Annotated in this window: 41 protein-coding genes (1 of these 41 only partly in view); 17 read left to right on the top strand and 24 right to left on the bottom strand. The window is 46.2% G+C overall.

Annotated features, from left to right (window positions below; translation table 11 throughout):
* Nucleotides 1-361 precede the first annotated feature (361 nt).
* The 5 genes from ACSF8W_RS18385 to ACSF8W_RS18365 form a co-directional block, all read right to left on the bottom strand.
* Nucleotides 362-634, bottom strand: a complete 273-nt coding sequence (locus ACSF8W_RS18385) for a hypothetical protein (protein WP_428478535.1) — start codon at nucleotides 632-634, stop codon at nucleotides 362-364.
* A 141-nt stretch (nucleotides 635-775) separates the two neighbouring features.
* Nucleotides 776-1,036 (bottom strand): hypothetical protein, encoded by a 261-nt coding sequence (locus tag ACSF8W_RS18380; RefSeq protein WP_500848606.1) that lies wholly within the window; start codon nucleotides 1,034-1,036, stop codon nucleotides 776-778.
* A 163-nt stretch (nucleotides 1,037-1,199) separates the two neighbouring features.
* Nucleotides 1,200-1,568 carry a hypothetical protein gene (locus ACSF8W_RS18375; protein WP_500848605.1) on the bottom strand — a complete coding sequence of 123 codons (369 nt, stop codon included), beginning with the start codon at nucleotides 1,566-1,568 and terminating at the stop codon, nucleotides 1,200-1,202.
* Nucleotides 1,569-1,583: 15 nt separating this feature from the next.
* The gene (locus ACSF8W_RS18370) at nucleotides 1,584-1,727 is read right to left on the bottom strand and encodes a hypothetical protein (protein WP_428478532.1); all 144 of its coding nucleotides are present in this window, start codon (nucleotides 1,725-1,727) and stop codon (nucleotides 1,584-1,586) included.
* Between the two features lie 123 nt (nucleotides 1,728-1,850).
* Nucleotides 1,851-2,882, bottom strand: a complete 1,032-nt coding sequence (locus ACSF8W_RS18365; RefSeq protein WP_428478531.1) for a cytosolic protein — start codon at nucleotides 2,880-2,882, stop codon at nucleotides 1,851-1,853.
* Nucleotides 2,883-3,364: 482 nt separating this feature from the next.
* Between ACSF8W_RS18365 and ACSF8W_RS18360 the strand changes: the two genes are divergently transcribed.
* The 6 genes from ACSF8W_RS18360 (at nucleotide 3,365) to ACSF8W_RS18335 (ending at nucleotide 8,488) form a co-directional block, all read left to right on the top strand.
* Entirely contained in the window at nucleotides 3,365-3,556 is a 192-nt protein-coding gene (locus ACSF8W_RS18360) for a hypothetical protein (RefSeq protein ID WP_500848604.1), read from the top strand.
* Between the two features lie 15 nt (nucleotides 3,557-3,571).
* Nucleotides 3,572-4,813: a vWA domain-containing protein gene (locus tag ACSF8W_RS18355; protein WP_500848603.1), complete on the top strand. Its 1,242-nt coding sequence runs from the start codon at nucleotides 3,572-3,574 to the stop codon at nucleotides 4,811-4,813.
* Nucleotides 4,814-5,328: 515 nt separating this feature from the next.
* The gene (locus ACSF8W_RS18350) at nucleotides 5,329-5,817 is read left to right on the top strand and encodes a YbhB/YbcL family Raf kinase inhibitor-like protein (RefSeq protein ID WP_500848617.1); all 489 of its coding nucleotides are present in this window, start codon (nucleotides 5,329-5,331) and stop codon (nucleotides 5,815-5,817) included.
* A gap of 596 nt (nucleotides 5,818-6,413) precedes the next feature.
* Nucleotides 6,414-7,418, top strand: coding sequence for a hypothetical protein (locus ACSF8W_RS18345; protein ID WP_500848602.1), 1,005 nt, complete (start codon nucleotides 6,414-6,416; stop codon nucleotides 7,416-7,418).
* Between the two features lie 174 nt (nucleotides 7,419-7,592).
* On the top strand, nucleotides 7,593-7,967 hold the full coding sequence (locus ACSF8W_RS18340) for a response regulator (RefSeq protein ID WP_500848601.1): 375 nt from the start codon (nucleotides 7,593-7,595) through the stop codon (nucleotides 7,965-7,967).
* A 242-nt stretch (nucleotides 7,968-8,209) separates the two neighbouring features.
* Nucleotides 8,210-8,488, top strand: coding sequence for a hypothetical protein (locus tag ACSF8W_RS18335; RefSeq protein ID WP_500848600.1), 279 nt, complete (start codon nucleotides 8,210-8,212; stop codon nucleotides 8,486-8,488).
* Nucleotides 8,489-8,637: 149 nt separating this feature from the next.
* On the opposite strand, the gene ACSF8W_RS18330 is transcribed toward ACSF8W_RS18335, so the two are convergent.
* From ACSF8W_RS18330 to matP, 3 genes are all read right to left on the bottom strand, one after another.
* Complete coding sequence (locus tag ACSF8W_RS18330; protein ID WP_500848599.1) at nucleotides 8,638-9,042, bottom strand: PPC domain-containing DNA-binding protein; 405 nt, start codon at nucleotides 9,040-9,042, stop codon at nucleotides 8,638-8,640.
* Between the two features lie 220 nt (nucleotides 9,043-9,262).
* Complete coding sequence (locus ACSF8W_RS18325) at nucleotides 9,263-9,568, bottom strand: DUF3634 family protein (RefSeq protein WP_500848598.1); 306 nt, start codon at nucleotides 9,566-9,568, stop codon at nucleotides 9,263-9,265.
* Nucleotides 9,569-9,632: 64 nt separating this feature from the next.
* Nucleotides 9,633-10,091, bottom strand: a complete 459-nt coding sequence (gene matP, locus ACSF8W_RS18320; RefSeq protein WP_500848597.1) for a macrodomain Ter protein MatP — start codon at nucleotides 10,089-10,091, stop codon at nucleotides 9,633-9,635.
* A 218-nt stretch (nucleotides 10,092-10,309) separates the two neighbouring features.
* On the opposite strand from matP, the gene ACSF8W_RS18315 reads away from it, so the two are divergent.
* Both ACSF8W_RS18315 and fabA read left to right on the top strand, forming a co-directional pair.
* Complete coding sequence (locus ACSF8W_RS18315; RefSeq protein ID WP_500848596.1) at nucleotides 10,310-12,001, top strand: AAA family ATPase; 1,692 nt, start codon at nucleotides 10,310-10,312, stop codon at nucleotides 11,999-12,001.
* Between the two features lie 67 nt (nucleotides 12,002-12,068).
* On the top strand, nucleotides 12,069-12,584 hold the full coding sequence (gene fabA / locus ACSF8W_RS18310; RefSeq protein WP_428478520.1) for a bifunctional 3-hydroxydecanoyl-ACP dehydratase/trans-2-decenoyl-ACP isomerase: 516 nt from the start codon (nucleotides 12,069-12,071) through the stop codon (nucleotides 12,582-12,584).
* 334 nt (nucleotides 12,585-12,918) lie between these two features.
* Here fabA and rmf read toward each other — a convergent pair whose 3' ends face one another.
* From rmf to pepN, 10 genes are all read right to left on the bottom strand, one after another.
* Nucleotides 12,919-13,092, bottom strand: a complete 174-nt coding sequence (gene rmf / locus ACSF8W_RS18305) for a ribosome modulation factor (RefSeq protein WP_428478519.1) — start codon at nucleotides 13,090-13,092, stop codon at nucleotides 12,919-12,921.
* A gap of 179 nt (nucleotides 13,093-13,271) precedes the next feature.
* Entirely contained in the window at nucleotides 13,272-15,419 is a 2,148-nt protein-coding gene (locus ACSF8W_RS18300; protein ID WP_500848595.1) for a DUF3466 family protein, read from the bottom strand.
* Nucleotides 15,419-17,347, bottom strand: coding sequence for an ABC transporter ATP-binding protein (locus ACSF8W_RS18295; protein WP_500848594.1), 1,929 nt, complete (start codon nucleotides 17,345-17,347; stop codon nucleotides 15,419-15,421). Before ACSF8W_RS18295 ends, ACSF8W_RS18300 begins: the two co-directional genes overlap by 1 nt.
* Nucleotides 17,334-17,591: a glutaredoxin family protein gene (locus ACSF8W_RS18290; protein WP_500848593.1), complete on the bottom strand. Its 258-nt coding sequence runs from the start codon at nucleotides 17,589-17,591 to the stop codon at nucleotides 17,334-17,336. Before ACSF8W_RS18290 ends, ACSF8W_RS18295 begins: the two co-directional genes overlap by 14 nt.
* Nucleotides 17,592-19,730 (bottom strand): bifunctional 23S rRNA (guanine(2069)-N(7))-methyltransferase RlmK/23S rRNA (guanine(2445)-N(2))-methyltransferase RlmL, encoded by a 2,139-nt coding sequence (rlmKL, locus tag ACSF8W_RS18285; RefSeq protein WP_500848592.1) that lies wholly within the window; start codon nucleotides 19,728-19,730, stop codon nucleotides 17,592-17,594.
* 1,326 nt (nucleotides 19,731-21,056) lie between these two features.
* Complete coding sequence (locus ACSF8W_RS18280) at nucleotides 21,057-21,602, bottom strand: cell division protein ZapC (protein WP_428478514.1); 546 nt, start codon at nucleotides 21,600-21,602, stop codon at nucleotides 21,057-21,059.
* Nucleotides 21,603-21,980: 378 nt separating this feature from the next.
* Nucleotides 21,981-22,991: a quinone-dependent dihydroorotate dehydrogenase gene (gene pyrD / locus ACSF8W_RS18275; RefSeq protein ID WP_500848591.1), complete on the bottom strand. Its 1,011-nt coding sequence runs from the start codon at nucleotides 22,989-22,991 to the stop codon at nucleotides 21,981-21,983.
* Nucleotides 22,992-23,254: 263 nt separating this feature from the next.
* Nucleotides 23,255-28,084, bottom strand: a complete 4,830-nt coding sequence (locus ACSF8W_RS18270) for an NAD-glutamate dehydrogenase (RefSeq protein ID WP_500848590.1) — start codon at nucleotides 28,082-28,084, stop codon at nucleotides 23,255-23,257.
* A 283-nt stretch (nucleotides 28,085-28,367) separates the two neighbouring features.
* Nucleotides 28,368-28,592 (bottom strand): DUF2835 domain-containing protein, encoded by a 225-nt coding sequence (locus ACSF8W_RS18265; protein WP_500848589.1) that lies wholly within the window; start codon nucleotides 28,590-28,592, stop codon nucleotides 28,368-28,370.
* A gap of 101 nt (nucleotides 28,593-28,693) precedes the next feature.
* Nucleotides 28,694-31,318 (bottom strand): aminopeptidase N, encoded by a 2,625-nt coding sequence (gene pepN / locus ACSF8W_RS18260; RefSeq protein WP_500848588.1) that lies wholly within the window; start codon nucleotides 31,316-31,318, stop codon nucleotides 28,694-28,696.
* Between the two features lie 487 nt (nucleotides 31,319-31,805).
* On the opposite strand from pepN, the gene pncB reads away from it, so the two are divergent.
* On the top strand, nucleotides 31,806-33,005 hold the full coding sequence (pncB, locus tag ACSF8W_RS18255; RefSeq protein ID WP_500848587.1) for a nicotinate phosphoribosyltransferase: 1,200 nt from the start codon (nucleotides 31,806-31,808) through the stop codon (nucleotides 33,003-33,005).
* 82 nt (nucleotides 33,006-33,087) lie between these two features.
* Here pncB and ACSF8W_RS18250 read toward each other — a convergent pair whose 3' ends face one another.
* From ACSF8W_RS18250 to ACSF8W_RS18235, 4 genes are all read right to left on the bottom strand, one after another.
* Nucleotides 33,088-33,750: a hypothetical protein gene (locus tag ACSF8W_RS18250; protein ID WP_500848586.1), complete on the bottom strand. Its 663-nt coding sequence runs from the start codon at nucleotides 33,748-33,750 to the stop codon at nucleotides 33,088-33,090.
* A gap of 267 nt (nucleotides 33,751-34,017) precedes the next feature.
* Nucleotides 34,018-36,018, bottom strand: a complete 2,001-nt coding sequence (gene prc, locus ACSF8W_RS18245; protein ID WP_500848585.1) for a carboxy terminal-processing peptidase — start codon at nucleotides 36,016-36,018, stop codon at nucleotides 34,018-34,020.
* A gap of 17 nt (nucleotides 36,019-36,035) precedes the next feature.
* Complete coding sequence (proQ, locus tag ACSF8W_RS18240) at nucleotides 36,036-36,680, bottom strand: RNA chaperone ProQ (RefSeq protein WP_500848584.1); 645 nt, start codon at nucleotides 36,678-36,680, stop codon at nucleotides 36,036-36,038.
* Nucleotides 36,681-36,789: 109 nt separating this feature from the next.
* A complete protein-coding gene (locus ACSF8W_RS18235; RefSeq protein ID WP_500848583.1) occupies nucleotides 36,790-37,248 on the bottom strand; it encodes a GAF domain-containing protein in 459 nt (152 codons plus the stop codon).
* Between the two features lie 83 nt (nucleotides 37,249-37,331).
* On the opposite strand from ACSF8W_RS18235, the gene ACSF8W_RS18230 reads away from it, so the two are divergent.
* The 7 genes from ACSF8W_RS18230 to ACSF8W_RS18200 all read left to right on the top strand — a co-directional run bounded on the left by ACSF8W_RS18230 (nucleotide 37,332) and on the right by ACSF8W_RS18200 (nucleotide 47,284).
* Nucleotides 37,332-39,203, top strand: coding sequence for an ABC transporter ATP-binding protein (locus ACSF8W_RS18230; RefSeq protein WP_500848582.1), 1,872 nt, complete (start codon nucleotides 37,332-37,334; stop codon nucleotides 39,201-39,203).
* A gap of 130 nt (nucleotides 39,204-39,333) precedes the next feature.
* Complete coding sequence (locus ACSF8W_RS18225) at nucleotides 39,334-40,563, top strand: PqiA/YebS family transporter subunit (protein WP_500848581.1); 1,230 nt, start codon at nucleotides 39,334-39,336, stop codon at nucleotides 40,561-40,563.
* The gene (locus ACSF8W_RS18220) at nucleotides 40,511-43,138 is read left to right on the top strand and encodes an MlaD family protein (RefSeq protein WP_500848580.1); all 2,628 of its coding nucleotides are present in this window, start codon (nucleotides 40,511-40,513) and stop codon (nucleotides 43,136-43,138) included. Before ACSF8W_RS18225 ends, ACSF8W_RS18220 begins: the two co-directional genes overlap by 53 nt.
* Before the next feature lie 114 nt (nucleotides 43,139-43,252).
* The gene (gene rsmF, locus ACSF8W_RS18215; RefSeq protein WP_500848579.1) at nucleotides 43,253-44,683 is read left to right on the top strand and encodes a 16S rRNA (cytosine(1407)-C(5))-methyltransferase RsmF; all 1,431 of its coding nucleotides are present in this window, start codon (nucleotides 43,253-43,255) and stop codon (nucleotides 44,681-44,683) included.
* A 569-nt stretch (nucleotides 44,684-45,252) separates the two neighbouring features.
* Nucleotides 45,253-45,840, top strand: a complete 588-nt coding sequence (locus ACSF8W_RS18210; RefSeq protein ID WP_500848578.1) for an FMN-dependent NADH-azoreductase — start codon at nucleotides 45,253-45,255, stop codon at nucleotides 45,838-45,840.
* A gap of 182 nt (nucleotides 45,841-46,022) precedes the next feature.
* Nucleotides 46,023-46,493 carry a hypothetical protein gene (locus tag ACSF8W_RS18205; protein WP_500848577.1) on the top strand — a complete coding sequence of 157 codons (471 nt, stop codon included), beginning with the start codon at nucleotides 46,023-46,025 and terminating at the stop codon, nucleotides 46,491-46,493.
* A gap of 212 nt (nucleotides 46,494-46,705) precedes the next feature.
* The gene (locus tag ACSF8W_RS18200; protein ID WP_428478498.1) at nucleotides 46,706-47,284 is read left to right on the top strand and encodes a hypothetical protein; all 579 of its coding nucleotides are present in this window, start codon (nucleotides 46,706-46,708) and stop codon (nucleotides 47,282-47,284) included.
* Nucleotides 47,285-47,465: 181 nt separating this feature from the next.
* Here ACSF8W_RS18200 and ACSF8W_RS18195 read toward each other — a convergent pair whose 3' ends face one another.
* Nucleotides 47,466-49,064 carry a BCCT family transporter gene (locus ACSF8W_RS18195; RefSeq protein WP_500848576.1) on the bottom strand — a complete coding sequence of 533 codons (1,599 nt, stop codon included), beginning with the start codon at nucleotides 49,062-49,064 and terminating at the stop codon, nucleotides 47,466-47,468.
* Nucleotides 49,065-49,646: 582 nt separating this feature from the next.
* Here ACSF8W_RS18195 and ACSF8W_RS18190 point away from each other — a divergent pair.
* A complete protein-coding gene (locus tag ACSF8W_RS18190) occupies nucleotides 49,647-50,393 on the top strand; it encodes an alpha/beta fold hydrolase (RefSeq protein WP_500848575.1) in 747 nt (248 codons plus the stop codon).
* Nucleotides 50,394-50,609: 216 nt separating this feature from the next.
* Here ACSF8W_RS18190 and ACSF8W_RS18185 read toward each other — a convergent pair whose 3' ends face one another.
* Nucleotides 50,610-50,701 carry the end of a Gfo/Idh/MocA family protein gene (locus ACSF8W_RS18185; RefSeq protein WP_500848574.1) on the bottom strand. Its footprint extends 865 nt past the window's final position, so only the last 92 of its 957 coding nucleotides appear in the window; its start codon lies off the right edge, out of view; it ends in the stop codon at nucleotides 50,610-50,612.

Below are 50,701 nucleotides of genomic sequence, written 5' to 3'. Positions count from 1 at the left end.
AGAGGCCGAATAAGGCCTCACTGCTTAATTGCGCGCTTACGTCACTACTTACCGCCGCCTAACCACTGGCATTGGTGGCATTGTTCGTGGTGAACGGGGTTTGCAATAATTCCATTATGCTTCCCCTTATCCGATCACGTCTTCGACGGCATCAACGTTGTTCGATGCCCATACCACGGCACCGGCAACCATTAATGCAATCACACCTGTGATCACATAGCCCTTTGTTTTTGCATCCATGTTGTTTGCTCTCTGTTGGTTTACGTAAAAGTCCCCTACAGAAAAGCAAGTGATTCGGTTTTAAGGCAAACACAAAAAAGCCCGCGAAACCTATAGGCTTGCGGGTTGTTGGAAATGTGATTTAGATCTCTCCTAGCAGAGCATACATTTCTTTTCTAAGTTGCTTAGCTCTAAATGACCTATATTCACTATCAAGAGCCTCATTATCAAACATTTCCTTCATTTCACTGATAGATTCAAATATTCGATGATAATTTTCAGAGTCATCCTTTAGCAATTTAAATATTTCAAGGTATTCATTTATATATCTGTATGGCACCTGCGGGTTAGTTGTAATTGGACTCCAGAATTTTACCTGAGTAAGCATCATATCAACGTCTAATTTCTTGCTCATTACATACCTCCTGATTAATCTTGACAACTCAAGATTACAGCGCAGAAGGCAAATGTAAATCACTGATTTTAAACAGCTATTATTATTGATAGTGTAGTTTTCAATAATATTAAAATTCGTGAGTGGGGTCACAAAAATCCATCAAAGTAAATCGTAATCAATAGCAACAAAGAACATACATAGGGTAAATACAATTATCATCCATAATATTGCTGGAAATGGATTACCATTTTTAGCTTCAGCGGCTAGATATGCATTAAACTCTTTTTTACTCTGTCGTCTCCCATGACTAGAACTAAGATTATGTTGCCCAATTGGAGATGTACCAGTTTCGACATACTGCTTTGCAGCATTTAAAGTTGTTACAGGCCCAAAATCATGAGACCCTGATTCACTAATCACGTACCAGCCTCGACCATTTTTTTTATTTTTCGACCGTCAGATACAGAATAATAGCCAGCTTGTATTCTAGAAACTTTAATCACAGTTAAACCATTCCCGCTTAATTGATTTAACCAAATAAAAGCACATACTCTCATTTAATTGTTTGATTTGAATCTTATTTTCATACATCACAATCAAATTCATCAACAATCAATGTATCGAGATCTCGCAACTCAGTAAGCAAGTACCCCACAAACACATCAAAGTCTTGTTCGGTCAACGCGGTACCAGTACGGTCTAGGTAGGAAAGACAACGTGTCAGAGCGTGGCGAATAAGCGGATAGTTTAACGTGACCTCTACACCAAACAGGCCTATCTCCGGCTCAAGCTGGGCAATGACTTCATCTAGGCGCTCAAGCAAGCCATAACCGTAGGCAATGACTTCATCTAGGCGCTCAAGCAAGCCATAACCGTAGGCAATGGCCTGATTGATTTCCATTTCACGTTTGTAGAATTGGATGAATTGATTGGTGACGAATGGCTGATTCATTAGCGGCCTTATTGGCTACCAGCGGATCACGCCTTTCTTGTACGCTTTCCCATCCTGCAGAATGTACTCAAGTTTCTGCAATGGGATGATCTCGCTGGCGGGAATGCCTGTTTTACGTTGTAGGTAGTGGGAACTATCATCGGCATGTTTCATCATCATGAAACATGCAAACGGGTCGTTTCCTCTGTGTTAAAAAAGGCTGACTTCCCTACTCTACAACGTTAATAGAGAGATGGGAGGACAACCTTTTTGGGTGACGCATGAATTGTGACGTGGCCGTTTTTACGAAAGCTGTCTCAGCTTATGTTCGACCAATGGATCATCCGGCACTAACAGTTGGGCCATTTCCAGTAATTGAATCGCATCTTTAGGATGTTCATCTTGGTGTTTAAGTGCAATATCAATCAGAGGCTGCACATCAATTTGCGCTTGGTGCTCCTGCACATGTTCTTCTTTTTCAGCGGCAAGAATATTGTGCGCCGTGCTGAGTAAGCCCAAGCGATGTTCAGAATTGGCGTTCGCCTTATTCAAGCAGCGGTAATAATCTTCTTTGAAACGTAACGTTCTGGTTTGCTGACGGAACTGAGCAATGTCGATTTTTTGATGACGGATAAAATCGATCGCTACCTGCTTGTAGAAACCAAACTTGTTTAAATACGTCGCATGGGTACCATGGCCCATACCGAAGACTCTCAGGTGCGTTAATTCCGGATAGCGTTTGGCGTGCAAGCGATCGATATTATTGGTTGGATCATAAATGATGTACCCCTTCGCTTTGCCTAAGTCCAGATCATGGTAATCACCGGTCCAGTCAAACTGCTGCGCGATCTCCGTACTGGAACGGGTATCCCATGGCGCCTTTTCCTGATTTTTTGTACTAACAGGATGGAACAATAACACCTGATCAAGCTGCAACAAGTTTGCAAATGCACCAATCGCAAAGCCACCACGACTCAGGCCATAACCCAAACGATAAGTGAACGGTGTTAGCAAGGTGGAGAGCTGCTCAAGAAAGAAGATCAAGTTTCTGTTGCGAAACCAGTTACTTTTCCCCAAGTGCTGAAATGAAATGATATTCACATCTTGCTTTTGCGCTAAACGGTACCCCCAAGGGGCAAAATCTTCATGCAGATCGTGCTCCTTGATGTCGGTACCGGCAGGAGAAAAAGTGAACAGTAATGGTTTGTCCACATCAACAAATTGATACTTAACATACACATCGCCCAGTAAGTCTCCCCCGGACATGGGTAGTTCAGCTTGTTGCTGTGAACGTGAATGGCTTAGCCAATCATCCAGCCAATACAGTAATTTCATCTAAGACTCCTATAATAACAACCGACGAATTGTATCAGAGATGGTAACGATAAAGAAATTTGATTAACCGTATTCTGACGTAAACGTAAGCACCTGGTGCCAACATACAAAGCGTATTTTTTATTGGAAAAACAAGCCAGTTTTGAGTGGGTGACGCTTACGTTGATCTCTTTATAAATGAATGGATAACAGTATCAATGAGCCCGTTAATTTCAATTTCAAGCACACTGATATATGTATATCTCACTGATTGGTGTTGTTACGGTGTCACAATCAGTACTTGTGCGTGCATTACCCACTCGCCTAGCCTACTTATTAGGCGTGCGTGTTATCAGATACCCCATTGTTAGTGTTAATCCGACATCTCCCTCATTGATTTGTTTGTTAATTGCTCAACTCAGGCCTAATCCGGTGTTTGGTTATCAGCGTTATACGAACGGTTCTACACATGCGTCTGAATTTGCATTCAACCACACAATCCGATGCGTATTGTTGTAATCCGTGGGGTTATTCTGGCGGGTGAATGCCAGTTCCCTATCCGTCTGATTTACATCATTCGCCAAACGTTCTTAAATCATTACTTATTCTCCGCTAATATCTCATTCATGGATTCAACACGCCGTCCGTCATTGAGTGATTTAATGCGCAATTTCACCTTACCGCTGTATCCATAACCAACAGGGAAAACGATGAGCCAATTACAATCGGGGCAAAACCTGGTGATTGATCGACACCAATTTGATGTCAACGTGATGATTAATGCGGGCACAGTCCCTCTTCATGAGATTGATGTCTCTGCCTATCTATTGGGTGCTAATAAAAAAGTGCGCTCAGATGACGACTTCATTTTTTACAACCAGCCAGCGTCTGAAGCGAATGCGGTGAAACTGAAAGCGATTACGGGTGGCTTTGCTTTTTCTTTTGATGTCTCACGCATTCCATCAGACGTGATCGCCGTCCCTATCACTATCGCGATCCATTCAACGCACGCATTCAGTGATGTGGCCAATGTGTCCGTCAGCGTAAATGGCCTATTTTCGTTCTCGCCAAATAATCAGTCGATGTCGGAAAAAGCGCTGATTTTGGGTGAAGTGTATAAGCACAATGATAAGTGGAAATTCAAAGCCAGCGGTATGGGGTTCTATGGAGGATTAGGCCCATTAGCGATCAACTACGGCGTAGATGTTGCCGGTGAACCGAATGAAAGTGACACTGTAGCGACACCGACTGTGTCATTGGAAAAAACCATCGCACAAAAAGCCCCGCGCCTAGTGAACTTGGCCAAATCAGCGACGGTGTCACTAGAGAAAAATAACCTGACCAATATTAAAGCCCGCGTCGGGTTTGTGTTGGATTGTTCGGGCAGTATGTACCGCCAATTTAAAGAAGGCCATGTACAGTCTGTACTGGATCGCATTGCCGTACTTGCGGTGCAATTTGACGATGACATGGCGTTAGATTTGTGGGCTTTTGCGACTGAGTTTAAAAAATGTCCCGATGTCACGCTGGATAATATCGATGGCTATATCGACAGTATCACAGGGAAGAAATGGTATTGCATCGTCGATGGTATTGGTGGCAGCAATAATGAACCGCCAGTCATGCAAGCCGTGGTTGATTATTACCAGGACAGTAAAGTGCCCGCCTATGTGATTTTCATTACCGATGGTGGGATCTCACAAAACAAAAAAATCGAGAAGATTGTTAGGGATGCATCTAATAAACCGATTTTCTGGCAATGTGTTGGTTTAGGTGGCCATGGGTATGGCGTGTTGGAAAAGTTGGATGATATGGGTGGACGGGTCTGCGATAACGCGGATTTCTTTGCCATTGATGATTTTGCGACAGTCCGAGATGATGAATTATACGCCCGCTTACTCAATGAATTTCCATTGTGGCTGAAAGACGCAAAAGCAAAAGGTGTCTTATAAAAATTCGCCCTATAAACCGTTATTAGAATGGTATGGTGATACTGGCTATTTCGTGGTCGTTGTAATGTTATTGCAATGGCCTGCCCCAGTATTATTATCCTCCTCAAAAATCAGGGTGACAGTGTCACTTACTTGCATTGCAATTCGTTACCCTGTGACTTATCAGCTACTTCTCTTTACCTCTCACAGACTACTTTTCCGCTCAATACTCCGTTCTCGCCATCAAAAAACACGCGATCAATAACTCACTAATAAATACGCTAATATATTGATTTTAAACACTAAAAAAAACAACATAATGACAGTGTAACTTGGAGCGAGTGATAATATACCTTCTGTTACCGCTCGATGAGTTGCACAAGCGATTCCCCCTGCCTACGCTTACCCATGCAATTATAGACGAAAAAGGTACAAGAAAAATGACCCGTCAAAAGACGCTTTTTTTTGCTTTAGCCATACTGGGAAGTACATCATTATGTTCGACCAACGTATTGGCAGCTGAGCCATCTGATGGCATGACCCTATCAAGTCCAACAATTGAAAATGGGAAAACATTAACCAAGGCACAAGTGTTTAATCAATGGGGCTGTAGCGGCGAGAACGTTTCCCCTGAATTGGCCTGGTCAAATGCACCAAAAGGAACGAAAAGTTTTGCCGTGACGATGTATGATCCGGATGCGCCCACGGGCAGTGGTTGGTGGCATTGGATGGTGCTTAACATTCCAGTAAAAGTAACGTCTTTATCGGCCCATGCTGGTAATGTGAGTAATGAATTTTTACCGGAAGGTGCTAGCCAAATCATTAATGATTTTGGTTACAAAGGCTTTGGTGGTGCTTGCCCGCCGGCAGATTCAAAACCACATAATTACACCATTACCGTTTACGCCTTAGATGTGGAAAAGCTGGATCTGCCAGCGAACCCAATGCCTGCTTATGGTGGGTTCCTTATCCATCAACACATAATTGGTAAAGCTGAACTTATCGCGCCTTCATCATTAAGATAAGGCATTGTTTATATTAGCTTATTCATATAGCGATATCGTTTATAAGCCACGGTAATTCGTTGCTCTTCATGTGACGGTGTCACGTAAAAAGACCATGAAATACCGTGGTATCCCCTTTCTACTCAGGCAAATTTGCTGCGAAAAGTAAAATAAACGCCCCCGCCCTGACCAGCATTAAAAACGCTATAACCCATTCGGCTCGCCGGTACTCGAACAAGGCGACGCCCCAGCTTACTAAGTCTGCAACGCCCCATTTTGTTGAGAGGCTTTCTTTTTATGTTAGTGAATGATGTTGAATTTAAGGAAAGAGATTAAATTATAGTGCATTAGGGTATGATGCTAATGCCTACCTTTAAGTAGAGATACGGACACTGTAGTTCTTCATAATATCATTTAAATTCATTGAGTTGATGGCTTTTATTGTTCTTTCTCGGCCACCAGCTTCTTCTGATGTGATTTCATCCAAGCTGCTATTTTTATTAGCAATTTCGCCTGCGTGTTCTATCTTAAAAGTATGCGCTCCAGTTAATATCCACCAGCAGCATATGATCACTGTCGCGTGAGATCTCCTCGCCGAAAAGGAGTGGCACTATAAGATGAAAACGAGCAGCAAAAGACTTATCGCCCTTTTATTCCTTCTCTTTCCGTTATTGATCCATGACGGCGTGGTGCCTCTCTATACCCCTGAGCTGCCTTCGCTCTCTCATGGAAAGCGTGAAAACACAACGGAAAACGCAGGCGATCGCCCCTCTTTTATCTCGATGCAACGGGAAGCTTTCGAAGCGTCAAAAGATTTATATATTGATATGGGGATTATTCCTGAACATAAAGATGCGCTTATCTTTAACCCTAAATATCAAGACAACCTACTCTCTTTACCCGAAGAATACATACCAGCGCTCACAGCAACCGCGAATGCAGCCTTGGCTTCTTATGCTTATGATTTCCCCCCCTTGCTATTCGAGACGATGGGAACTAAACGCAAAAGTGCATCTTCAGCGCCACTGCTTGCGTTAGCGAATAATGCACCACAATCCGCCCTGTCATCAGGGCAAAGTTTCCGTCCGTCAATCAATAAACAAAGCAGTCAAAATGCAGCAGGAGGCCAAGCAACAGCACCTTCATCATCAGCAGCAGGAAATGCCCCTTCAGCCTCAAGTGATGTATCAAGCGAAAGTGAACAACACGACGAGACAGGTAATCATGAGGCATCAGGAAGCGTATCAGCCTCGTCAGAACAATACGCAGGCTCTCCTATTCCAGACTCTCTCAATCCAGCTGACTCCGACTCAAATGAAGGCAATGACACACAAGCTAGTGAGGTGGTGGAAGAGACTTCCGAGCCATCAGACAGTGAACCCGCCAAATCTGAACCCCTTGATTCGCTCGCGCATATAGAGACTGACGATATTTTCCAGGCGATGACAGCGCAAGATCCTCCTTCCGTCATATTAGTGAATTCGCCCATTACGCCCGACTCTCTCTCTGCAGATGAAATCATGCAGACGATCATTCATGAACCGTCTTCGTTGTGGTTTTTCTTGCTATTGCCATTGGGGTATTGGGTGGCGCGCAACAAGCCACAATCGCATGTAACTTAAACGCTATTAACTTAAGTGCTATACCGTAAATTGGATCGGAATAGTGATTATTGTGAGGTTTATCATTTTAAATGGGGCGCGCTAAATTATGATACCTTTATCAACAATAGCCGCTTTAGGATAGCGGATAACGTTTGGATAACCCGTAAAGGTTCATACAAGGAAAGTGACCCAATGAAGCGATGTATTATCATTGAAGATAATAAGATGATGGCGACGATCCTTGCGCAGTTATTACGTCAATGTGTGACGACGTCACAAGTGTTCTACGCGCCGAATGCACAACAAGGGTATCAACTATTAACGAAGCATGAGGCCGACGTCATATTTCTGGATCTGAATCTGAGTCAGCCATTAGACGGAATCGATGTGCTAATGAATATTCGAGAGATATACCCTGATCTCCCTATCGTGATAGTAACCAGTGACAGTGAAATGGATACGGTAAAGAAAGTGATTTCGCATAATCCGACCGATTATCTGGTCAAGCCGCTGTCTTTGAATAAGCTGCAAATCTGTTTGGATAAAATCTTTCCTTCTCCAGAATAACCTCACTCGTCCATGATAAAAACAGGCTCTCAGCAAGGCATGAATGATCATTTTCTGCGTATAATTCCGTTATGTGAGAGCCCGTACAATATAACATGTGATAGCATTTACAGGTATTCACTGATTACCCACCCTAAAACGATGCAATCTAACTTATTGACAAAGTTAAAAATGGCGAGATAATGCCATCTTTCCTCGTTTAAGCATGATGCTTTTTATCCTCACCTTTTTAGTAGTACAGTATGGCCATTACAATAAGAGACATCGAACAACATTATTACATGATCGAAGAATTAAAATCGCTAACAGAGAGTAACGTAACCACCAAAGCGTTAATCAAAGGCGGTTATTTAGCGGTCGATCTCGGTAAACAACTTGAAGATGAAAAACAAAAACGTCTTGCTGCAGAAGCTGCATTAAAGGCTTTGCAAGAAAAAGTAAAAGCCTATATGACCAGTCAACAATCCTTATTACAAGCCGTCGCAAGCGTTCCTGTTCCATCGTCGTCATCCCTACGCTAATACGCTAACGTTGCCATTTATCCATTATTCAGGCATTCCTGACATTAACCGTCCGCCACACGCTTAATACTTTACCAGCAAGATATAGCGTGATGGCGGGCTGGTTAATAATCACGTTCATATGATCATCGTCAATTCGCTTTACCGCATTATCGTGGGGTAACCACCAGCTCGGTATATCCCGTTTGAGGATCAAACTCACGACCAAAAGACAGGTTCTCGTAAGCCGCAAGACAAATCTCGGCGGTATGAGAAACGATACTCCCTTCCATCAGATGTCCGCCGCATACATTCCCTTGTGCATCCGCCACCACAATATGAAGATGCACATGTTCAGGCGTTAAGGTTCCCATTAAACTCACGATTTCCAGAGGCCCGGGCAAACTGCGCACATGGTCTGCATTCGCTAAACGGATCTCTGCGTGTGATAAACAGCCTATACCGTTCAGTAAAGAACCTGCTTGCAAGTGATACTGTTGTACATAGGCCTGAATGGCCATTTTAAGGTCTTTTCCTTGGGTAAGACGAAAGGCATGCGGGGTTAACAGACTCATTGCGTAAAAGCGCTCCTGTGTCCTCTGTATCAGTCTCTGCACCAATCACAGACACACCGAAGACATAATAATTGAATGAATAAGGGAAATGATAAAGTGATAGTGATAATGATAGTGGGAATAATGTTAGCTACGCCAAAAACAACAAAGGCTTCCGAAGAAGCCTTTTAAGCGATAAGTCATCAAAATGTATGAGAAAAAGTATAAGGCTTATTGCCCATTAAGCGCGTTTCCCCCGCTTACGGGAGCCCCCATTATGAGGAAAGACGTTATGGATACGCTGTTTCACTTTGCCCGGCACCGTTTTAGAGAAAACCAGCTTGGTCGTAAAGCGTGTCTTATACACTTTAATCTTGCCTGAGAACGGCTGTTTCTGAGCGATATCTTGGCAGCCCATCAGGAAACCACGCGGGATATTCCCTTTTTGCTGTACCAGCTTGCCTTCTTCAAACTTCAACATCATGGCAGGTCGGTCGATAAACACCAGCACGAACACGGCAACCGCCAGTAAAGCCACATACCACATAATGCACTCCTTTGGCCTATACAGCCCAAAGTGACAGGGCCATCAGACAACGTGGGCTTAATGATTACTCCAGGTCGAAATCAAGCAACTCATGGAGATCGTTTTTAATATCCAGTACCTTACGGCTTGCTCGCTCCGTTTTACTGGACTCACTCAACAAGTATTCAATGGTATCTGACAAGGTGCAATCAAGTTCTTTGGATTTTTCCGCTAATCTCTCCCAAACACGGTAATCAAGATCAATTGATTTTTTTCGTGTATGCACTTGCTCGGCATTGAAGTGACGCTTACGCTTTGCACGAATAGCTTGCTTGAGCTTGTTATCCAACTCAGGCGACATATGCTTGTCTATCCACTGAAGCACACGCGTTGGCTCATACTCAAGCGCCAATAAGCCATTCACGGCCGCCTCAGCTTCACTGGTATCAATGTGGCAGGTAATCGCACTTCCTTCTTTCCACTTTTTCACCAAATAATGCCATTTCCAACCGGCTTCCAAGTTTTCAAGCTGTTGATATTTCATAGTCGTCTGAGATTCTCGATAAGTCTACACTTAATGGTGACAGTGTAACTGCAGCCCCCATAAAGCTCAATTCCCTTTTAATATTTAAGCGATTGTTTTTAAGTCGTTCTCACTCTCACTGCAAATCACCGAAATAACATTACACCTTAGCTATTATGCAGCTATTGAATCCTTTATACTGCTGTCTTTTTCACACTAACGACATAAAGCACAAGCCCATGCATGAAGAAACCTGGCGTACCATGACTCCAGACTACACTGAATACCAAGCTATCTTGGAGCAGTATGACGATCTCTCCCCTGCAGTGACCGGAACATTACAAGATCGCCTTACGGATGCAGTACGCCGGTTTACCGCTGTCGAACTTCAGCCTCGCGTACTACGCATTATTGCCCCTGATAACAAAGTGTACCGCGATTACATCATCGAGCTTATCGCAGAACACGCTCAACGTGACAATGAAAAGCCGATTATCATTGCCGGTGAGAACGTGACCGAACAAAGTCTGTTTGGTGCGGTTTATCCTCCCGTTGAAGATAAACACATCACAAAGCCACAAGTGAAGCACGGTTTAGTGCATCAGGCTCATAATGGCTATCTCATGCTCTCTGTGGGTTCTATCTTAGCGAACCCTAGCTTATGGCCCCGTCTAAAGAGTGTATTGATGAATGGCTCGCTGGAATGGCAGCCTATCTCACACAAAACGTTATACCCGTTACCCCCTGCTGAACAGCTTAACATTAAGCTGGTGTTGATTGGCGATCGCTACTTAATGGGCGAGCTAGACAGCGCAGAACCGGATATCTCATCAGGCTTCACCATGTACAGTGAGTTTGAGCAAGACTTGCTCATTGATGAAGACAACTTACCGCTGTACCTCGCTTACCTGAAATCCATTATCAATAAGGCTGGCCTGCCTGATCTTGCTGATGATGAAGCCCTGCGTGTCCTCCTAAAAACAGGTGCTCGCCACGCTGAAGATCAAACTCGCGTGCCGCTATGCCCCATCTGGCACCAAAGCTTATTGTGTGAAGCCGCGATTGAGTCTCAAGGCCAAGCGATTACCGCTACACACTTGAAAGATTCGATTGATGCCCGTGAGTATCGCGAGTCTTACCTGCCTGAGCGCGCGATTGAAGATATTCACCATGGCCAAGTGCTGATTGATTGCCAAGGCGAAGAAGTGGGTCAGGTTAATGGCTTAACGGTTGTTGAAGTGCCTGGACACCCTCGTGCGTATGGTGAGCCAGCCCGAATCTCTTGTGTGGTGCACTTTGGTGATGGTGACATTTCTGACGTGGAGCGCAAAGCCGAGCTGGGTGGTAATATCCACGCCAAAGGCATGATGATCATGCAAGCCTTCCTCAGTACAGCCTTAGATTTAGATCAAGCCCTACCGTTCTCTGCTTCTATCGTGTTTGAGCAATCTTACAGTGAAATTGATGGCGACAGTGCCTCACTGGCTGAACTGTGTTCGCTTGTGTCGGCTTTGGCCATTCAACCGATCAATCAACAAATCGCCGTCACCGGTGCCGTTGACCAATTTGGCCGCGTACAAGCCGTCGGTGGCTTGAACGAGAAGATTGAAGGCTTCTACAAGATCTGTACTTACCGAGGCCTAACAGGCGAGCAAGGGGTTATCTTACCGAAAACCAACTTGACCCATCTGTGCTTGAATGATGAGGTACTGGAAGCCATTAAAGCCGGTCAATTCCACCTGTGGGCGGTTGAGAGCGTCGATGAAGCGATCCCTCTGCTAACGGGTAAGGTTTTCCGTAATGACGATGAAGATGATGACAACACATTGCTCGCACGCATCGCACTGCGTATTGATGCGTTCCATCATGGCATTCACGATAATGAAAGCAGTTGGTTAGGTCGTATCCGTAACTGGTTTGTCCAGCACTGATCCGAGTTGTTTGGCGTACACGTGTAAGCTAAATTGCTCCCATACTATTCAAGGAGCTTTACAGTCGATGAAACGCCAGCAATCTTATACTTACAATGAACTCGTTGCGTGTGGTAAAGGCGAACTTTACGGCCCTGCATTTCCTTCTTTGCCTTCTGATAACATGCTGATGATTGACCGTATCGCCACTATCACCGACGAAGGTGGTGATCACGGTAAAGGTTTCATCGTTGCAGAATTGGATATCAAACCGGACCTATGGTTCTTCGATTGCCACTTCAAAGGTGACCCTGTCATGCCGGGTTGTCTGGGTCTGGATGCCATGTGGCAGCTTGTTGGCTTCTTCCTAGGTTGGGCTGGCGGCGAAGGTAAAGGTCGTGCACTGGGTGTGGGTGAAGTGAAATTTACCGGCCAAATCCTACCGGATGCGAAGAAAGTGACGTACGAAATTCAGCTTAAGCGTGTGATCAACCGTAAACTCATCATGGGTGTAGCCGATGGCCGCGTACTGGTTGATGGTAAAGAGATCTACGTCGCGAAAGATTTGAAAGTCGGTCTGTTTAAAGATACCTCTTCGTTCTAATGCATACTGCATGAATGCAAAACATCAAAAGGTCGCTTAGGCGGCCTTTTTTAATGTCATCTAAACTGCCTATCGCATCAATGTGTCCTACAACATCAATTCTACAATCTACCATCCTACCCAGAGCTCTCCCACTCTACCGCTGGTCTGTACCGTAAGCCTGATGGTGAAAGCCATTACGTCAGTCATGATGGATGTATGGCGCTTGTGTAGGTCTTGGGATGTAATACATCAGAGGGAGTCATGCGTAAACGACGTGACACTGTAATGCGGGATATGAATGAGCCCCTGTTCCTAATAGGGGCTCAATAAGGGTGATATGAAGGGAGGTTTATTATTTAAACAGGCCAGATTGCAAATCTTGTCTTGCTTCTCGCCAGCCACCTAGCCAGTTAGTACGGGCGTCCGTTGCTTGATGCGGACATTCTTCACTGGAACGACCATTGATACCAGCTTTATAGCCTTGAGATTGTGCGCGTTCCAAACGATCCCGCTTTTGTCTCTTCATAGTACGATCCTCATCCTTATTCGATTTACATGTTGCATTCATTACTATTACATAATGATGGAGCTATTGTGACTCCACTATTAAGAATTAGCCAAATAGGCAGTGAGATCAACCCCAGAAACAATTCAGGCCCACAAAATGTGAGCCTGAATATAAAACGAGCAATTTTGACAATAAAATTACTTTCTGCGACGGAACCCTAACCAACCGAGTACTGTCAGTGCAAACACACCCAAAGAACCGCCACTGCGTTCAATGGTGCTATCTGCCGATGGACGCACATCAACCGTTGGGTTTTCGCTTGCTGCAATCGGAATCAACTTCACCGCAACGGTACGCTCTGAATCAGCCGCACCACCCTGACAGAATGATGTACTGCTCAGGTTATCGTAGCCACCAGCACACTTAAATGCGGTTGCAGAGATAACACCTGCGTCATTGATGTCAGTCGCTTCAAAGATGCGGTATTGGTTAGCCGCACCCGATGCATTACCGTCATTGACAAGGTCATCCAAGAAGTACACATTGCCTTGCTTCAGTGCCATCTTCTCTTTATCTGCCGCTGGCAAATCTTTGCTGATATCACCCATCACATAGGTAAACGCACGTTGACGACGGAAACGACCATCAACCTGGTTGACCGTTTCTGCATCCAACTTGCCCACGATCTGATCGTGGTTGTTGATCGCGGCCGGGTAACCATTCGCACCTGCAAAGAAAAGAGATGACACACTGCTATCTAGGAACGTAGGTGCTGTCGGTTTCGTTGCATTGTCATAGACAAACATACGCTCAGAGTAGGAACGGTTATCAGAGTTGGCATTTTTCGCCACACCAATGACCTTGTTGTTCTCATTCACATCCGTCGCAAGGCTATACGTCAAACGACGATCACCGTCACCATCTTCAATTGCTAAGCCTGGAATGATTTTACGCGTCCAAGATTCAGCCGTTACATCTGACGTAGCCGTAGAATCCAACTCCCAAACCGCGGCACGAATAGCGTAAATACCACCAAACGCTTTATCTATAGATTCATGATCGACGGAATCGGTACTGAAACCGGCGACAACTGGTTTTCCATCCACTAGCGACACAGATGTAGCACCCGCTTGGAAAGAACGATCATCATTATCTGGATCGAGTGTCTTATATTCGCCATCTGATGCTTCACGCTTCGCGAGCAAGCTCGCTTCTACCGACTGCGATGTACCATCAACCGTCCAAAAGACAGCATCGTTAGCAAATACCGACAACTGACACTCTTTCGAGCCATAGAAACCAGCTAAATCAACGTTCGCTGCATCCGCAAAATACGTTGGGCACTTCCTAAATGCATCATCATTGAAAAGAGGATCGCCATCACGGTTATCATTAGGCACTTTTCTGTCAACATCGTCGAAGTTACTTGGTGCAAACGAAGCACTACCAACAACCAACAATTTACCTGCTGGGTATTCAACTGCCTCAAACGCTAATGACTGACCTGCATTTTTAACGAACGCGTTGGTTTGGTTGGTTTGATTGGTTTGGAGCGGGTCCAGCCTTACTTTCTCACTTGGGGATGCAGGATCGCCATAGTTAACAAAGCCACGCTTGTTAAACTGTCTCGCAAAACGGCCGTCTTTTTCAAAGTAAGCACCGCTAGCAATCCCGATAGCAAAATTACTGCCTACACTATTTACGACAGTGTTCGTTGACGAGTGAGCACCATCTACATCTACAATGCTACCCAGTGTCGGAACAACCGCAGAATCATAGCCCACTTCATTGCTAGCAAAGGTTTCGATTGCAGAAAAACTACTCGTACCGAGCATTGCTGTCGCATTCGCGTAGTAGTTCTTACTCCACGCTTCCTGCTCACGCACTAATCCACCCAAGCCAGTACGATCTTCTATCGCATTGGTGTTATACCCTTTGCCGTAATACTGGGTCAGCGCCCAGTTATCACACGTATTAGGACCAAGGTTACGAGAACAGTAACTGTAAAGACGATCTTCATCATTGATTTCTTGGTAGTTATCACTGATGTACGGGATCACATCACGGTATGGTACGCCATCAGAACCAAAACGACTTTCACCAAACACCGAGTAGTTATCAGCGTTACCACACGAGGTCGCGAAACAGTTTTCGGTACCGTCAGATGCAGTAATGCCTTGGCCGTAGTATTCAGTTCGGTTCGTCATATCCAAGCCATAGTACTCTTGGCTTGAAACAGCACTGTCACCCGTCACTTCGACAACTTTATAAACCGCCGCATTCGCTCCAGTAGCACCGGCGATCAAGATCGCCAGTGTAGATAACTTTAACGTCTTCTGTTGCATTAAGATTCCTTTTGCATTGCCTCTAGTTCTTCCCAGCGCTCAAATGCTGTTTCAAATTCCGCTTCCACTTCAGCTAAGCGATTCAGCGTGGCTTGAGTATCATTTTTCACGTCTTGGAAGAACGCAGGATCGTTAATTTGCTCCTGCAATTGAGCAATTTCGTTTTCCAGTTCTTCAATTTTAAGCGGTAGGCCCTCTAGCTCTTTTTGAAGCGAATAAGATAGCTTCTTCTTAGGCGTAGAACGGGTCGCCTCTCGCGGCTTGTTATTTTCTTGTTTCTTCTTAGCCTGCTCGAATTCAGCAGCCTGTTTTTTTGCAATGTTTGTTAATGAGTTAGCACGTTGCGCTTGAGCATCATGATAACCGCCTACGTATTCTTCGATAACCCCATTGCCTTCAAAAATCCAGCTTGTCATCACAGTATTGTCAACAAACTGACGATCGTGGCTGACCAAAAGCAACGTACCCTGATAATTGGCAAGAATTTCTTCTAAAAGTTCCAATGTTTCGATATCTAGATCGTTCGTCGGTTCATCGAGAATAAGCAGGTTATTAGGCTTAAGGAACAATTTGGCTAACAATAGACGGTTCTTTTCACCACCAGACAACGCTTTTACAGGCGTACGTGCACGGCGTGGGTGGAATAAGAAATCTTGCAAATAGCCCAGTGCATGACGTGTTACGCCATTGATGGTCACTTCTTGCTTGCCGTCAGCAAGGTTATCGATAACGGTTTTTTCTGGATCTAGGATTTCACGGTACTGGTCAAAGTAAGCCGCATCAATCTTCGTACCGCAATGGAACTTACCCGACGTTGGGGTTAATTGCTCTAGCATCACTTTCAGCAATGTACTCTTACCGCAACCATTTGGCCCGATAAGGGCAATACGATCACCACGCATCACCGTAAAGCTGAAATCTTTAATGATGGTTGCATCGCCATAGCTGTAAGAGATGTTTTCTGCTTCAAAGACGATCTTACCAGAGCGGTTCGCATCCTGAAGTTTCATGTCAGCTTTGCCGACCACTTCACGACGCTCACTGCGCTCAGCACGTAATGCTTTTAGGGCACGTACTCGGCCTTCATTACGGGTACGACGCGCTTTCACGCCTTGGCGGATCCACACTTCTTCTTGTGCCAGTTTTTTATCAAACTCGGCGTTTTGTTCCGCTTCTACACGCAGCATCTCTTCTTTGCTTTCAAGATACAGCTCATAGTCGCCAGGGAAAGAAACCAACTTGCCACGGTCTAGATCCAGAATACGGGTCGCCATTGAGCGAATAAACGCACGGTCGTGAGAGATGAAGATGATTGAACCACGGAAGCTCTTCAGGAAGCCTTCTAACCATTCAATGGTTGCCACATCCAAGTGGTTCGTTGGCTCATCCAGCAACAAGATATCTGGGCTGCAAACCAATGCACGCGCCAGTGCCGCTTTACGCTGCCAGCCACCTGATAGATCGCTGAGCAAGGTATGCGGATCAAGGTGCAAGCTTTCTAGCACTGTCGTTATTTGGTTATCAAACTGCCAAGCATTTGCATGGTCAATTTTTTCCTGCGCTTTCATCAACTTGTTAAGGTTTGATTCACTTGGATCAACCGTAATCAAATCTAACAGGTGGTGATACTCTTTCAGTACCTGACCCACTTCCGCCAAACCTTCAGCAACATAATCAAACACGTTGCCTTCTGCATTACGCGGTGGGTCTTGCTCTAGGCGCGAAATTTTTAGTTCTGTTTGACGCTGAATGCTACCGTCATCTAGCACAACGTCGCCGGTAACCACTTTCATGAAGGTGGATTTACCTGCACCGTTACGTCCCACCAAACACACACGTTCATTGGGTTGAAGAACGAATTCCGCTTTATCAAGCAAAGCGTGATCACCGTACGCAAGTTGCGCATTACTAATATTAATTAAAGCCATTGTTTTTTAACCATGTTGCCAAAACGTCGGCGTCAAAAGGCCAGCCGAGTTCGGTATTTGATGAATTTGAGTCTGTGGGATGAAGTGAAAGCACCGGAATGGTGGTGCCGTAACGCAAAAAGAGCGCATCATCAAAGGCAATATCTACCACTTGAACGCGCTCTTCTACGCCGGCTTGAACGAGCAGGCTAAAAGCCTGCTCGCAAAGATGACATCCCTCAGTGCTGTAAAGTGTGATTAGCACTTAGTCTTCCTTGTGGGTGATGATCCAGCAGTTATGAATCTGCTTATTGCGGCCGAAATCCATTGGCAACGTTTTATCAGAAATGTTGTTAGCCTGTAGGCCAAGTTCATTCAGTTTCTCGATGTCCATTTTGAAATGGCGCTTATTGTTCGAGAAAACAATTTGTCCGTTTGGACGCAGCATACGCTTGAGGTTTTCCATCAACATGATGTGATCACGTTGAACATCAAAGCTCTGAGTCATACGCTTAGAGTTAGAGAACGTTGGCGGGTCGATGAAGATCAAGTCAAAGGTCTCATCCACTTCTTGTAGCCACTGCAAACAGTCTGCTTGTACAAACTGGTGCTGACTGCCTACCTGTCCGTTTAGCTCCATGTTCTCTTGCGCCCAACGCAGGTACGTGTTGGACATATCAACCGTGGTAGTCGACTTCGCGCCGCCGCAAGCGGCATGACACGTTGCTGAGCCGGTGTAAGCAAACAGGTTAAGGAAATCTTTACCTTGTGCCATAACACCCAGTTTACGGCGTGTAATACGGTGATCCAAGAACAGACCCGTATCCAGGTAGTCATACAGGTTCACTTTCAGGTCAACACCGTACTCGTTCACAATCATGTGACGTTCAGCACTGGATAGCTTCTGGTATTGGCTCTTACCTTTCTGGCGCTCACGCACTTTCAGGATCACTTTGCTGTTATCAACACCCGTTACCTGAATCGTGGCGCGCAAGATGTCCATCACACGACGACGCGCGGTTTCTTCAGGGATCGATTTAGGTGCCGCGTATTCTTGAATAATCAAGAAGTCGTTGTATTTATCAATTGCCGCATTGTAGTCAGGCAAATCGGCATCGTAGATACGGTAACAGCTGATACCTTCTTTCTTCGCCCACTTATCCAACTTGGTGATGTTCTTCTTCAGGCGGTTCGCAAAATCAGGCGCTACTTGTGTTTCTTCAACCACACCCTCTTTTTCACCTTCAACATGCTTCACACCGCCCGCCGTGATCCAGTATGTCTTCAACACACAGTCAAGCGCACCGTTACGCAGCTTAAACTGCTTGTCTGCACGCATACGCAAGCAGCTTAGCAATTCATTCGACGAGGAGAAAATAGACGCCGTCGAGCCAGCAAAGGCCAACTTCAAACGGTTACCGAAATCACCGTAAAGTGAAATAAGCTCTGGCGTTGTACCCAGACGCTCACCGTATGGAGGGTTACAAAGCACCACGCCGTGTGAGAAGCCTTCAGGGCAAATCAGTTGGGTTGCATCACCGTATTCAAAATCAATCAGATCTTTCACGCCTGCACGACCTGCGTTGTCACGCGCAATCGTCAACACTCGGCGATCCATCTCACGACCAAAGAACTTCGTTGTTACATTACTCACACCACGACGCGCTTTTACGGTCGCTTCTGCGTGAATTTCTAACCAACCTTCTTTGTCGAAGTCTTTGATGGATTCAAAGCCCCACTTCTTGCGCTTCAGACCCGGTGCAATTTGTGCTGCCATCATCGCCGCTTCAATCAACAGCGTACCTGAACCACACATTGGATCGAGTAGCGGTTTATCTTCCGTCCAACCCGATTTCATGACCAACGCTGCAGCATGGGTTTCACGCAACGGGGCTTTACCTGCCTCACTACGGTAACCACGCTGGTGCAAGCCACTACCTGCCATATCCAGACCAAGTACACCTTTCTCGCCAGATAGACGCATATGAATACGCAGATCTGGACGCTCACGGTCGATGTTTGGACGACGAAGATCCGCCTTTGTGAATTTATCCACAATGGCATCTTTCACTTTCATCGCACCGTACTGGCTGTTGCGGATTTCACGGTTGGTACCGTTGAAGTCAACGATGATACGCGTGTCGCTACCAAAGTAGCTTGGCCAGTTAATCGCAGCGGCACCCAAGTACAGATCCATGTCATCACGGACATTAAATTCACTCAGGACTTGGATGATACGGGATGAAATGCGCGTCCAAAGACAGCAACGGTAAGCTGTTGCTTGTTCGGCTTTAAAACGAACACCGGCACTCACAACCTGAATGTTCTGGGCGCCCAGTTGCTCCAATTCTTCTGCAAGAAGGTTTTCAAGACCTCGAGAGGTAATAGCTAGATATTGATTCATGACGTTCTTTTCGCTCTTATGTTGCCGTGAATTATAACTGAAAAGCACTCAAATACCTTGTGCTAAAGCGGCGTTAAAGGCTCATTTAGTTAAAAAAACGACAATCTGTCCCTCGCTTCAAGATAGGCCATCTTTCATCCCTCCCTTCAATTGCTGTCCGATACCCACAACCTGACGCTGCATCGACACTTAAATACATAAATTGCGTTTACACACATGCACAATGAGAGCGATCAACCCCTTTCCAGATTGTTCACAAATATCACCAATCGCCTCGCCGCCATTGTTCACACAAGAGCACAATCATACAAAAACCCTTTATAATTAATAAGTTAGACCCCAAATGGCATGCCAAAAACTAAACAAGAAAACCAGAAACCAACAAGATTATGCTCAATTTATGCCCACTCAATGCTCTACACTGCCTTTGGTTCTCCACTCGGCCACCACGATGAATGAGGATGCAATCCTAATAATTTCCCAAATGGAAAGTATTGCCTGAGCGGACAGAATGGCAACCTCACAGTGGTTGTAACTGAATTACATTAAAGCGGAAATAGAGGAAGATCTTCACCTGATCTGCCATTTCAATAAGTGAATTATTGCGGTTTTTTTGTCTTATTTGACGAAAAAGAGGCAGAAAATAAAGGCAAAAAAGATAAAAAAATTCGAGACGTATCACTTTGCTTGCATGATTTATAAACAGAAATAAAGCCTTTCTTCGCCGATGATTTCAATCATCAACAAAAAAGCAGCCATATCGCACTCAGTCACGCCGTGTACAATGAACAGTAAATTTAACGCTCATCATCAAAAAACCGTACAAATCGCTATACAGCGCCTTAATGATGGCTTTATCGCTTAGCCTTCGGCATTCCTTTTCCTATTACCGATCATGCCACTATCAAGCCCATTGCGGCGGACGATTTTTCCACCCAGCATGGTCTCCGCATTTAAGCGAAACAGGATAAGCAAAGTATGGAACAAGCAAGCGATGAACAAACGGAGAGTGTGCAATGCACAGAGCAAAAACGTACGTAGCGAAGCTGTAAGCAGAATAAGGCGTGCAAACGGTGGGACTGGCCTACCCTTCTTCGAACTGCGTATCTGTGTTGTATCTGAACGCAAGGTATCAAAACGTAGGTATTGGCTGGGACGACATTCGATGGATCGAATAAGCAACAGGTGGAAGAGTATTAAGCGAAGCGGAAAACAGTGGGAAGTGATTGAGCATCAAAGGGGGGAAACTAAGGTAACAAGGCGCACACCAAAGCGGTGCGTGAAAGGAAGGCGTAATACAATAAAGAACGCTATAACAACGAAAAATTAGCCAACAAGCGCGTAATGCAGTGCACTTTCTTGAATAATCTCTAATGGTTTCATGCGGTTATTCATGACTTTGATCACTTCGCAAAAAGCCATTTCTTTCGATACCGTCAACGTAATAGGAGCGACATCTGCCATCATACACAAACTGGCACAGCCACTATTTTCAATAACGACGTAATTCGCTTCACCAAATTCCGTGGTCAGAGTGACGACATCGCCGTTACTCGGCTCAACCCCCCGACTCTGTTCCTGGAAGAACCAGCTTTTTGGCATTAAGGGCTTATGAAAACGACTGGCTGCAACGGCGTTCAGTGCCAACTCAGCTTTACGAGGGGCAGAAAGGTCGAGCTGGTGTAAGCTCTCGATGTACGTTTGGTAGGTTGTCGCGTCGTCAACCGTAAAAACGGTTTTTGCGAACGCACAAGGGACAAGGTGTTTCGTTGGAATGGCGACACGGAAGATCATCTCTTCGCCCAGATCAAGCATTAGCGCATCATTGTGTTGGTCGTAATACCACATCCATGAATTATTCGGTTTCAACATGTTACGCTCCAAAATCCGTTCGTGTTCTTGTTTATCCAACGCCTTACAAAAAACTTTAGGAGAATTTTACTTTTTGCAGGTTAAATAAAAAGAGGAAATAAACAGCAAAACAGACTGTGAAACAAGTGAAATATTGACAAAAAACACAGTAAAAGTGGCGACTGGCTATAATTCAGACAAAAAAGTACCGAGAGGACGGATCCTATCGGTACTTCATTAAACAGTCACTTACCGCTGATAACGCATGAAGGGCTGTCTTGAGACGCTAAAGACACGTTAAAAAGGTGACATCGTCACACTTTTATCGATCTAGCCACAATGACGTACGATTTACGCCATCGCCGTTTTTATTCGGCGTCATACCCTTCCCACCATCTCTTAAAGATGCGTGACGATATCTTTCACTAGTTTTGGACCGTGGTAGATAAAACCAGAGTACACCTGCACTAAGCTGGCACCTGCCGCCATTTTTTCACGGGCAGACACAGCAGAATCAATGCCACCGACCCCAATGATAGGCAGTGCACCGTCTAGCTCTTTCGCCAACAGACGAATGACTTCAGTGCTGCGGTTCTGTAACGGACGGCCACTTAGCCCCCCCATTTCATCACAATGCTTCATGCCTTCGACCAATGAGCGATCGAGCGTGGTGTTTGTTGCAATAACGCCATCGATCTTATTGTTGATCAATGACGCTGCAATTTGCTTGATCTCGTGATCTTCAAGATCAGGTGCGATCTTCAGTGCAAGCGGGACATATTTACCGTGCTGCTCTGCCAACGCTTGTTGTTTTTCTTTCAACTGCGCCAGCAACTCATCCAACATCTCGCCGTATTGCAATGTGCGCAGTCCTGGCGTGTTTGGTGAAGAAATATTCACGGCAATATAGCCTGCATATTGATACACCTTCTCCATACAGATCAGGTAATCTTCCGCACCTTTTTCGATTGGCGTGTCTTTGTTTTTACCGATATTAATACCGATAACGCCATCGTATTTGGTCTTCTTCACGTTTTCGATCAGATTATCGACACCTAGGTTATTAAAACCAAAGCGGTTGATGATACCTTCAGCAGGAATAAGACGGAAAAGACGAGGCTTATCATTGCCTGACTGTGGACGTGGCGTCACAGTGCCAACTTCAACGAAACCAAAACCCATTGCACCGAATGCGTCGATACATTCGCCGTTTTTGTCTAGTCCCGCTGCCAAACCCACAGGGTTTTTAAACGTAATGCCCATAACTTCAACAGGACGATCAGGAACGTGTTGACGATAGAATAGATCGAGAGGAGTGCCAGTAAAGCGAGAAAAGTTCTGAATAGCCAGATCATGTGCCTTTTCAGCATCCAGCTGAAAAATTGCAGATCGAGCGAGGCGGTAAATCATTGTACCTCCTAATAAAAGCCCCGTGTAAACGGGTAGGTATTATCCCCCTTTCTTATCCAAAAACAATAAATAATTTCAAGTTTATTGATAAAAACACGCTTTATCTATGCAGGATGACACCTAACAACAATAAGTAGCAGTTTGTTTTTTCACTTAAAAAGCAAACGTTTAACTTATATTGCTATTGTTAAACAAATCGGCCATCAAACATACGCTGATGGCCGATACACTATGCAATCTTGATATTGTTGGTCAATCTAGCATCAAACCACGGTACGGCAATTGAGATTCAGCAACATTAACTCTCGTAATGCGACAGAAAACTTCGCAAATTCGTGCGTTGTTCCCACTTTGAATTCTGCCAACACCGTATTCCAACGCTGAATAGCAAGACGGTTTTCATCCACCCAATGATCCAGCAGTTTTTGCACATCCTCCCCTTCCATGCCGCGCGTGATCACCGCAGATGTCAGTTGCCGTTGTTGCCAATCCAAATCTTCTCGGAAAGACGCTCTCGCCAATGCCTGCCAATGATTTTCAACCGGTTGATGGTGGATCTGTTTCAGGAACCAGTGCAGCGACAAGTCCGCCCCCACCACAAAGTACACCTTTGCGATAAAGTCGATTTCTTTGTCTAACTCTTTGGCTATCTGCGCGATGTCCATAGCCGAATACAGGCTACTGAGTCGTGCCACATTCATCGCTAAATCATCAGGCACGCCCTGTGCGATCATACTTTGGGCTTGCTCATGGTGCTCTTGCACTTCTTCTGTGACAAGGTAACTGTCCAGATGTTCTCGCAGACGGTTCACCACGGGTTGATAGAAAGCAATCATCTGTTCAATGCCCAATTTTCTATCACGGTTGCGTAAAATCCAGCGGGTGGCTCGGCGCAACATCCGTCGGCATCGGTACAGCACTTCATATTGCACACTGGCTGGAATCACATTATCCAACGATCTCACCTGTTCAAAGCAGTGGGCAAAATTGAAAATTTCACGCCCGACTGAATACGCACCAGCAATTTCCGCCACCGATGCACCGGTTTCTTCCTGTAAGCGCGTTACGAAATTGCAGCCCATTTCATTCGACATTTCATTGGCTAAGCTGGTGGCGATCAGCTCTTTACGTAACGGGTGCTGCTCCATCTGCCCCCGGTATTGCGCTTGCAGCTCTTTCGGAAAATACGCCGGTAACAACCGGGCATGATAAGGATCACTGGCCACTTCATCTGACACAAGCTCTTCTTTAAGCACCATTTTTCCATAAGCAACCAACACGGCCAATTCCGGACGCGTCAGCCCCATATCCGCTTTTTCTCGCTCAGCAAGGGTGTCATCATCTGGCAGATATTCCAACGCGCGATCCAACTTACCGTTTTTCTCCAAATGATGAATAAAACGGATCTGCTCTTTCAGCAACTGTATGTGCTGCTGCTGTGTGACTGAAATCGATTCACTTTGTCGATAAGCATCATCTAAAACGATATCACCAACTTCCTCTTCCATTCGTTCCAATAGCTCATTACGTTGCTTGAAGGTCAGGTCGCCGCCAGCCACCAAGCTGTTAAGCAAAATCTTGATGTTGACTTCGTTATCGGAACAATCCACCCCGCCAACATTGTCGATAAAGTCGGTATTCACCAAACCGCCCCGCTTGGCAAACTCCACACGGCCCAATTGGGTTAAGCCCAAATTACCGCCTTCTCCGACAACTTTAGCCCGTAACTCGACGCCATTCACACGCAGTGCATCGTTCGCACGATCGCCGACATCGGTATGGGTTTCAGTGGCCGCTTTCACGTAAGTGCCAATCCCTCCATTCCAAAGTAAATCAACATCCATTCTTAAAATCAGCCCAATCAGTTCATTGGGGGGTAAGCTTTGTTTGCGAGTACCCAACAATGTCTGCACTTGGGGCGTCAGTTTGATTGACTTACTGCGACGTGAATGCACGCCGCCGCCTTCGGAGATCAACGTAGGATCATAATCCTCCCAACTGGATCGCGGCAGATTAAACAAGCGTTCCCGTTCTTCCCAACTGCTGGCTGAATCCGGATCAGGATCTAAAAAGATGTGCATGTGGTTAAAGGCCGCGACCAACCGAATATGCTTGGATAAGAGCATCCCATTACCAAACACATCCCCCGCCATGTCACCAATACCGGTACAGGTGAAATCGGCTTCCTGGCAATTTATCCCTAGCTCGCGGAAATGCCGTTTAACTGACTCCCAGCCCCCTTTGGCTGTAATGCCCATTTTTTTATGGTCATAGCCATTGGATCCACCGGACGCAAACGCATCCCTCAACCAAAAGCCGTAATCTTCTGAAACGCTATTAGCCAAATCAGAAAATGTCGCCGTGCCTTTATCAGCCGCGACCACCAAATACGGATCGTCTTCATCATGACGCACGACATTCTCCGGCGGGATCAGCTGACCATCGACAATGTTATCGGTCACGTCAAGTAGCGCACGAATAAAGCGTTTATAGCAACGCTGACCTTCGGCAAGGATCGCTTCTCGACCAGACAGTTGCGGCTGGCGTTTACACACGAAGCCGCCTTTTGCGCCAACCGGCACAATGACAGTATTTTTTACTTGTTGGGCTTTCACCAAGCCAAGAATCTCCGTTCGGAAGTCTTCCTGCCTGTCAGACCAACGCAATCCGCCACGCGCCACTTTGCCACCGCGTAAATGCACCCCTTCAATATCAGGTGCATACACAAAGATTTCAAAAAATGGCACCGGAGCTGGAATATCGGGGATTTCAGAGGGACGCAGTTTTAATGATAACCACGGTTTCGGCTGGTCTTGTTCATTCTTTTGGTAGTAATTGGTACGCTGCGTGGCCTGGATCATGTCCATATAGCGCCGGATGATCCGATCATCATCCAAGCTTTCTACATGCTCGAGTTTTTCGTTCAGCCGAGAGATCAGTCCTTGTTCGGTTTTTTCGTCATAATGTTCAGCCGGATCAAAGCGTAATCGAAATAACGCCACTAAGTCTTTCGCCAAATTACTGTGGCTCGATAAGGTTTCTTCAATATAGTGCTGACTGAACGGGAAGCCGACTTGGCGCATATAACGGGCAAAACTACGCAAAATGGTGATTTCGCGACCGGTAATGCCGGCGCACAACACCAAGCGATTAAAACCGTCACTTTCTAATTCACCATACCAAATAGCGGCAAAGGCTTCTTGAAAGCGATCTCTCGCTTCGCTGAGATCAATCCCCGTACAGGCGTTATGCAGCATGGCGAAATCAAGGATCCAATATACGATCCCTTCAGCGGTCACCACTTGATACGGCGACTCACCAATCACCCGCAAGCCGAGGTTTTCAAGCATCGGCATCACATCCGACAAATGAATCGGCTCATCACGGTGGAACAATTTGAGCTTAACAAAACGGGAATCGTTCGCTTCTTCCTGCGGTCGATAAAACAGCATGCCCAATTTATTGTTTTCACTCAGTGCTTCTAATTGGGCAATGTCTGCGACGGCAGAGCCCGGTAACATTTGTTCTTTATAGGACCGTGGAAACGCACTGGCGTAGTTCTTCGCCAACAAGGTACCTTGGCTTTCCCCGAAATTCGCTTTGAGTGATCCGTACAAACGGTCTTCCCATGATGACGCGGCTTCTACCAAGTTATGCTCTATCGTTTTCACATCGATGTCATAGTTATTGTTCTCTACCCGCACAATATAATGCGTGCGGGCGAGCGGGCTTTCTGAAAAGAAGGTGGTGAATTCTACATCTTGTTCTGAGGCAAAATACCCCTGAAGTACCGCTTGGGTTTTGCGGCGTAACTCTGTGTTGTAACGCTCTTTCGTGACATACACCATGCAAGAAAAGAACCGCCCAAAAGGATCACGACGCACAAATAACCGAAGTAAGTCGCGATCTTGCATGCGTACCACGCCGCGTCCCACTTCCAACATTTCTTTTTCGTTGGCTTGGATCAGCTCATCACGCGGGTACGTTTCGAGCAAATTATTCAACGCTTTCCACGAATGCGAGCCACTGGAATACCCACTTTCTTCAAGAATGCGAGCCACTTTATCGCTCAATAGTGGAATATTCATGGTGGATTGGTGGTACGCCGTGGAGGCGTAAAGGCCGGTAAAACGGTGTTCGCCAATGACGTTACCATCGCGGTCAAAACGTTTAATGCCGATGTAGTCAGTATAAGCAGGCCGATGAATTTTCGATTTGCCGTTACTTTTGGTGAGGATAAGTAGCTCGGTTTTTCGGGCCTCAATACGGGCGGATTCTGGCAATTGTGACAGGCGCAGTGTGCGAACTTTCTCGGGTTTATTTAAGATCCCCAACCCACTACCGTCACAAGGACGTAATTCATAATCGCCCTCTACCGCAATCAAATCATACTGATGATAGCCCATGAAGGTAAAGTTGTGGTGGGTAAGCCAGTCAAGAAAAGCAATGGTTTCATCCCGTGTCTCTTGCTCAACCGGCAGTACCGCGGATTTGAGTTCTTCCACTACCATCTTCAGTTTTTGTTGCATGGATTGCCAATCATTCACCACCACTTCCACATCATTCAGGACAAGCTCGAGTTCTTGCTTGAGCATCTCTCGTTCTTGCTTCTTGTTGAGCCTATCGACTTCGATGTGAAACAGGGTTTGCAACTCGCCATCTTTCCCACACGCATCAATGATGGTACCGCTATCATTGCGTTTAAAATAATACGGGCCATTGAGCATTAAGTGGCTGGTCATACCCAAGCGGGTTAATGCCATTCGGACTGAATCGACCAGAAATGGGCGATCAGGGGTAACAATTTCGACAACCGTATGCGTCGATTGCCAGCCATAGCGGCTTAAGGTGGGGTTATAGACGCGGACAGAGATTTTATCCGGTTGATTCTGCACTAAATGATGCCACAGGCTCAGTACTGCGCCATAAAGGTCGGATTCATTACGTTGCAGTAAATCATCATCGGCTAACTGGCCTAACAATCGTTGAGCAAACACTTCCACTAACGCTTGTTGCTTGCTCTCAATCTTGTCTTGGATTAAGCCATACACTTTCTCAAGTAATACCGGCACTATGGGATCAGGTGTCGTCATAGCCATACTCCATCGTTCTGTTTATCAATCAAGTATAGAGTTTTATAACTCATTCATGAGATTGGTTTTTCTCCGCTTACCTTTTCAGTTCAACGGCTAAAGATTCACGGCGATGTATTACGGCTATTGTAAGATCAGTTGTTGCGTAAACGTTACACTTTTAGTGCGTTGGCAAAGACCAATCCGCGAATGTGTGACTGGCGTATGGATTTTGCTGAGTGGTATACCGGCCCTGGCTAGTGGAATAGCTTGCAAGCAGAACGACGTGCAAGACATCAGCGAATCAAGATGCAATTTGCTCAATAGTATGAAACTTATTCAATGCATTCACGGTAACTTTAAATCGACCATGTATCCCGCTTTGACGCAAAAATGGCCGTAAACGTACAGCAGGTAATTGCAATTTCAGGCCGCAATCGGTCATCAATAACACGCTACTCGCCGCGCCCGAATAGTGCTGCAAAAACTGCTGATAAGTCACTGCAATAGAAAAGGTGTAAAACGTCATCGTGGGTATGGCTCATCTATATCGTTAAAGCAAAAATCACAGAAAGAAAAAAGGCAAGCACATCGGCTTGCCTCTATTTTACTGAAAATAAGCGAAAAATCTTACATTTCTAATGCTTTTTGCACTTTCTCGTACAGATCTTTTGCCAAGTTTTCCATCTGGGATAGGCGCTCAAGCTCTGCACGCATTAGCGTTTGACGTGCTTCATCGTACTGACGGTACTTCAAGAACGGTTCAATCAAACGTGATGCCACTTGCGGGTTGCTGGTGTTCAATTCCGTCAGAATTTCACTCAAGAACTGGTAGCCAGAGCCGTCTTTTGCGTGGAAACGCACCGGGTTTGCTGAACAGAAACTTGCCACCAAACTGCGGGTACGGTTCGGGTTTTTCAGGCTGAATGCTGCGTGATTCATGGTTTCGCGCACGTTGCTCAGCGCGTTATCCGCAGGGTTCTTACCTTGCAGCATAAACCACTTATCCATCACCAAACCATCATGGGTCCACTTCTTACTGAAGTCGGCCATTTGTGCCGCACGGCAGGCAAGTTGTGCATTGTTTGCTGCCGTCATCGCCGCAATGGTGTCCGTCATGTTGTCAGACGCTTGGTATTGCTGCTCAACAATGCTGTTACCCAGATCGGTATTCGCCAAGTAAGACAAACAGGTGTTACGCAAGGCACGCTTGGCCATCGCATCGTGATCCACACTGTAAGCCGATTGCGCCAGGCTGTGGTAAATCGCACTGAATTCGTCCTGCATTTCGCGAGCGAAGGTGCCTTCTAACTCACTCACAACCTGATGGATTGCATCCACATCCACCGTTTTGTACCAGCCAGCAATTTCGTTTTCATTCGGCAATGTCAGCATTTCTGCGATGAATGCCGGGTCCAAATTCGCATCAAGCAATACGCCACGGAACGCATCAATCACTTCCGAAGCCAGCTCAAACGCCGCGCCGTTTTGTACATTCGCCACATTCTGCTTAATGTATTTCGCCAACAGCATTTGACCCGCATCCCAACGAGCAAACTCATTGCGAGCATGCACCATCAAGAACGTTAACTCGGCATCGGAATAGTCATATTCTAAAATCACCGGTGCAGAGAACTCGCGCAGCATTGAAATAACAGGCTGCTCAGTCACATTTTCAAACTCAAAAACATGTTCTGCTTCTGTGATATCCAGTACGTGGTGAACCGGCTCACCGTGACATTGTAACGCGATAACCTCGCCTTGCGGGTTATACAGCTCAATATCAAACGGAATATGCAGTGGTAATTTATCTTCCTGCCCCGGTGTTGGTGGCGTGTGCTGCTTCACCGTGACGCGGTAACAATTTGATTCTGCCAGATATTCAGTCTCAACGTTCACCACCGGTGTACCCGCTTGGCTGTACCAACGACGGAAACGCTCAAGGCTAATACCAGAAGCATCTTCCATTGCTGCGACAAAATCATCACACGTTGCAGCCGTCCCATCATGGCGTTCAAAGTACAGCTTCATGCCGGCTTGGAAGTTCGCTTCGCCCAGCAGTGTGTGCATCATACGGATCACTTCACTGCCCTTTTCATACACGGTTAAGGTGTAGAAGTTATTCATCTCGATGACTTTGTCGGGACGGATCGGGTGTGACATTGGGCCGCGATCTTCAGCAAACTGTGGACCACGCATGATACGCACGTTGCTAATACGGTTAACAGGACGAGAACCCAAATCAGAAGAAAACTCCTGATCACGGAACACAGTTAGGCCTTCTTTCAGGCTCAATTGGAACCAGTCACGACAGGTTACACGGTTACCGGTCCAGTTATGGAAGTATTCGTGGCCAATAACCGCTTCAATACCTTGGTAGTCAGTATCCGTCGCGGTCTTTGGATTGGCCAAGACAAACTTGGAGTTAAAGACGTTCAAGCCTTTGTTTTCCATCGCGCCCATGTTGAAGAAGTCCACCGCAACAATCATGTAGATATCGAGGTCATACTCCAGACCGAAACGTTCTTCGTCCCATTTCATTGAATTAATCAATGAGGTCATCGCATATTCCGCGCGGTCAAGGTTGCCTTTATCGACATAGATTTCAAGTGCCACGTCGCGGCCACTCATGGTGGTGTATTGATCGCGCAATACGTCGAAGTCACCCGCAACAAGGGCAAATAAGTAACTTGGTTTTGGGAATGGGTCTTCCCACAATACCCAATGGCGGCCATTGCTCAACTCACCGCTGTCAATGCGGTTACCGTTGCTCATCAGGTAAGGATAACGTTCTTTATCCGCGATCACTTTCGTCGTAAAACGCGCTAGCACGTCAGGGCGATCGAGATAGTAAGTAATGCGACGGAAACCTTCCGCCTCGCATTGGGTACAGAATGCACCGCCAGATTTGTACAACCCTTCAAGCAAGGTATTCGCTTCTGGGTTGATTTCCGTTTCAATCAACAATTCAAAACTGTCTGGCAGTTGGTTGATTGACAACGTCCCTTCGCCTTCCGTGTAATCGGTCCATGCTTGACCATCGATTTCTACACGCACCAGTGTCAAATCGTCGCCATCCAGCACCAAGGTGGATGCCGCTGCATTCAAACGTTGCACTTTATGCACCGCCACCACGCGGGTTGCCGTATCCTGAAGATCAAATTCCAATAGCAGATCGGTGATGGTGAAATCAGGTGACTGATAATCTGAACGGTATTTTGCCGTTGGCTGATTCATTGTTGGTTGTTCGGCCATGTTAATTCCTTCTTTTGTCCGCGCTGATCATTACCCATTGGGTCTGCAAGTCTGATGCTTGCTGGCGGTTAATTCCATTAAACTGCCTTTAGGTAAGACAAACAAGTGTATCCAGTCAATTCCTGTGGATGTGGGCCCGTTACGCTACTAATTGCTGATTATTCGGGCAACACCACAAAAACACAGTAAAATTGTGCTCATTATTTGACTACTCCTGCACATCAATCACAGCGTTTCATTTTGACTATACTTACGCTGATAAGCGATAATGTTTATTCAATAAAACATTCACAGTGAGATCATCGAAGCAACAGCTAATTTACACCATCCTACGTCAATACACTAAAAGAGTGACCCGACTTGTTGTGAATGTCTTTTCAGCGTATGGTACGTGGCCTAAAATTTTCAACTTTTTGAAACATTTTGAGGCAACGTTTGCTCAAAATAAGGTAAAATCACCGAATTGCTTAAAACAACCACATTAGCTATGAATCAATCTGGACACATTGGGATTATCGACTCCCTGCTTGATACCGATGCATATAAGCTACATATGCAGCAAGCAATTTATCATCAATACCCAAACGCTGAGGCGGTTGCGGAATTCCATTGCCGAAGCGATGAAGACTTACGTCCTTATAGCCAAGAGATTCAGGACCATATCAATCGTCTTGCTGGCCTGTCGTTTAGCGAAGAAGAAATTACGTACCTTTCAACGTTAAGTTTCTTCAAAGAAGATTTCCTTAATTATCTGAAAGGTTACCAGTTCAACAGTGAACACGTTGAAGTGGATACGTCTGGCGACCAACTCGCCATTACGATCACAGGTAAGTGGCTCGACATCATTTTATGGGAAGTCCCTCTACTCGCCATTATTTGTGAAGTGCGTTGCCGACACAGTTATCCGAATGCCTCGGTGGAAGATGCAATCACTCAGCTTAAGCTGAAGTTGGCGAACTTCTATCAGAAAGCGAGCGAAGAAGGGATCAACCTTGATGCCTTTAGCCTTGTTGACTTTGGCACCCGCCGCCGTTTCTCAAAAGAAGTCCATCAACATGTGGTCGATTATCTCACGGCCCATGTTCCTGAATTCAAAGGAACGTCTAACTACCACTTGGCCCGTACCCGAGCGTTAATGCCCGTGGGGACACAAGCGCATGAGTGGTTCCAAGGTCACCAGCAACTGGCCGGTGAATTAGCGGATTCCCAACAATTAGCATTAAATCGCTGGTTGCAGGAATACCCGGATTCATTAGGCATTGCCCTGACCGACTGCATCAACATGGACGCATTTTTACGCGACTTTGATCTGCGTTTATCTAAGCGTTTCGTCGGCTTACGTCACGACAGTGGTGATCCTATCGCCTGGGGTGAAAAAGCCATTGCGCATTATGAATCTCTGGGAATTGATCCGAAAACCAAATCATTGGTGTTCTCCGACAGCCTAACCCTTGATAAAGCGCTGACGATCTACAAACACTTTGCACACCGTATTAATACCAGCTTTGGTATTGGTACCCAGCTAACGTGCGATCTACCAGGCGTAAAAACCCTGAATGTCGTACTCAAACTCACGGAGTGTGAAGGTCGTCCGGTCGCAAAAATTTCGGATGAACCAGGTAAAAGTATTTGCCGTGATCCTGAGTATTTATCTCAGCTTCGCACTGCCTTTAAGATTGTGGGTTAAACCGTCGGGATCTCATTCCAACAAGCAAATAAAAAAGCGAGAGCATGTCTCTCGCTTTTTAATATCCGCTGTTTTTTCTCGCCTACTCTCTTTTCAAAATCGCTTCCATACCAAATTGCTTATTCGTTAATGTCAGCGTGTTGCTGCCTAATTGAAATTGGCTGTCATGCTGACCATCTTCATAGATAAGTACGATACGATCATCTTCGAGATAATAAATCCCTCGGTGCTCAATTTTCTTTCCGTTCTTGCCTGATACCTCGGCTGAGAATAAGAAATCAGGGCGCAATGAAATGGCTAATTCAGAAACGGATTCGCCCACATCTTGACCAGAAATACGCGATGAACGCCACTTGCCTGGCAAGTTTTCAGGGGCCAATTTAGTAAAGCGCGCACCATCGAGCATAAATTGGTTATAACTTAACATGTAAGTATGGTGCTGCTCTGGCTGATCATTTGACGAAAAGGTGATGGTGCTTTCATCAATATCATAAATACCGTCCCACTCATCCACGCTGCCATCTACTTGTAAAAGACGGATCACGAAACGGTAGTTAGATTTAAACTTAACATTCATCGCACGATAATTCGATCCTTCACTGGCTACTCCTTCGTCAGTATTACTGAACCAATACCAATCCCCCAACAATAGCGGGTAATCAAATTCCGTTAAATCACTGGCACGAACGGTGGTACTCAGCGATGTCATAAAGAGCATTACAGCAATCAGAAAAGATTTTGTCATAGCATTTCCCTCTCAGCGGATTGATCACCTACCTATTATTAACCCTAGCCCTCATTTCAGGACATTGATGAGAAATTGGATGAATATCACGGGTTTTATTTAGACGTCTCACTTTCGAGACGGATTTTTGCAGCGATTTTTCGACGCAGTTTGTATTTCAGCTCAATCGAGTAGTCAGTGATCTAAATAGCACAGGAAAATTAATCACAGGCATAAAAAACGGCACCCGAAGGTACCGTTGTTATTTTATGCTCGAAACATACCGTCTTAGCTTTGCGCTGTGACCAAGTCCGCAGTGATTGCAACCGCTTCATTTAAGTATGCGTCTGGCGATTCATAATCTTTTGGCACATCATCCAACGTCGCAAATGGCTTTTCACCCAATGCTTTTTGACGTTGATTCAAGCGAACCAAGCGATCTGCATCATCTTTATCCTGCTCAGCAATACGTTGCTTCTCGTTCAGAGAAATCGTATTGATATCTTTTTCAGCTTTATACTCAACAATGTCGTCTTGAATAAAACCAAATTCCATATCATCGCTGATCCGCGCATCATGCTTGCTCTTTAGTGCAGGCAAAACGGTAGAATAGTTATACAGTTTTTTATAACCCGCTGCTTTAATGCTATCCCAAGGCAACGCGTTGTCTTCAACACTCTCGCCGGTTTCAGCAGGATCAACCGCTGATGGGAAAGACAGATCCGGCACGACACCCAGATTTTGCGTACTACCGCCATTAATGCGGTAGAACTTCTGAATGGTGTACTGCACATGACCCAGCGGTTTATCGAACAAATCATAAATGTGGTTCAATGAACGGTGCTGCTGCACAGTCCCTTTACCGAAAGATTGTTCACCTAAAATCACGGCACGACCATAATCTTGCATTGCGGCGGCAAAAATTTCAGACGCAGACGCACTGTAGCGATTGACCAATACCGTTAGTGCGCCATCAAAGTAAACGCGATCATCAGAATCACTGTTCACTTTTACACGCCCATAACTGTCTCGGACTTGTACGACAGGGCCGCTATTAATGAATAACCCGGTTAGCGCAGTGGCTTCTGTCAACGCACCCCCACCGTTATTACGCAAGTCGATAACAACGCCATCCACTTGCTGATCATTCAATTTCGCGAGCTCTTTCTTGGTGTCTTCAGACAAACCGACATAGAAGCTTGGAATTTCAATGACCCCAATCTTCTTGCCTTGCGACAGTTTTACTTCTGATTTCACTGCACGATCTTCAAGACGGATCTTGTCGCGTACAATAGTGACATCGTAACTTTTCGCATTGTTGCCTTCAGGCAATATTTCCAGCTTAACCTTACTCCCTTTCGGGCCTTTAATTAGCTGAACAACATCGTCTAAACGCCAACCGATGATATCGACAACGTCTTTACCATCTTGCGCGACACCAATAATGCGATCACCTGCTGCCAATTTCTTTGACGTAGATGCCGGGCCACCAGCCACTAAAGAACGGATAACGGTATAGTCATCTTCCACTTGCAATACAGCACCGATCCCTTCCAATGAAAGATTCATTTCAGATTGGAATTGTTCTGCATTACGAGGAGACAAATAGCTAGTGTGCGGATCAACCTCTCGCGCAAATGCATTCATGTAGATCTGAAAGACATCTTCGCTATGGGTCTGGGTTAATCGCTTGAGCGCATTGTTATAACGCTTACCTAACGTTTCCTTGATTTCATCGGTATTTTTACCGGCGAGTTTCAAGTTCAACGCATCGTATTTAACGCGCTGACGCCAGATTTCATTAAGCTCATTACGATCTTTTGGCCACGCTAGCTCAGAACGATCAATCGCCATTTCTTCATTAGTATCAAAAGAAATATCACGTTCAAGGAGTGTTAGCGCATATTGGTAACGGTCATAACGACGCTTTAGCGAGGTATTGAAAATATCGAACGCTGCCGATGTGTCGCCCTTTTTAAGCTGATCATCAAGTTGCGTTTCCCATTTTTCAAACTGCTTAATGTCTGAAGCGGTTAGGAAGCTTTTATTGAAGTCCAGCATTTCGATATAACGATCAAACACGCTGGCCGAGAAGGTATCATCCAGTGAAAACTGCTTGTAATGCGAACGCGTAAAACGAGATGCAACACGCTTGCTCGCGGTTGCATGCTGTTTTTCAGGCGTCAGCTGCGGAATATCACTGAGTGAGTATTTAGCCTCTAGGGCTTGCGCTGAAGCTGCTAGCATCATGCCAGCAGCTATCAGTGAGAAACGGAATCGACAGTTCATGCGTCGAGCATTCTCCTTTACGAACGCAAGTGCTCCGCTTTTACTACCATGGTTAGACCATTAGATAGGCGAACACGCACATCGTCCTTATTGATTTCAACGATAGTCGCCGGCATGTTTCCGTTGCCCATGTTGACACTAATATTTTTGCCAACAACTACTTCGTCAGCAGTTAGTGCACGGGTCGTTTCTGCAGGCTTTTTATTTAGCTTAGACGTATTTGGCTTAGTGTTCTTAGGTTTAGCCGTTTTAGCACGTACTTTTTTCGCTTTTGCTTCACCGTCGTTGTTTGCAGCAGCTTTCGCTTCAGCTTGTTCTTTACGGCGAGTACGTACTTTCGCTTTGCTTTCTTCTAGCGCTTGTTTAGCGTGATCTACGTGTTCCTGCTCTAGCACACCGCATTCGTTGCCATCAAGGTCAACACGGTTTGCACCGGCTTTCACACCGTGAAGGTAACGCCAGGAAGAAGTATATTGACGCAGAGCGGTACGCAACTGGGTTTTACTTACTTTTGGATCTTCATTTAGGCGCTCAGCCAAATCTTGGAAGATACCAATCTTAAGAGGCTTCGCTTCACCTTCAACAGTAAAACAGTTTGGGAAACGCTCAGCAATGTAGGCAATCACTTCTTTACTGTTCGTTAGCTTTTCAGAGTTTTCCATGGACTTTCCTGACAAAAGCGAGTCTCCTCGCCGTTAGTACTTTTAATCAAAAAGAAATTGTTCCGCTATTATAGTTACCTAACGCTGAAAAACCACCGAAAGCATACAATTAGAGTCTTTTTTGTAGCTCAGCAACCAAAGTCACCAAACCTTCTTCGTCATATTGGCTAAATCTTGACAATATTGGGCTATCAATATCCAATACGCCGAAGGGTTTTCCGTCGATCATCAGCGGAATCACAATTTCCGAATTACTGACCGCATCACAGGCGATGTGCCCTTCAAAGGCATGGACATCTTCCACACGCTGCACAGTCAGTGTTGCCATCGCCGTACCACAGACGCCCTTTCCAACAGGAATCCGTACACAGGCGGGTTTTCCTTGAAACGGCCCTAGCACTAACTCGTCACCTTTTAATAGATAAAAGCCAACCCAGTTAATCTCCGCTAACTCCATGGACAACAGCGCACTAATATTAGACATATTAGCAATGCGATCTGTTTCTCCGTCGATCAAGGCAATCGCTTGCTTAGTAAGCGTATTGTAGTTTAGAGATCGATTTTCCATGGCCTACTCCTTTTATAGCCGTTAGAATAGCGCCTTAACTAATAATAGGAATCATTATCATCGTGAAAGGCAGTACAACACAAATGATTAACTGGTCTTGGTTAATAAAGCAAGCGAAACATCATCGCCCCCGGCTTGTGGTCGCCAACATCGTCGCGCTTATCGCGACACTTATCAGTGTGCCCATTCCCCTTCTGATGCCGCTGATGGTGGATGAAATCTTGCTTGAGCAACCCGCAGGCGGCATTCAATTTCTCAATCATTTTCTCCCTGAATCACTCCACCAGCCAACCGCGTATATTTTACTGGTGTTGTTCTTCGTAATTGTCATGCGTATTGCCAGCCAAGCGCTGAATATTCTCCAAAGCCGACAATTCACACTCGTCGCCAAAGACATGACGTACAACCTACGCAAAGTGCTGATCGACAAACTTGGTCGTATCAGTATGCGTCAATACGAAGAGCGAGGCAGCGGCGGGATCACCTCCCATCTCGTGACTGATGTCGAGACCATTGATAAATTTATCGGTGACACATTAAGTCGTTTCTTGATTGGCTTACTCACCGTCATCGGCACGGCCGGTATTCTCTTGTGGCTAAACTGGCAGTTAGGCTTATTCATCCTTTTGGTTAACCCTTTAGTCGTCTACGCCTCAAAGCTAATGGGTAATCGGGTAAAAAACCTCAAGAAAATGGAAAACCAAGCCTTTGAGCGTTTCCAGCAACGTTTAGTGGAAACCTTAGATGGGATCTACCAATTGCGTGCGGCCAACCGTGAACGTGATTTCCTGAATCAACTCAAAGACAACGCAGATAGCATTCGCCATGATGCCGACAAATACGCCTGGCAGTCCGAAGCCGCCGGCCGCGTGTCCTTTTTGTTGTTCTTAGTCGGCTTTGAACTGTTCCGCGCCATGGCCATGATCATGGTGCTGTTTTCCGATTTAAGTGTCGGACAGATGTTTGCCGTGTTCGGTTACCTGTGGTTCATGCTCGGCCCTGTGCAAGAACTGCTGGGGATTCAGTTTGCCTGGTACAGCGCCTCTGCCGCGATGCAGCGCTTAAACACCCTTTTAGCCATTGATGAAGAAGTGCGTCCGGTACAAACTGTCGATCCGTTCAAGCATCATTCAGCCATTGATATTACGCTACAGAACATTCACTTCTCGTATGATGAAGACAAAGAAGTGCTGCGCGGGTTGGATTTGACGATCCCAGCGGGTAAACGTGTCGCATTGGTTGGCTCATCGGGCGGCGGTAAATCAACGTTAATTCAATTGTTGCTGGGGATTTACCAAAAAGGCAGCGGTGAGATCCTAATCAATGGGCATCCCATTGAAGCGGTCAGCTACGAAGCCTTGCGTGACAAAATGGCAGTGGTCCTACAACACCCAGTGCTTTTTAATGATACGATGCGCCACAACTTAACGCTGGGTAAAGATTTTACCGACGAGCAGTTATGGCAAGCATTAGATATCGCACAGATGGCGGATGTCACCCAACGCTTAACCGATGGGTTAGATACCGAGATTGGCCGTCAAGGGATCAAACTCTCTGGCGGGCAACGTCAACGCTTAGCCATTGCGCGCATGGTGTTAGCGAACCCAGAGTTTGTGATTTTAGATGAAGCGACGTCTGCGCTGGATACCGCCACAGAAGCGGCATTGCATATGGCACTGAATCAATTCCTTGCAAACCGGACAACCCTGATTGTTGCGCACCGTTTATCGGCGGTAAAACAAGCGGATGTCATCTACGTACTGGAAGATGGTCAAGTAAGCCAAAGCGGTACACACCACGAATTGGTGAATAAAGCTGGCTTATATCAAACCTTATACGGTGCGGTGCAATCGGCAGATGCTGTGACACCCGAAACCTTGACCTCTGACGCGTTGATACAGGCCAAAAGTGACAATGTCACCCAAGTAACAGTAGCCAGAGCAAACCTAAAATAATAATATAGTGTTCATAACGGGCTTCGCTATTCATACCTTGGTTGCATATTTTGCCAAATGAACTTGCGCAGCCCGACTTTTTTTGCGCATAATTTGACTTTCTTTTTGTTTTATAAAGGATTAATCCTCAATGACCACTGCGAGACTATGCCCAGATTGCGATCTGCCAGTGTTGCCACAGGTCGCTGAAAATGGGCAGAGTGCTTACTGTCCACGGTGCAATGCCCGACTCTATCGTGGCGGTTACTTTCGCTTCTCCAGTGAATTTGCCATCGCGCTGACCTGTTTAATCCTGATTGTTCCGGCACACCTGTTTCCCATGATCACCATTCGTCTGTTTGGTGTGATGATCCCTGCAACGTTGCCTTCAGGCACCATAGCGCTTGCCGCGGATTTCCCCGCTGTCGCCTTCTTGATCCTCTTTTGTAGTTCCATCGCCCCGGTGCTTGTGTGTGGTTCGGTGCTGACCGCGCAAATCGGTTTACGGTTCCGCCGCTTTAACCTGTTCCGGTATTCCATGTGGATCATCAGCCACCTTAAACACTGGGCCATGTTTGATGTCTTTCTGGTCAGCTTGGGGATTTCCTGTTTCAAGGTCCAAGACTATGCCGACATTTTTGTTGGCCCCGGCCTGTATAGCTTAGTGATGCTGCAAGTGTTGATGGCCGTTTTATTGTCACGCATCAGTGTCAGCCGTTATTGGGAAACCTGGCAGCCAGAAACCGAGCACGATGCCACCGAGCAATCCTTCCATTGTCACCAATGCCATATGACGCAGGGCGATCACAGTCACTGCATTCGTTGTGGCAGCGCGTTACATAAACGCCTACCCATGGCGATTCAAAAAACATGGGCGTACTTAATTGCGGCGACCGTGTTCATCTTCCCTGCCAACTTGTATCCCATCTCTATTTTCCTGAATAACGGGAAACGGGCGGAAGACACCATATTTTCGGGCGTGGCACATCTGGTAAAAACCGACATGCTGGGCATCGCCATTATTATCTTTGTCGCCAGTATTATTGTGCCTGTAGCGAAAATACTGGGACTGGCGTACATCTTGTTGACGATCCAATTTAAACGCCGTATTCACCACCTTCAACGAATGAAGCTTTATCGCTTTATTCAAATGATCGGTAAATGGTCAATGATGGACTTATTCGTTATCTCCATCATGGTCGCCTTGATTGACCGCGACCAGATACTGGACTTTACCCCCGGCCCCGGAGCGATTGCCTTCGGTGTTGTCGTGGTCTTAACCATGCTTGCAGCAGAAAGCTTAGATTCTCGTCTGATATGGGACAACTATGAACAACGGACTCAACCATCAACAACCCGAGCCTGTGAAAATAAGGCGTGATCGGGGGATCTCTCCCTTATGGATCCTACCGGTGTTGGCTTTAATTCTGGCAGGTTGGCTTGTTTTTAAAGCAGTCAATGATGCTGGCGAACGCATTCAAATTCACTTCAATGATGCGGCGGGTTTAATCGCAGGCCGTACGACCATCCGTTATCAAGGGCTGGAAGTGGGTATCGTGCGTGATGTGAATCTCTCCTCTGATCTACAAAGCATCTATGTAGAGGCTGACATTTACCCTGAAGCCGTGCGCACCCTCAAAGATGGCACGCGCTTCTGGCTGGTCAAACCCAAAGCCTCCATTACCGGTATCTCAGGCCTCGATGCCTTGGTATCCGGTAACTATATCGCCCTGCAACCGGGACCAGGGAAGTTCGCCAGTGAATTCACGGCATTGGACTCTCAACCGGCTGATACCCCTGTGGGTGACGGGCTAAAAATACAACTGCGCGCCCCCAACCTTGGCTCCATCAATATTGGCTCGCAAGTCCTGTATAAGAAGATCCCTGTCGGAGAGGTCTACAACTACACCCTGAGCAATAACAAAAAACGTGTCGTCATTGATGTGTTGATCAAGCCACAGTATGGCGAACTCGTGACCAATAAAAGCCGTTTTTGGAATGTCAGCGGCATGAGCGCGAACATTGGCTTTAATGGCGTCGATGTGCAATTTGAAAGCCTGTCGGCCATGATCAGTGGTGCGATTGCCTTTGACTCGCCAGATGAAGGCTTACCGATTGAACCTAACCACCTGTTCCGCCTTTACCCTGACTTGAATACCGCAGGCCGTGGTATTGCAATCAAAATTGAGCTGCCTGAAGGCAACAACATCAGTACCAGTGGCGCACCGATTGTGTACCGTGGTTTGCAGATCGGCCAAATCTCCGATCTACGTTTAGATGAAGACCGCCAGAAAATCATTGCCCATGCTGCGATTGAACCTAGCATGAGTGATTTGCTGACCACCGGTTCGCGCCTGTTATTGGAAGAAGCCGAACTGTCACTCAATGGCGTGAAGAACATCGGTAACCTTATTCGCGGTAACTTCCTGACCCTGATCCCCGGTGAAGGCGATGCAACCCGTCAGTTTGTTGCGATTAGCCAAGATGAACTGCAAGAGCAACAGCCGGGTGTGGCAAACTTTGCCTTGTATGCCAGCGAAAGTTTCGGCATTAAGCGTGGCACCAAATTGATGCACCGTGGCATTGAAGTCGGCCGCGTGAAATCCGTTAAACTGGATGGCAAACATGTGCGTTTCAATGTGCTTGTGCGTCCGGAATACACCCAATTGGTTCGTTCACAAAGTCGCTTCTATATCGACGGCGGCATTAAAGCCAACTTGAGTGCGCAAGGATTGGATGTGTCTGTTCCCCCTGCCGATCAACTGATCACACAAGCGATCAGCTTTACCAGCAGCGGCGGTCAGAAAATTCAATCGCAGTATCCCCTGTATAAGAGTCACCAGCTCGCGACACTTGCGGCTGAAAAAGCACAAGGCGTTGGCGCGGTAACCCTGTATGCTGATGCGCTGCCACCGGTTTCAGCTGGCAGCCCGGTCCTGTATCGCAACATGCAGGTGGGTGAAGTCAAAGACTATGCCCTATCCCGTGACGGTGTCACTCTTTCGCTTAATATTGAAAATAAATACCGCCACTTGATCACGGCAGATACCGTGTTCTGGAACCGTTCTGGTGTCGAAGTTGATGCAGGGTTAGGCGGTGTGAAAATCAAAGCCGATCCACTGTCAACGTTAATCAAAGGTGGTATCGCTTTTGATAACATGAAAGGGATCAGCAACCGTTCGGGCTCACGCTATAAGCTCTACCCTAGCTTTAATGATGCCAAAGACTTTGGTTTGCTGATTTCCATGATTGCGAAAGATGCTAAATCCATTGCGGTCAATACCGATATCCGCTACCAAGGTGTGAACGTGGGTAAAGTGGTGGAAACTACCCCGGATTTCACCAAAGGTAATGTCATGGTGAAAGCGCGTCTGTTCCCGAAATATGCCGATTTACTGGCAAAATCAGACAGCTATTTCTGGGTCGTGACACCCAAAATCAGCCTGACCGGTGCCAAAGATCTCGATACCTTGATCAGCAGCTACATTGCCGTGACACCAGGCAAAGGCACGTATTCACAAACCTTTACCCTTGGCACGGCAGAGTTGATCAACGCTGGCCTGACCGTGGTGCTGGAAAGTGAAAACCGCGATTCCATTTCAGAAGGCACCCCGCTGTTGTACCGTGATATTCAGGTCGGTCAGGTTGTCGATGTCGCTCTGGGTGAGTTGGCCGATCGCGTGATCATCAAAGCGCAGATTGAGCAAGCATATAGCCACCTTGTACGCACTGATTCCGTATTTTGGAATGTATCAGGCGTGGATGTCACCATTGGCCTGACTGGCGCCAATGTACAGACCGGCACCGTGGATAGCTTACTGCGTGGCGGGATCGCTTTTGCTACGCCAGAGGAACAACCCCTGTCACCCAAAGCCAAAGCCGAGAGCCACTTCTTGCTTCACCAAACGGTGGATCCGGAATGGAAAACATGGCGTACCGCGATCCCGAAACACTGATCCGGTTTCCCTTCTTCTCTCCCCACAGAAAGGAGCGCATTGCGCTCCTTTCTTTTTACGTCCTGAATCACAAATGGTAAACTCTGCTCACTGCTAGATAATCGAGACATTCCCTTGCACCCTAATATCCATATCCCCGACGCTTTCATTGAACAAATCCGCCAAATCATTCCTGCCCATCTTGATTTAGATGAGTTCATTGCGATTTGTAAGACCCCGTTGCGTCGTAGTATTCGTGTGAATACCTTAAAAATCAGCGTTGACGATTTTCTAGCGCGCGTAGCTGACAAAGACTGGACCCTCACCCCTGTGCCTTGGTGTGATACCGGCTTTTGGATTGAGCGTGAAGACGAAAACACCGTGTCGCTGGGCAATACTGCCGAGCACATGGCGGGCTTGTTCTACATTCAAGAAGCCAGTTCCATGATGCCTGTGACGGCCTTGCTAAAAGATAACGACGCCCTCGACTGCGTGTTAGACATGGCTTCCGCACCAGGCTCTAAAACCACCCAAATTGCGTGTGCCATGCAAAACCGTGGTGCACTGGTTGCCAACGAATTGGCGGCGAGTCGCATTAAAGTACTGCACGCCAACTTACAACGTTGTGGTGTGTACAACGCAGCCCTGACCCACTTTGACGGTTGTGTGTTTGGTGGTTGGGCACCAGAAGCGTTCGACTCTATCTTGCTGGATGCACCATGCTCTGGCGAAGGTGCGATCCGAAAAGATGATGATGCGATGGAAAACTGGAGCTTGGCGTCTGTTGAAGATATCGCCAGCGTTCAGCGTGATTTGATCATCAGCGGTTTCCAAGCCTTGAAACCGGGCGGTGTGATGGTGTACTCAACCTGCACCTTAAACCTGAGTGAAAACCAAAAAGTGTGCCAACACTTGAAAGAGACATTCGGTGAGGCGGTCGCGTTTGAATCGCTGGCGGATCTGTTTGATGGTGCAGAAAAAGCGCTGACAGAAGAAGGCTTCTTGCACGTTTACCCGCAAATTTACGACAGCGAAGGCTTCTTCGTGGCGCGTATTCGCAAATTAGCTGCGGTTGAATCCCCTGCGGTCAAAAAACGCAAAGGCAAGTTCCCGTTCTCACCCGCATCCGACAAAGATGCAGAAGCGATCGCAGAGCATTTTAAAGCCGATATCGACATGGCCATTCCTGCAGGTAGCGATCTTTGGTTACGCGATAAAGAAGTTTGGTTGTTCCCTGCTCAGCTGCGTAATCTGTTGGATGAAATTCGCTTCCAGCGCATTGGCATCAAATTGGCAGAACAGCACAAGAAAGGCTATCGCTGGCAGCACGAGGCCATCATGACACTGGCCAAAGGCAATGAAAGCACTGCGATTGCGTTAACATCGACACAAGCGAAAGAATGGTTCATGGGTCGCGACATTCGCCCAGAAGACCTTTCAGGTAAAGGCGAAGTGATTGTGACCTACCGTGACTACCCAATTGGGATCGGTAAATGGGTGGGTAATCGTATTAAAAATGGTCTGCCGCGAGAATTAGTGCGCGACACGAACCTTTTTGATATTTAAGCCTGACGCACAACGGTAAATGCGCACGGCACGCACTCAACCTCATCGTCGTCAAAACGTGTACGGTCAGTCGGTCATAAAGCAGATCAAGTAACTGCCATATAATTACGCGCCGCGTGGTATTTTTTTGTTAAGTATCAGAGTTGAATAACATTCTCTTTACTAAAACTGGCAAATGATGCTGCGTGAACTACCATTGATAGTGTAATTGATCTCCATTTACTAACCAGTTAGCGCAAGGCTCTCACGAGCCATTCCCCTAAGCCCGAGACAGGAGTCGTTTCGGGCTATTTTTTGTCTTTTTCATCATGTTTGAATTTTTCGTCCTTTCTATCCATCAGGCACTCTCTTCTCTTTAAATTCAAAGAGACAATATCCCATCGTTTTGCAAACGCCCTGTTTATTCCTAGACATAGGGAACTCGCCCTCCTCAGTTTAACGAAAAAAACTTGTTCGAATTTTTCGAACATATAGCCCAGATTTTTCCGCTATCCTGATCCATCACGTCACCGTATAGTATGTACATACCTTACAGACAACGTATAAAACAGAGATTAAGGACACAAACAATGGCAAACGTACTCGTAATTAAATCAAGCATTCTTGGCTACTACTCTCAATCTAACGGCCTGATCGATCACCTGGTTGATAGCCTAGAAACCGCATCTATCATTGAGCGTGATTTAGCGACGACACCCGTACCCGTCCTTGATGGTGAAATTGCAGGGGGTTTACGCGGTGGCGATAACCTGACCCAAAAGCAGCAAGACGCATTGAACTTGTCTAACCAACTGATTGATGAGATTCACGCCAGCGACACCCTTGTTATCGGCGCGCCAATGTACAATTTCTCTATCCCAACACAATTGAAGAACTGGTTTGACTTAATCGCGCGTGCTGGCGTCACGTTCAGCTACACAGAGAACGGTCCTGTTGGCCTACTAACCGGTAAGAAAGTGATTGTCGTAACGACACGTGGTGGCATGCACAAAGATGGCGCAACAGACACCATGGTGCCTTACCTGAAAACCATTTTGGGCTTTGTCGGTATGACCGATGTGCAATTTGTCTATGCCGAAGCCCTGAACATGGGTGAAGAGATGGCAAGCAAAGGCCTAGAAAACGCGAAAGCTGAAATCGCAAGCCTCGCAAAATAAGCATTATACCGAGCCCCAACGACACACAACCCCCATCCTGTTGTATGTCGTTGGGGCTTTTTTATTTATCCGGCTCACACATTTTCCTCTTCTTTCAGTAATCTATCGAAATCCTGTTTATCTTCTGGCATAGAAAGATACCTTCGAAAATTGAACGACATCATCAAGAACGGAAGCTAACTATGTACTCAACAAACCCTTTTACTGATCCCGATAGAGCCGCCATTTGGGAAATGCTGGTCACGCGTGATATCAAAGCCTATTGCGATGCCGACTGGCGTCAGGTCGAAAATGATTTTATCGAAGACGAATTCTTTGCCGTCAATGCAGGTAAACAGGTCGACCCCGGCGCTTGGGATCTCGCGTTTTCGAGTCTTGCGCATTACAGGGATGAATGGGTAAAACAAGCCAAGCTAGCCGCAGACACCGAGTACGCAGAACCCCTAGAAGCCGCCGTGCATGCGGCAACGACGCTAGAAAGCATTATCATTGAAAATGGCCGCGCCATTGCCCGTAAACAATTCAATGGCGAAATCAAACGCGCAGACGGCCAAAACGATACGCTGCTATGGCAAACCCTGTATTACCTCAAGCACACCCCACAAGGCTGGAAAATTTGCGGCTTTACCGGCTATCTGCCTTACACCGCATGAGTTTTCAACGCTGATATCACCTTCCTTTTTATGGGTATCCCTGCTGTGCTTTCACAGCAGGGATACCCAATGTTTCATACCGTCTTCATCCCCCCTCATAGTTACGCGCTTTGTCTTACGCCTGCGACGACGGCATCTATACTGATAAAGTCATAATCTATGACCTTGTGAATGACACCATGATGTCATTTTAATCAGTTGGAGTTAATATCATGGTTACTCCCCGTAAAACAAAACACTGTCTCGCGGTTGCCCTGTCTTGCAGCCTGCTCTCTTTTTCCGCTATGGCTGATGACAGCGCCACAAGCAGTAAAGCACTTAGCGCTGACGAACTCATGACCGACCGAATTGGTCGCGCGCGTTCTGCCGCGCCTGAATCTATCAGTCATAAAGCCACTATCATTGTCGATGGGAAAGTCGTGGTCAAAGGCACCAATGGCTGGACATGCTTGCCTGATACCTTCCCCGGTGATGGCATGCCAATGTGTAACGATGCGGTATGGATGGAAATGCTGTCTGCAATGATGAAAAAAGAGGATTTCAACGCGACCAAGATCGGCATCTCTTACATGCTACAGGGGGATCGCGGGGCGGGTGTCAGTAACAGTGACCCTTTCCACAAAGAACCCAAGAAAGCCAAAGACTATGTGGAAACAGGCCCACACTTAATGATCATCGTGCCAAAAGAAATGCTTGCCGGCATCACGGATGATCCCAGCACCGGTGGCCCTTATGTGATGTGGAAAGACACCCCGTATGTGCACATCATGGTGCCCGTGGCAGACAAATAACGGCATACTTGGGCATATTACGGCTATCAAGCACTAATCGCCGGTTACTCTATGGCAAATTAACCGCAAACGGCGATTTTCATGTCCGTTTTCAAGGCGCAAAAAAATGGCCCGATACTCACCGTATCGGGCCATTGCTATTCATCTTATCTTACGACGACGGGTCTTGCGACTAATGCGATCAGTACGATGAGGAATTCACCGCCTTCTCAGACGACCAACGCATACTCGCCTGCGCTAAACCGTCTGATTGTGCTTGCTGCTGAGTTTCACGTTTGGCTTCCATACGCAATACAGCCAGAGGCCCCGTCACCAGCGTTGCTGCAATCAATAGTGAAACCGGCACCGCCGTAATTACAATGAATGATTGCAACGCACCTAAGCCACCATCACCTGCCACCAGCAAAACGGCAGCAATACAGCCCATCACAACCGCCCAAAACAGACGCTGTGTTTTCGTTGGCTGATTATCACCCGACACGACCATCGCAATGGAATACGCCATGGAATCACCCGTTGTCACAACAAACGTGGTGGTCAACACCAAAAAGGCCGGGATCAACACCTCGTTAAACGGTAGCTGCGCCAGAGAGGCCAACAATACCGCGGGTAGCCCAGACTCGGCCAATGGCCCTGCAATCACACCCGGTGTTTGCAGCTCAAAGAAAATACCGGTGCCGCCCAATACGGTAAACCAGAAGTTCGTCACAATCGGGGCAGCAATCGCTACGGTGATCACCAACTCTCGAATGGTGCGGCCTTCAGAGATACGGGCAATGAAAATCGCCATCATTGGAGCAAACCCAATGAACCATCCCCAGAAGAACCATGTCCACCATTGATTCCATTCAGGGGCATCGGTGTTCACACTCATTTCAGGCAAGTGTTGCAAGTATGCACCAAAGGCAAGACCAAAGTGTTCAAAAATGAAGGCGGTCGGGCCAAACACGAGCAGAACCATGAGCAACGCAAACGCACCAATGATGTTAAAGCGGCTCAGCCATTGCAGCCCCTTATCCATACCGGTAAACGCAGACAACGAATAAATCGCGACAACAAACGCTAGAATACCCAACTGCGTTGTGGTGGTGTTTTCCAACCCTGCCACCACTTCCAAGCTATACCCTAGCTGAGAAGCTAAAAAGCCAATCGGCCCAATCGTACCCGCTGCCACGGCAATGATCGCACAGGCATCAATCACCGATCCGATCCAATGCTGTTCTAACTTGTGACCCACCAAAGGATACAGCAACGCACGTGGACGCAGTTTCACCCCACCCTGATGATGTGCATACATCAACACAATCGTTGCCAGCGTACCTAATGCCGCCCAGGCCAAGAAGCCCCAGTGCATGAAACTTTGGCTAAGTGCCGGTACCACAGCCTCAGCCGTTTGCGACTCAATGCCCGTAAAGCTGGGTGGTAATGTCATGAAGTGATAAATCGGTTCAGCCGCTGACCAAAACACCCCGCCACCGGCTAACAAAGTACACATGATCATCGCTAACCAACGAAATGTACCAATATCCGGTGTCGCACGAGATCCTAACCGCTGTTTACCATAGCGACTAACGCCGATCACAATCGCAATCACTGCATTCAACACCATCAACCATTGCCAGAATGGACCGAACGTATCCGTTGCCATTGCAAAAGCCGAATCAATGAGCTGCCGCACATGCGCCATATCATAGAGGGAGAAAAACAGGAACAGGCTAAAAAAGCCAATCGTTAGAGTAGAAACGGTTTTATCAGCACCTTTCGGTGTTTTAGTCAGCATAATCATCTCACGGTTTGTGTGAGGGGCGGCACCTTAGCAGCTCAAATGGTATCTTTCCAGAGAAATATTGCTTATTTTATTGATGGTTAGTGATTTATCGCTGTCTAAATGCACAATTTTTAGTGTGATTATAGGGGGTTACAAATGTTAACAGTTATAACGCACACAATAGCAAATTCATTCGTACACAAACAATTATCAGTATGGTGTGTTTGAAATTTCATCGACACCTTATTTTGACTTGCGACAGGTAAAACAACCGGCCTTCTATGCCGATTCCAAAACTGGATACCGCAGCCAGATAGCAAGGCGAAATAACCAGACGAGATAACCAGACGAGATAACAGCGACATAGCATTAATTTTAATAACATCACAACCGAAGAAAATTCATAGTCATGACATATCCCCACTATCACACTGAAATAAAAAGAAATACGAAAAACATGTGCCACTAATGTTCGACACCTCAATTACATCTATTTTTGACTTATGCATCAATAATCTATCGTCACAAGGTATTAACCTGACTTATTTCGAGGCTAAAACTAAATTCAGGCTAAATTAAAACAAAGGACTGGACATGAATTTTTCTGTTGTCGGACAAGGTACGCCAATTATTTTACTCCCTGGATTATTTGCTGGAAGCTGGATTTGGGATGATGTGAAAAGTGATTTAGTGAATAAAGGATGTAAAGTCTATACATTAGATGAACCCATCCCCCTTTCAATGAAAGGGTCAATTGATTTTGCTTTATTAAAGCTAGAAGAAATCGTCAATGTTTGTGAGCAAAAACCTATCATTGCTGGAAATTCAATGGGGGGATTAATTGCCCTCGAATATGCGAGACAATATGAAGATAAAATTGACGGTATTATCGTCAGTGGCTCACCCGGATTGACTGAACTTGAAACCGGCGTAACACTTTCTGACCTGCGTAGTGGTAGTTTTGATAAGGCCTATCTGTTAGCTGAGCGTGTTTTTTTCGATAAATCATTGATCCCTGATCACGGTGTTACCGAGATATCGCAACTTTTTGGTGATAAACGGGCTTTTCTCAATATAGCCAAGTGGTTAGGGTTTAGCCGTGACTATAATATTTCGCAGGCGATAAATAACATCAACCTAAATATTCAACTTGTTTGGGGGTCCCATGATGAGATCACCCCTATTACGCCTTGGGCTAAGCTGACAAATATCCACGATAATTTATCCATGAAAATCATTGACCGATGTGGCCACAGCCCGATGCTTGAATCACCCTTACAATTTTCAAATACGATTATTGAATATTCTACATCATTTCATCTTGAAGATGAGTGTGTATGATAACTCATCAAATATAAGAATCCTGTTACACGCATTATATTAATTCCAGTGACATGATAAAAGTAGTAATTAATCACCGTAAGTAATTAGTCATAAATAGCATAGGTGACATGATTAAACATTTACTACGATAGGTATAACACAGGCTTACATATTTTCGCTGTAATACGTCTTACTGTAATACAAACGAAAAGAATAAGCCTGTGCGCTGACGGATTAACGCATTGATATATGCTGTAAGATATATTCCGCTAATTTATGAGTATGTAAATTACGGTCGGTAAAATACTCCGCCTGCCGCCCCGCGG

This window comes from Photobacterium sp. 270122K, from assembly GCF_059941365.1.
Note: the sequence above shows the minus strand (reverse complement) of the source record. Positions and strands in the feature narration are given on the sequence as shown.

Excerpts from the sequence above, each read along its gene's own strand:
- ACSF8W_RS18385 (WP_428478535.1), bottom strand. The coding sequence starts at position 634 with ATGAGCAAGAAATTAGACGTTGATATGATGCTTACTCAGGTAAAATTC.
- ACSF8W_RS18375 (WP_500848605.1), bottom strand. The coding sequence starts at position 1,568 with ATGAATCAGCCATTCGTCACCAATCAATTCATCCAATTCTACAAACGT.
- ACSF8W_RS18370 (WP_428478532.1), bottom strand. The coding sequence starts at position 1,727 with ATGATGATGAAACATGCCGATGATAGTTCCCACTACCTACAACGTAAA.
- ACSF8W_RS18365 (WP_428478531.1), bottom strand. The coding sequence starts at position 2,882 with ATGAAATTACTGTATTGGCTGGATGATTGGCTAAGCCATTCACGTTCA.
- ACSF8W_RS18360 (WP_500848604.1), top strand. The coding sequence starts at position 3,365 with ATGCGTATTGTTGTAATCCGTGGGGTTATTCTGGCGGGTGAATGCCAG.
- ACSF8W_RS18355 (WP_500848603.1), top strand. The coding sequence starts at position 3,572 with ATGAGCCAATTACAATCGGGGCAAAACCTGGTGATTGATCGACACCAA.
- ACSF8W_RS18350 (WP_500848617.1), top strand. The coding sequence starts at position 5,329 with ATGACCCTATCAAGTCCAACAATTGAAAATGGGAAAACATTAACCAAG.
- ACSF8W_RS18345 (WP_500848602.1), top strand. The coding sequence starts at position 6,414 with ATGAAAACGAGCAGCAAAAGACTTATCGCCCTTTTATTCCTTCTCTTT.
- ACSF8W_RS18340 (WP_500848601.1), top strand. The coding sequence starts at position 7,593 with ATGAAGCGATGTATTATCATTGAAGATAATAAGATGATGGCGACGATC.
- ACSF8W_RS18335 (WP_500848600.1), top strand. The coding sequence starts at position 8,210 with ATGGCCATTACAATAAGAGACATCGAACAACATTATTACATGATCGAA.
- ACSF8W_RS18330 (WP_500848599.1), bottom strand. The coding sequence starts at position 9,042 with ATGAGTCTGTTAACCCCGCATGCCTTTCGTCTTACCCAAGGAAAAGAC.
- ACSF8W_RS18325 (WP_500848598.1), bottom strand. The coding sequence starts at position 9,568 with ATGTGGTATGTGGCTTTACTGGCGGTTGCCGTGTTCGTGCTGGTGTTT.
- matP (WP_500848597.1), bottom strand. The coding sequence starts at position 10,091 with ATGAAATATCAACAGCTTGAAAACTTGGAAGCCGGTTGGAAATGGCAT.
- ACSF8W_RS18315 (WP_500848596.1), top strand. The coding sequence starts at position 10,310 with ATGCATGAAGAAACCTGGCGTACCATGACTCCAGACTACACTGAATAC.
- fabA (WP_428478520.1), top strand. The coding sequence starts at position 12,069 with ATGAAACGCCAGCAATCTTATACTTACAATGAACTCGTTGCGTGTGGT.
- rmf (WP_428478519.1), bottom strand. The coding sequence starts at position 13,092 with ATGAAGAGACAAAAGCGGGATCGTTTGGAACGCGCACAATCTCAAGGC.
- ACSF8W_RS18300 (WP_500848595.1), bottom strand. The coding sequence starts at position 15,419 with ATGCAACAGAAGACGTTAAAGTTATCTACACTGGCGATCTTGATCGCC.
- ACSF8W_RS18295 (WP_500848594.1), bottom strand. The coding sequence starts at position 17,347 with ATGGCTTTAATTAATATTAGTAATGCGCAACTTGCGTACGGTGATCAC.
- rlmKL (WP_500848592.1), bottom strand. The coding sequence starts at position 19,730 with ATGAATCAATATCTAGCTATTACCTCTCGAGGTCTTGAAAACCTTCTT.
- ACSF8W_RS18280 (WP_428478514.1), bottom strand. The coding sequence starts at position 21,602 with ATGTTGAAACCGAATAATTCATGGATGTGGTATTACGACCAACACAAT.
- pyrD (WP_500848591.1), bottom strand. The coding sequence starts at position 22,991 with ATGATTTACCGCCTCGCTCGATCTGCAATTTTTCAGCTGGATGCTGAA.
- ACSF8W_RS18270 (WP_500848590.1), bottom strand. The coding sequence starts at position 28,084 with ATGACGACACCTGATCCCATAGTGCCGGTATTACTTGAGAAAGTGTAT.
- ACSF8W_RS18265 (WP_500848589.1), bottom strand. The coding sequence starts at position 28,592 with ATGACGTTTTACACCTTTTCTATTGCAGTGACTTATCAGCAGTTTTTG.
- pepN (WP_500848588.1), bottom strand. The coding sequence starts at position 31,318 with ATGGCCGAACAACCAACAATGAATCAGCCAACGGCAAAATACCGTTCA.
- pncB (WP_500848587.1), top strand. The coding sequence starts at position 31,806 with ATGAATCAATCTGGACACATTGGGATTATCGACTCCCTGCTTGATACC.
- ACSF8W_RS18250 (WP_500848586.1), bottom strand. The coding sequence starts at position 33,750 with ATGACAAAATCTTTTCTGATTGCTGTAATGCTCTTTATGACATCGCTG.
- prc (WP_500848585.1), bottom strand. The coding sequence starts at position 36,018 with ATGAACTGTCGATTCCGTTTCTCACTGATAGCTGCTGGCATGATGCTA.
- proQ (WP_500848584.1), bottom strand. The coding sequence starts at position 36,680 with ATGGAAAACTCTGAAAAGCTAACGAACAGTAAAGAAGTGATTGCCTAC.
- ACSF8W_RS18235 (WP_500848583.1), bottom strand. The coding sequence starts at position 37,248 with ATGGAAAATCGATCTCTAAACTACAATACGCTTACTAAGCAAGCGATT.
- ACSF8W_RS18230 (WP_500848582.1), top strand. The coding sequence starts at position 37,332 with ATGATTAACTGGTCTTGGTTAATAAAGCAAGCGAAACATCATCGCCCC.
- ACSF8W_RS18225 (WP_500848581.1), top strand. The coding sequence starts at position 39,334 with ATGACCACTGCGAGACTATGCCCAGATTGCGATCTGCCAGTGTTGCCA.
- ACSF8W_RS18220 (WP_500848580.1), top strand. The coding sequence starts at position 40,511 with ATGAACAACGGACTCAACCATCAACAACCCGAGCCTGTGAAAATAAGG.
- ACSF8W_RS18210 (WP_500848578.1), top strand. The coding sequence starts at position 45,253 with ATGGCAAACGTACTCGTAATTAAATCAAGCATTCTTGGCTACTACTCT.
- ACSF8W_RS18205 (WP_500848577.1), top strand. The coding sequence starts at position 46,023 with ATGTACTCAACAAACCCTTTTACTGATCCCGATAGAGCCGCCATTTGG.
- ACSF8W_RS18200 (WP_428478498.1), top strand. The coding sequence starts at position 46,706 with ATGGTTACTCCCCGTAAAACAAAACACTGTCTCGCGGTTGCCCTGTCT.
- ACSF8W_RS18195 (WP_500848576.1), bottom strand. The coding sequence starts at position 49,064 with ATGCTGACTAAAACACCGAAAGGTGCTGATAAAACCGTTTCTACTCTA.
- ACSF8W_RS18190 (WP_500848575.1), top strand. The coding sequence starts at position 49,647 with ATGAATTTTTCTGTTGTCGGACAAGGTACGCCAATTATTTTACTCCCT.